Consider the following 53,594-nt stretch of genomic DNA (forward strand, 5'->3'; position numbering starts at 1 on the left):
GTTGGTCAGGCTTTGATGAGTGGTTCAGAGGCCCCAATTAAATCCGGAAATAACTTGCCGATTCGTAATATTCCAGTCGGTAGCACAATTCACTGTGTGGAAATGTTGCCTGGTAAAGGTGCGCAAATTGCCCGTTCAGCTGGTGGTTCTGCTGTGTTACTAGCGCGTGAGGGTGTTTACGCTCAGGTACGTATGCGCTCTGGTGAAGTTCGTCGCATTTTGATTGAGTGCCGTGCAACCATTGGTGAAGTAGGTAATGAAGAGCACAGCTTGCGCGTTATCGGTAAAGCTGGTGCAAATCGCTGGCGTGGTATTCGCCCAACCGTTCGCGGTGTGGCAATGAACCCAGTAGATCACCCACATGGTGGTGGTGAAGGTAAAACTGGCGAAGGCCGTGTACCTGTCTCACCATGGGGAACTCCAACCAAAGGTTATCGTACACGTCGTAACAAGCGTACAACATCGATGATTGTTCAACGCCGTCAGAAGCGCTAAGCAAGAAAGCGATTAAGGAAAAGATATGACACGTTCAGCTAAAAAAGGCCCATTTTGCGAAGCCAGCTTAGTAAATAAAGTTGAAGTCGCACAAGCCAACAAAGACAAAAAGCCGATTAAGACTTGGTCACGCCGTTCAACAATCCTGCCAGACTTTATTGGTCTGACAATTGCTGTACACAACGGTCGTCAACACGTTCCGGTTTATGTATCAGAAAACATGGTGGGTCATAAGTTAGGCGAATTTGCCTTGACCCGTACTTTCAAAGGTCACGCTGCTGACAAGAAAGTAACGAAGAAGTAAGGGGATGATGATGGAAGTTAAAGCAATGCACCGCGGTGCCCGTATTTCTGCACAAAAGACACGTTTGGTCGCTGACCAGATCCGTGGATTGCCGATTGCGCGCGCCATGAACATTTTGAATTTCAGCCCTAAAAAAGCGGCTGTTATTGTGAAAAAAGTAGTTGAGTCCGCAATGGCCAACGCAGAACACAATAACGGTGCTGATATTGATGAACTCAAGATTTCAGCAATCATTATTGATAAAGGTACGTCCTTAAAGCGTTTTACAGCGAGCGCTAAGGGCCGTGGCAATCAAATCGAAAAACAAACTTGTCACATTAGCGTGACCTTGAGTAACTAAGGAAAGATATGGGCCAAAAGATAAACCCCACCGGATTCCGCCTCTCGGTAACGAAGAATTGGACATCACGTTGGTATGCAAACAATACAGACTTCGCAAAGATGCTGAAAGAGGACGTAGATGTCCGCATCTACTTGAAGAAGAAGCTGAAGAATGCATCTGTAAGTAAAGTAATCATCGAGCGTCCTTCCAAGAACGCACGTATTACGATTTATAGCTCACGCCCAGGTGTTGTGATTGGTAAAAAAGGCGAAGATATTGAAGTGCTCCGCCGTGAACTCCAAAAGCGTATGGGCGTTCCAGTCCACGTCAATATCGAAGAAATTCGTAAGCCTGAAGTAGATGCTCAGTTGATTGCAGACTCCATCACTCAACAGCTTGAAAAACGGATTATGTTCCGTCGTGCGATGAAGCGTGCAATGCAAAATGCAATGCGCCTTGGCGCTCAGGGCATCAAGATAATGTCTTCAGGTCGTTTGAATGGTGCAGAGATTGCCCGTCGCGAATGGTACCGTGAAGGTCGCGTTCCACTTCATACTTTGAAGGCGGATATCGATTACGCAACTTCCGAAGCAGAAACAACCTACGGCATTATCGGTGTAAAAGTATGGGTTTACAAAGGTGATACCTTAGGACGAGGTGCTGATGCTCCTGCAGTAGTTGCTGAGCCAGCAGTAGAAGATAAAAAGCCACGTCGCGCACCAGCTAAAACAACGGCCCGTAAACCAGCGAGTGATGCAAAGCCATTAGTGGCTTCTAAACCTGCCGTAAAGCGTGTGCCAAAAGCTGTTGAAGCTGTTAGTGCCGATACGCAGAAGTCAGGAGAGTAAGCATGCTACAACCTAAGCGTCGCAAGTACCGTAAAGAACAAAAAGGCCGTAATACTGGCGTGGCAACACGCGGTAGTTCAGTAGCATTTGGTGACTTTGGATTAAAAGCCATTGGCCGCGGTCGTTTGACAGCGCGTCAAATTGAGTCAGCACGTCGTGCAATGACACGTCATATTAAACGTGGCGGACGCATCTGGATTCGGATTTTCCCAGATAAGCCTATTTCACAAAAGCCTGCCGAAGTTCGTATGGGTAACGGTAAAGGTAATCCAGAGTACTACGTAGCTGAGATTCAGCCAGGTAAGATTTTGTATGAGATGGATGGTGTGGACGAAACCTTGGCACGCGAAGCATTTAAGCTCGCTGCTGCTAAGTTACCTTTACAAACAACTTTTGTGATTCGTCACTTAGGTTGATTGGGATAGATATTATGAAAAATACAGAATTAGCAACTAAAGATCTGATTGCCTTAAATGCAGAGCTGACTGAGCTTTTAAAGACCAGCTTTAAGCTCCGTATGCAAAAGGGTACCCAGCAACTCACTAATACCAGCCAATTGGGTAAGACTAAACGTGACATCGCTCGCGTAAAGACTTTCATTACCCAAAAATCTGTACAGAAATAAGGAAAAAGGGAAATGACAGAATTAGCTAAACCCTTACGCCGCACCCTCGTGGGTCGCGTCGTTAGCGACAAAATGCAGAAAACGGTAACTGTACTAGTTGAGCGCCAAGTAAAACATGCGCTATACGGTAAGTACGTTGGGCAATCCAAGAAATACCATGCGCATGATGAAGCTGGCCAGTACAAGATGGGTGATACCGTTGAAATTGCTGAATCCAGACCAATTTCACGCACCAAATCGTGGGTTGTGACTCGTTTAGTCCAGGAATCAAAAGGTATTTAAAGAAAAAATAGGGATTTTGGCAAAATTTAATTGCCTTCTACCTAATTTTCGTAGTATTATAGAAGGCTTCTCTAGTTTATCTGTGAGAAGCAGTGTTTTTTCATTAATTCCGGGTCTTAGCTTTCGCTAACACCCATTGACGGAACCAAGACTGTTTGCCTTTGGCCAATAAGTTGGGGATTAAAAATGATTCAGACCGAAAGTAGATTACAGGTTGCCGATAATACTGGCGCCAGTGAAGTTTTGTGCATCAAAGTACTGGGCGGCTCTAAGCGTCGTTATGCCAGTATCGGAGATGTCATCAAAGTTAGCGTGAAATCCGCTGCTCCACGTGGCCGTGTAAAAAAAGGTGACATATATAACGCTGTAGTAGTGAGAACTGCTAAAGGCGTTCGCCGTCCAGATGGTTCATTGATTAAGTTCGATGCAAACGCTGCGGTTTTGCTCAACGCGAAGTTAGAGCCAATTGGCACACGTATCTTTGGACCAGTGACGCGCGAATTGCGTACTGAAAAGTTCATGAAGATCGTTTCTCTAGCTCCTGAAGTTATTTAAGAGGCTGATATGAATAAGATTCGTAAAGGTGATTCCGTCGTTCTGTTGACTGGCCGCGATAAGGGCAAGCAAGGAACTGTAACGGCTGTTCTCGAGAACAAGTTAGTGATCGAGGGCGTTAATATTTATAAAAAGAGCGTTAAGCCTAATCCTGCTGCTGGTGTTACTGGCGGCATGATTGACAAGACGATGCCTGTTCACATTTCAAATGTGGCTGTGGTTGACGGTAACGGCAAACCATCACGTGTTGGTATCAAACTCGTTGATGGCAAAAAGCAGCGTTTCCTGAAAACCACTGGCGCAACATTAAGCGCATAAGGGGCACGGAGAAATTATGAGCACACGTTTTCAAGATCATTACAAAGATAAAGTCATTGCTGACTTGATGACCAAGTTTGGTTACAAGTCTTTAATGGAAGTTCCACGCATTACTAAGGTTACCCTGAACATGGGTCTGGGTGATGCAGTGAACGATAAGAAAATTATCGAAAATGCTGTTGGTGATTTGACCAAAGTAGCAGGTCAGAAGCCAGTAGTTACTAAAGCCAAAAAGGCGATTGCCGGCTTCAAGATTCGTCAGGGCTATCCAATTGGTGCCATGGTGACTTTGCGTGGTCAGCGCATGTATGAATTCCTCGATCGTTTCGTTACCGTTGCATTGCCACGCGTACGTGACTTCCGTGGTATTTCAGGCAAGGCATTCGACGGTCGCGGTAACTACAACATCGGTGTTAAAGAGCAAATCATTTTCCCTGAAATTGAATACGACAAGATTGATGCGCTTCGTGGTCTCAATATCAGTATTACTACGACCGCTAAGACTGACGAAGAAGCAAAAGCTTTGTTAGCAGCGTTCAAATTTCCTTTCCGCAATTAAGAGGCTAACGTGGCTAAACTATCCCTAATTGAGCGCGAAAATAAGCGCACAAAAACTGTAGAGAAGTACGCTGTTAAGCGTGCCGAACTCAAGGCAATTATTGCTGATCAATCACGCAGCGATGAAGAGCGCTATGAAGCTCGCTTGAAGCTACAGGCACTTCCTCGTAACGCAAGTCCGATTCGTCAAAGAAATCGTTGTTCATTAACCGGTCGTCCACGTGGCACATTCCGTAAGTTCGGTTTGGCCCGTAGCAAAATTCGTGAAATCGCCTTCCGTGGCGAAATCCCCGGTTTAACCAAGGCCAGCTGGTAAGCGGCGAAAGAATCAGGAGAACTCATGAGTATCAGCGATCCAATCGCCGACATGTTGACAAGAATCCGCAATGCGCAAGCAGTGCAGAAACCCTTAGTCATGATGCCGTCGTCAAAAGTAAAAGTAGCCATTGCAAAAGTGTTGCAGGATGAAGGTTATATCGATAGTTTTGAAATCAAAGGTGAAGCAGCTAAGCCAGTGCTACACATTGAACTCAAATACTATGCAGGCCGCCCTGTAATTGAGCGTATTGACCGTGTTTCAACACCAAGTCTACGTATCTATAAAGGCCGTCATGACATTCCAGAAGTAATGAATGGATTGGGCATTGCAATTATTTCAACCCCTCAAGGCGTAATGACTGACCGCAAAGCTCGTGCAAACGGCGTTGGTGGTGAAGTTATTTGCTACGTCGCGTAAGGAGAGAAATATGTCCCGCGTAGGTAAATCACCAATCCCAGTGCCAAAAGGCGCTGAAATAAATATTAACGGTGCAGCAATTACTGTTAAAGGCCCATTAGGCACTTTGACACATAACTTGCACCCATCAGTAGGTTTGAAGCAAGAAGATGGCGTGTTGACTGTTACCTTGAATAACAACACACCTGAAGCTGGAGCTCAATCCGGTACTGCACGTGCATTAGTCAATAACATGGTTATTGGTGTGACTGCAGGCTTTGAGCGTAAGTTGAGTTTAGTTGGCGTTGGATATCGTGCTGCAGCTCAAGGTGATACCTTGAAATTGCAATTAGGTTTTTCGCACGACATTATCTATAACTTGCCAACAGGTGTTAAAGCAGAGACACCAACTCAAACTGAAATCATTATTAAAGGCTCCAACAAGCAACAAGTTGGCCAGGTCGCAGCTGAAGTTCGCGCATACCGTTCACCAGAGCCATACAAAGGCAAGGGTGTTCGCTACGTAGATGAAGTTGTGCATCTGAAAGAAACTAAGAAGAAGTAAGCGAGATTAAAAAATGAATAAAGACGAATCCAGACAAAGACGCGCACGGCAGACTCGTATTCGCATTGCTGAAGCGCTCGCAAATCGCTTAACGGTTATCCGTAGCAATACGCATATTTCTGCTCAGGTTTATAGCCCATGCGGCACTAAAGTTGTGGCTGCTGCTTCAACAATGGAAAAAGACCTGCGTGTTGCAATTAAGAATGGTGGTAACGCAGACGCTGCTAAGCAAATTGGTAAGTTAGTTGCCGAGCGTGCTGTTAAGGCTGGCGTTGTTGATGTTGCTTTCGACCGTTCGGGTCATCGTTATCACGGCCGTATTAAGGCCTTAGCTGAAGCTGCGCGTGAAGCCGGCCTGAAGTTCTAATAGGATTTAGGAAAAAATCATGGCAAAAATGCAAACCAAGATGCAAAACGAAGAGCGTGATGACGGTCTTCGCGAGAAGATGATTGCTGTTAATCGCGTAACTAAAGTGGTTAAGGGTGGTCGTATTCTTGGCTTCGCCGCACTCACAGTAGTAGGCGATGGTGATGGAAGTATCGGAATGGGTAAAGGAAAATCGAAAGAAGTTCCTGTAGCTGTTCAAAAAGCAATGGACGAAGCGCGTCGCAAGATGATTAAAGTTTCCTTACGCAAGGGCACTTTGCAGCACACCGTTATTGGCAAACATGGCGCGTCACGTGTCATGATTTCCCCTGCTAAAGACGGTACTGGCGTGATTGCGGGTGGTCCAATGCGTGCAATTTTCGATGTAATGGGCGTAACCAATGTGGTTGCAAAATCCCTTGGATCAACCAATCCTTACAACATGGTTCGTGCAACCATTGACGGTTTAAGCAAGATGAGTACACCTTCTGAGATTGCTGCTAAGCGCGGTAAGTCAGTTGAAGAGATTCTCGGCTAAGACTACAAGATTAGGAATCAACAAATGACAACAACTCAATCCACAGTTAAATTGCAACTCGTACGCAGTTTAATCGGCACACGCGAAAGCCATCGTGCAACTGTCCGCGGTCTAGGCCTGCGTCGTATTAACTCTGTTTCAGAGTTAGAAGATACACCAGCTGTACGTGGAATGATTAACAAAGTTTCTTATCTAGTTAAAGTCGTTGGCTAATAACTAGCAAGTAAATAGGCGAAGAATATGCAACTCAATACACTTAAACCTGCTCCAGGCTCCAACAAAAATCGTCGTCGCGTTGGTCGCGGCATTGGTTCCGGTCTTGGTAAGACAGCTGGTCGTGGCCACAAAGGTCAAAAATCTCGTTCTGGCGGATTCCATAAAGTAGGATTCGAGGGCGGTCAGATGCCAATGTATCGTCGTCTGCCAAAAAGAGGTTTCGTATCTTTGACGCGTCGTCACGTTGGTCAAATTACATTGAACGATTTGCAGTCTATCGGCTTGCCTGAAGTGGATCTATTAGTTCTGAAGCAACACGGTTTTGCTGGCGAACAAATTACCTCAGTCAAAGTTATTAAGACTGGCGACTTGACCATTGCTGTAACCCTTAAGGGCTTGACAGCATCTGCCGGCGCTAAAGCTGCTATTGAGGCAGCTGGTGGCAAATTGGTTGAATTGGTCTAATTGACTGATATTCAGTAATCATGGCAATCGCACCTACCAATAACAAAAGCACTGCTCAACCAGGAGGCAAGTTTGGCGAGTTACGTCAACGCTTGATTTTCCTGGTGTTAGCCTTGCTTGTGTTTCGCTTGGGTGCGCACATTCCAGTACCGGGTATTGATCCTGACCAGTTAGCGCAACTTTTCTCCGGTCAAAAAGACGGTATCTTGGGAATGTTTAACTTATTCTCAGGCGGCGCTTTATCCCGCTTTACTGTATTTGCCTTAGGCATCATGCCTTACATCTCAGCCTCGATCATCATGCAGTTGATGACGATCGTTATCCCTTCTTTAGAGTCTTTAAAAAAGGAAGGCCAAGCTGGTCAACGCAAAATTACTCAGTACACCCGTTACGGCACTGTGTTTTTGGCAACTTTCCAGGCTTTAGGGATCTCAGTAGCTTTGCAAGCTCAACCAGGGTTGGTAATTCATCCAGGTTTGATGTTTGAATTAAATACGGTAGTGACTCTGGTTACTGGCACGATGTTCTTGATGTGGCTTGGTGAGCAGATCACTGAACGCGGTTTAGGTAACGGCATTTCCATCATTATTTTCGGCGGCATTGTTTCTGGCCTGCCTAATGCTTTGGCTAGCTTGCTTGAATTGGTCCGTACCGGTTCAATGAATATCTTGTCTGCAATGCTGATCGTAGTAATCGTTGCAGCGGTAACTTATTTTGTAGTGTTTGTAGAGCGCGGCCAACGCCGTATTCTGGTTAATTACGCTAAGCGCCAGGTTGGTAACAAAATTTACGGCGGCCAATCTTCTTATTTCCCGCTGAAGTTGAATATGGCAGGCGTTATTCCTCCAATTTTCGCTTCATCTATCATTTTGTTTCCGGCAACTATAGCAGGTTGGTTTACCTCTGGCGAACCAAGCAATATGTTTAGCAGCATTATTAAAGATTTGGCATCGACGCTAGCTCCAGGTCAACCTGTTTATACGATTCTGTATGCAGCTGCAATTATTTTCTTCTGCTTCTTCTACACGGCCCTAGTATTCAATAGCCGTGAGACTGCTGACAATTTGAAAAAGAGTGGCGCATTTGTTCCAGGTATTCGTCCTGGTGATCAGACAGCGCGCTACATCGACAAGATCTTGGTTCGTTTAACCTTAGCTGGCGCCTTGTACATGGTTTTAGTTTGTCTATTACCTGAATTCTTGGTGTTGAAGTACAACGTACCCTTTTATTTTGGCGGTACTTCACTGTTGATTATTGTTGTTGTGGCGATGGACTTCATGGCTCAAGTTCAGTCATACATCATGCAGCAACAATACGGTTCATTGATGAAAAAAGCTAACTTTAAGATGGGCGTCTAACTGAATGTCTAAAGACGATGTAATTCAGATGGCGGGTGAAATTATTGAGAATTTGCCGAACGCAATGTTTCGCGTAAAGCTGGAAAACGGACATGTGGTTCTAGGGCACATTTCTGGAAAGATGAGAATGCACTACATTCGCATTTTGCCAGGAGACAAGGTGACGGTGGAGATGACTCCATACGACCTGACGCGTGCAAGAATCATATTCCGCGCGAAGTAACTATTAAGCATTACCAATTTTAAGAGGTGAGTTATGAAAGTTTTGGCATCCGTTAAGTGTATTTGCAGAAATTGCAAGATCATTAAGCGCAAGCGTGTTGTGCGCGTGATCTGCTCTTCAGATCCACGTCATAAGCAGCGTCAAGGCTGATTTAGTTAATTAAGAGTTAAGAGGAAATCTCATGGCACGTATCGCTGGGGTAAACATCCCCAATCATCAACACACTGTTATTGGTTTAACAGCAATTTTTGGCATTGGCACAACCCGTGCTAACAAAATTTGCAAGACCACAGGTGTTGCTATCGACAAAAAAGTAAAAGATCTTACTGATGCTGACTTGGAAAAGTTACGTGATGAAGTAGGCAAGTTCATTACTGAAGGTGACTTGCGTCGCGAAGTTACTATGAGCATCAAGCGTTTGATGGATTTAGGCTGCTACCGCGGCGTTCGTCATCGTAAAGGTTTGCCTGTTCGTGGCCAACGTACAAAGACGAATGCGCGTACCCGTAAGGGCCCACGCAAGTCTGGCGTGCAACTGAAGAAATAATCAAGAAAGTTTATTGACATGGCAAAACAACAATCCGCTTCTGCAGCTTCACAGCGCACGCGTAAGAAAGTTAAAAAGAACGTTGCTGACGGTATTGCACACGTGCACGCCTCTTTTAACAACACAATCATTACCATCACTGATCGTCAAGGAAATGCGCTCTCATGGGCTACTTCTGGCGGTCAGGGTTTTAAGGGCTCACGTAAATCGACACCTTTCGCAGCTCAGGTTGCTGCAGAAGTTGCCGGTAAAGCTGCCGTTGAATGTGGTATCAAGAATCTAGAAGTTCAGATCAAAGGACCTGGTCCTGGTCGTGAATCTGCTGTCCGCGCATTGAATTCTTTAGGTATCAAAATTACCGAGATTCAAGACGTAACACCAGTTCCACATAACGGTTGCCGTCCTCCGAAGCGTCGTCGTATCTAAGCTAGGTTTACGGTTTTACAAGTTTGAGTATTTTTTTATTAAAGCCCACTGTTCATCTGAATTTAAGGGGTGAACTAACCGCCGGTCGTAAGACTGCGGCAAAGAAAGGAAAGCATCGTGGCACGTTACTTAGGTCCTAAGGCCAAATTATCCCGTCGGGAAGGTACCGATTTATTTTTAAAAAGCGCACGTCGTGCATTAGCTGACAAGTGCAAATTAGATACTAAGCCTGGTCAACATGGCCGTACATCAGGTTCCAGAACTTCTGACTACGGCAATCAGTTGCGCGAAAAGCAAAAAGTAAAGCGTATGTATGGAATTCTAGAGCGTCAGTTCCGTCGGTATTTTGCTGAAGCTGAGCGTCGCAAAGGTAATACCGGCTCTACATTGTTGCAGTTGCTAGAGTCACGTCTTGATAACGTAGTTTATCGTATGGGTTTTGGCTCTACACGCGCTGAAGCACGCCAATTAGTTTCTCATTGCGCCGTCATGTTGAATGGCAGTGCGGTCAATATCCCATCAATTCAGGTTAAGCCAGGTGATGTGATTGCTATTCGCGAGAAGGCGAAGAAGCAGACACGCATTACTGAATCCTTGAATTTGGTGCAGCAGATGTCAGCAGTAGGCTGGGTTTCTGTCGATGCTGCAAAGTTAGAGGGAGTGTTTAAGCATGTGCCTGACCGCGAAGATATCAGCAGTGAAATTAATGAAAGTTTGATTGTCGAATTGTATTCACGCTAATTAGGCACTCTTAAGGAAAAAATATGCAAACAAATTTGCTCAAGCCAAAAATTATTTCTGTTGAAGCGCTTTCTGCCAACCAAGCTAAGGTTGTTATGGAGCCGTTTGAGCGTGGCTATGGCCATACGCTTGGAAATGCATTACGTCGTGTGCTGTTGTCATCGATGGTTGGTTACGCGCCAACTGAAGTCGCTATTGCTGGTGTTGTTCATGAGTATTCCACTTTGGATGGTGTTCAAGAGGATGTAGTTAACCTTCTGCTCAACCTTAAAGGAATCGTATTCAAGTTGCAGTCACGTGACGAAGTCACCATCAACTTGCGTAAAGAAGGCCCTGGCGTTGTTACTGCAAAAGACATTGACTTGCCACATGATGTTGAAATTATTAATCCTGATCACGTTATCGCTCACCTATCCGCTGGTGGTAAGTTAGACATGCAGATCAAGGTTGAAAAAGGTCGTGGCTATGTACCAGGAAATATGCGTCAGTATCACGATGAAGTGACCAAGATCATTGGCAGAATCGTACTGGATGCTTCATTTAGCCCAGTTAGTCGTGTTAGCTATGCCGTTGAGTCAGCTCGTGTTGAGCAACGTACCGACCTCGATCGTCTAGTAATGACTATTGAAACTAATGGTGTTTTGTCACCTGAAGAAGCGATTCGTCAGGCTGCAACCATCTTAGTTGATCAATTGGTTGTATTTGCAGCCCTAGAAAGCAGCGAAGTTTCTGGTGATCTCGCCCCTAGCCGCTCATCAATGGTTGATCCAATGTTGATGCGTCCAGTAGATGATCTTGAGTTGACAGTTCGCTCTGCAAACTGCTTAAAAGCTGAAAACATTTACTACATCGGCGATTTGATCCAACGTAGTGAGAATGAGTTGCTGAAAACGCCTAATTTAGGTCGTAAGTCTTTGAATGAAATCAAAGATGTATTGGCAGCTCGTGGCTTAAGTCTTGGCATGAAACTTGAGAGCTGGCCTCCAGCCAACCTCGAGAAATAATTAGAAAGGAAGCATCATGCGTCACGGAAACGGCTTACGCAAACTAAATAGAACATCTTCACATCGCTTGGCGATGCTGCGCAACATGTCCAATTCACTTTTGGAGCACGAAGTGATTAAAACCACTCTGCCAAAAGCAAAAGAATTGCGCATGGTTGTTGAGCCCTTGATTACCCTTGGTAAAAAAGACAACTTAGCAAATCGTCGCTTAGCTTTTAATCGCACACGTGATCGCGATATCGTGAGCAAACTCTTTAATGAGCTCGGCCCACGCTACGCAACTCGTCCAGGCGGTTACCTGCGCATTCTGAAATTTGGCTTCCGTCATGGCGATAATGCGCCAATGGCCTTGGTTGAATTATTGGATCGCCCAGAGATCGAAGAAGCGCCAGTAGCACAAGAAGTGTAATCTTTTGTGATTGCGATAAAGCCAGGCCTCGGTCTGGCTTTTTTCATTTAAACGGATAACATTACAGAGTGACCGAGATCCAATCCCTCCAGTTGCTGATTGTGACGACTAGTTTTAGTCGGATTGAAGATGCACGACTGATGGCACAAAAATTACTGGATGAACGGTTAGCTGCGTGTGTGCAGATTCAAGAGGGCACTCTTTCCATGTATCGTTGGCATGGAAAGCTCTCGGAAGAAAACGAGGTACTGCTTAGCGCAAAAACAGCGGCTTGTAAATGGGATGAAATCAGCGCTTTCATAAAACAGCATCATCCATACGAGTTACCAGAGCTACTAGGGATTTCTCCAGCGGAATTTGATGTTGACTATGGAGATTGGGTTAAATCAGAGATCAAGATAGATACATGAAATTCTTAAAGTACGTCACGCTAGCTTTGTCCCTAATGGCTTTATTCATTGGGCAGACTTATGCTGCACCAGATTTTCTCCCGCCAGAAAAAGCCTTTCAAGCTCAGGCAAATTGGACTGCAGAAAACCAAATTGTGATCACGCTTACTCCGGCTAAAGGGTATTACCTTTATCAAGACTCCTTGCATTTCCGCGCTGGACAAGATGAGCAGAAGTTGCTTATTTACAAGCCTGCCTTACCCCAAGGAATTGAGAAATTTGACCAAACTTTTCAAAAGAAATTAGTAATTTACAAAAAGCCTTTGACGATTGATTTTGCAATAACACCCATAGCTGGAAAACCTTTTAATGTCGAGGTAGAACTTCAAGGCTGTGCTGAGGCCGGTATTTGCTATCCACCTATGACCTTAAAGTTTTTATTAACAGGACCAGGTGTTAAGTCAGCGCCGATTTCTGAAGCAGACGATAGCGCTAATATAAATCCCGCGGAAGTGGCCGCAAACAAATCAAGCCTGCTTGATTTATGGAATCAGCGCGATGACGTCAATGCCATCAATCGCTTCCTAGAAAATACCTCGCCAATCTATTTATTTTTAGCTTTCTTTATTCTTGGCTTGGCACTCGCTTTTACACCCTGTATTTTACCAATGTTGCCTATTATGTCGAGCGTCGTATTTGGAACGCAAGGACAGAAAGTGATTTCCAAGCGGCGCGCGAGCGTACTGGCAATGGCATACGTATTGGGTATGGCGGTTATGTATGCCTTGGCTGGCGTCCTCATGGCCGCACTCGGAGGCAGTGTGCAGCGCACCTTGCAAAGCCCGGTGGCCCTCATTGGATTCGCTCTTTTACTATTGGCATTATCAGGAAGCTTATTTGGTTTTTATCATCTCCGTCTGCCGCATGCTTGGCATCATCAAATTGATCGCTTGGCTGGGAAGCAAAAGGGAGGAAGCTTTTTTGGCGCTTTAGCTTTGGGCGGAATTTCTACGCTGGTTGCTAGCCCTTGTATTACAGCTCCATTAGCCGGGGTTCTCACCTTCATTGCGCAAACCGGTTCTATGACTTTAGGTGCCGGCTTATTGTTCGTTATGGCGCTTGGTATGGGCCTGCCATTGCTCTTCATCGCAATCGAGGCGCGGGTGTTTATTCCTTCGACAGGGATGTGGATGGTTTGGTTGCAGCGTTTCTTAGGTGTATTGCTAGTTGCCACCGCGCTTTGGATTGCCGCACCAGTGTTCCAAAAAAGCTTTTTTGGCTTGCAAGATAAAGCGATTAGCAACCAGCTTAAGCATTCAGTAGGCGAACTTGAATTTACCCGCATTGGATCAATCGCGGAGCTAGAGCAATATTTAGCACAGGCGAGGCTAGAGAAAAAATTAGTACTGTTAGATTTCTATGCAGATTGGTGTATTAGCTGCAAGGAAATGGAATTCAATACTTTTTCAGATGCCTTAGTGAGTCAAGAACTAAGAGCCTATATTCTTCTTCAGGCTGATGTAACCAAGAACACGGCTGACAATCAGGCCCTCTTAAAACGTTTCGGATTATTTGGACCGCCAGGCATCCTTATTTTTAACGTAGATTCCAAAGAGCTTAAAGACCAGCGCGTCATTGGCTATGTACCGCCACAACGCTTTTTAGAGCGACTAAAAAGCGCAAACGCCAGCAAATAATTAAGAGTTAGTTTTAATGTGGCGCGCAGCTTCGAGTGCAAAGTAGGTCAATACACCATCAGCGCCTGCTCGCTTAAATGCAAGCAGAGATTCCATCATGACAGCGTCATGCTCAAGCCAGCCATTTTGAGCAGCGGCTTTAAGCATGGCGTATTCGCCACTCACTTGATAGGCGTACGTAGGGTAATTGAAAGCATCTTTTACACGGCGCACAACATCTAAGTAAGGCATTCCAGGCTTGACCATAATCATGTCAGCCCCTTCACTGATATCTAATGCAGCCTCACGCAGGGCCTCATCCGTATTGGCGCTATCCATTTGGTACGATTTTTTATCCGCTTTACCTAAATTTTTGCCAGAACCAACCGCATCACGAAACGGGCCATAAAACGCCGAGGCATATTTAGCGGAATACGCCATGATGCGAGTATGGATGAGCTGCTTATGCTCAAGTGCTTCACGAATTTTTCCAATCCGGCCATCCATCATGTCTGATGGGGCAACGATGTCTACACCAGCCTCAGCTTGTATTAAGGATTGTTGCACCAAGATCGCCGTAGTTTCGTCATTGAGGATGTGACCCTCTGCAGTCAATAAACCATCTTGGCCGTGACTGGTATAGGGGTCAAGGGCAACGTCCGTCATGATGCCTAGATCGGGGAAGCGTTTTTTTAGTTCGCGCACTGCTGTAGGTATCAATCCCGCCGGATTTAACGCCTCTTTGCCATCGGGCGTCTTCAGTTCTGGAGCAATGACAGGAAATAAGGCCATGACTGGAATACCAAGAGCGACACACTCCTCTGCAACCGCATACAACAGATCTAAGCTAACGCAGTTAATGCCAGGCATGGATGGAATTGACTGCGACTGACCGACACCGTCTAGTAAAAAAACAGGATAAATGAGATCGCCAGCGCTTACCGAGTTCTCTTGCATAAGACGACGCGACCAAGCATCGCGACGCATTCGCCGGGGTCGATGGATTGGAAAGCTTAGCAAGGGGTTAGTTTGTAATTTGCTCTGCATCAGTCTGTGCCTCGAATAGCCATTTAATCACGATACTGTCCGCTTCTTCTAAGCCAATACGCTTAGTACTAGAGAATAGCTGAGCTGTTAGTCTGGTGGAATCACCTGAACCATCAGGCAATTCTGGATCGTATTGCTGCAACTGCTTTCTAACCGCTTCAAGCGCATGCTTGCACTCACTTTTGTTGAGCTTGTCGCATTTACTAAGCAAAATATGAATGGGTTTGCCCGTTGGCACAAACCATTGGATCATTTGCTCATCCAAATCGGTAATACCGCGCCTAGAATCAACAATCAGCACCATGCCTACTAACTGTTCGCGTTCTTGCAAATAGTCACTTAGGAGGGCATTCCAGTGGTATTTGGTCTCGTGATTGACTGCAGCATAGCCATAACCAGGTAAATCCACCAAATACGCTAAAAGATCATCTTTTGCAAAAAGACCAAAATAGTTAATATGCTGCGTCCGTCCGGGCGTTTTACTGGCAAAAGCCAGCCGTTTTTGATTGCAAAGGACATTAATTGCACTAGATTTACCTGCATTTGAGCGGCCGGCAAAGGCTACCTCACGCAAGGGGGTGGCAGGCAGGCAATGAGTATCATTGACGGTTGTAGCGAATCTGGCTTGAAAGAGTTTAGACATGTTCAGGAGCTATTGTAAAATCACGCAAAATCATGAACTATCTCATGGTGTTGGGTAAAAGGTTGTAAAAGTATGGGCCAACACTTTTAGGAATTTTTGCTAAGGTAAACATAATGCGCCAAACCTCTCGAATCTCCAAATTAACCAGCTTACGGTCTGGGTTGCTTTCCTTTGGTTTTATCGCCTTAGTGCTCGGCTTTTCAGCTGCAGCCCTGGCAAATGACCCTGCACCAACAAGTATGCCCTTAGTGCCCGGAAAACCAAAAGCCGATGCGGCTGTCGGAGAAAAACTCTATTCTAATGGCGATGCGAGTCGTGGAGTGGTAGCTTGCCTTACTTGTCATGGGCCAAGCGGAAAGAGCGCAGTAGGTACTTGGCCAAAATTAGCGGCACAACACCCTACCTATCTCGCCAAACAGCTCAAGAATTTTAAAGAGGGCACCAGAGAGAATGCCATCATGATGGGAATGTCTGCTGCCTTGACTGACCAAGATATGGTCAACCTCGCCGCTTATTTAGCCAAACAAGAGCCATCACCAGGCACAGCTCAGAATAAAGAAACGATTGATCTTGGTCAGAGCATCTATCGTGGTGGTGTTGCATCAAAAGGCGTGCCAGCATGCGCAGGTTGCCATAGTCCAAATGGGGCGGGTATTCCAGCTCAATACCCTCGCCAAGGCGGGCAGTGGGCTGAGTACTCGACTACGCAGTTAATGGCATTCCGTGAGGGAACTCGTAAAAATAGCACCCAAATGACGATGATTGCGACTAAGTTATCTGATCAGGAGATGAAAGCGGTTGCAGACTATATGGCGGGATTGCACTAATAAGTGGTGCCGTAGTCAAACCCACTTAACCTAAAGGCGAGTGGGTTTGTTTAGGCAAGGTTGATTCGTTTGCAAACAGATCAGCAACCGTCTCGCGCTGACGAATCAAGTACACGTTCTTGCCGTCAACCATAATTTCTGCAGGCTTAGGTCTCGTGTTGTAGTTGGAGGCCATGACAAACCCATAAGCACCAGCAGACAAAATCGCCAAAAGATCGCCTTCCTCAACCGCTAACGAGCGGCCTCTTCCAAGCCAGTCTCCGGATTCGCAAACAGGTCCAACAACATCATAGGTGACGCTCTTCACAGGTTTGCTTTGGACTGGCACGATAGCGTGATATGCCTCGTACAGTGCAGGGCGCATTAGCTCTGTCATAGCAGCGTCGACAATACAAAAATTCTTTTCGGCGCCTGGTTTGAGATATTCCACATGAGTGAGCAGGACTCCCGCGTTGCCGACCAAGGATCTGCCTGGTTCTAGCACGATATCTAAATGGCCAAAACCACGTTCAGCCACCCGATTTAAAAGCGTATTGGTAAACTCGGTGATGTCAGGTGGGCTCTCCTCGCCGTAGGATATGCCAAGGCCGCCACCCAGATCCAGATGATGAATCTCAATACCTTCTTTTTTTAATTGAGCTACCAAATCTAAGACTTTATCCACCGCATCCAAGTAAGGTGCGGTGGTGGTGATTTGGGAGCCAATATGACAATCAATACCAACGATATCGATCTGCGATAGTAAAGCCGCCTCTCGGTAAGTCTTCAGCACCTCGTGATAAGCGATGCCAAATTTGTTATCTTTTAATCCAGTAGAAATATAAGGATGGGTTTGGGCATCTACATCTGGGTTCACACGCAGGGAGATGGGAGCGCGACACTGCAACCGTGTGGCGACTTGGTTAATTTTATGCAGTTCTGCGATGGACTCGACATTGATGCATTTCACGCCCGCTTTTAAGGCTTGGGCAATTTCATCGGCAGATTTACCTACACCCGCAAATACCAAGCTACTTGGATCAGCGCCGATGGCTAATGCCCGGGATAACTCGCCACCACTCACTAAATCAAAGCCTGCACCCAACTGTTTGAAGCAATCAATGATTGCGAGATTGCTGTTGGCTTTCATTGCAAAATGAATACGGGCGCGTCGTTTGCCTGAAGCATCAACACAAGCGCGATCGTAAGCTTGGTAGGCCTCTGTAAGCGCCCGCTTGCTATAAACATAAAGGGGCGTACCAAATTCTTTGGCTAGGTCGGCTAAAGACAGATCTTCGGCGTGCCAATTCCCGTTACGCTCTGTAAAGCCAATTAAATGCGGGAGGGGAATAGTAGTGCTGGTCATTTAGAAGCCGCTGGTGAATTGGTGGTGGTCTGGCCTTGTACTGGATACAGAGTGCCTTTGGGCTCGGGCTCAGTCGGCTGAGCTGGGGCTGGTGGTACATTTGGTAAATAGAGCGGTCCTCTAACCCCACAACCAGCAAGGGCTATTAGAAGTGCAATAGGCAAGGTTTTCTTAAGAATCGCTATCATGAATGTCTCTAAAACGAATGATTGAATATAGCATGCAGGACTCAAATATGAAGCCAAACAATTCGGGTGTTCAGGCCATTGACGACAAGCAGTTTTACCAGCTTGGTAGTAACTTGTTGCAATCGATTGAAGTGGCGCTTGAAGCCGCTGATGACGCATTGGATCTCGATTTGGATGTAGAACGGCAGGGCGGTAACGTCATCAATATCCGCTTTAGAGATCGAAGCGTCATCGTCATTAACATGCAGGCCCCCTTGCACGAAATCTGGGTGGCTGCAAAATCTGGGGGATATCACTATCGCTGGGCCGGAACATTGGCGACCCCACTATGGTTAGATACAAAAACTGAACACGAGTTACTCAGTGATTTATCGGCATTTGCAAGCAGCCAAGCAGGGCAGCCGGTAAAGATTGAGTTAATTCAAAGCTAAGACAAAGCGAAATAATTAAGCGGCGCCAGTTGCGATTAAAGTTTCCAGAACCTGAGCATCGGGCACGCTTTTAATTTGAGCTTGACCCATTTTTTCCAAGACTACGTAGCGGATTTGACCCCCTTCGGTTTTCTTGTCGACTTGCATCAACTCCATATACCGTTCTGACCCAAACTGAGGAGGGCGCGTAGGTAGATTCATCGCTTGAATAATCTGCGTTAAGCGATCACGCTCAGCTTGGCTGATGAACTGTAAGCGGTAAGAAAGATCGGCAGCCATAACCATGCCGCAGCCAACGGCCTCACCATGAAGCCAATTACCGTAGCCCATACCTGCCTCAATGGCGTGGCCAAAAGTATGGCCAAAGTTAAGGGTGGCACGAACACCACCTTCCTTCTCATCGGCGGAAACAACCGCAGATTTAATTTCGCAAGAACGTAAAACAGCGTGTGCTAATGCTTCTGTATCGCACGCGAGAAGTGCTGCGGTATTGGTCTCAATCCAGTCCAGAAATTCTGGGTCAGCAATGGCGCCGTGTTTAACTACCTCTGCCAAGCCTGCCGATAATTCACGTGGAGGAAGTGTTTTCAGGGTGTTGAGATCGGCAATCACTGCTACGGGCTGATGAAATGCCCCGATCATATTTTTTCCAAGTGGATGATTAATGCCTGTTTTGCCACCTACGGAGGAGTCCACCTGCGCAAGCAAAGTAGTTGGCACCTGGATAAAGCGTACCCCGCGCATAAAGCTAGCAGCAGCAAAACCAGTCATATCCCCAATGACTCCACCGCCCAAGGCGATTAACATGGTTTGTCTGTCGGCGCCTTGCTCTAATAGGGCATCAAAGATCAGCTGAAGATTTTTCCAATCCTTATAGGATTCTCCATCCGGTAAGGTGATTGTTCTCACTGGCTTACCAAAATTCTCTAGGGTCTTTGTGAGTCGTTGCGCATATAAAGGACCCACTGTGGTGTTGGTCACAATGTAAATGGACGTAGCTTTTTCACAAGCTGAAAATAAAGTGGGCTGATCAATTAAGTCAGTGCCGATAGAAATGGGATAACTGCGATTACCAAGGTCAACGTCTAAAATGTTCATAAAAAAATTAAGTAGAAAGCTCTAATTGCATGATTAAGGTGTTGACCAATTGATTCACACTGGGCTTGCCAGTTTCAATAACGTGGTCGGCGATTTCACGATACAAAGGATCGCGAATGGAATATAAGTTTTCAAGAATTTTTTTAGCATCACCTTGTTTTAGAAGGGGCCTACCTTCACCGCCCCTAGTTCGATGAAAAAGTTCCAGCGGATTGGCATGAAGATAAATTACCGTACCGCGCTGACTTAGAGCTTGGCGGTTTTCGGAAAGTAACACAGCGCCACCGCCCGTAGCCAAAACAATTTCTTTTTCTGAGGTGATTTCTTCAATGGCTTGAGCCTCACGCTTTCGAAAACCAGCCTCGCCCTCCATATCGAAGATCACCGGAATTTTTACTCCGCAACGTTCTTCAATGACATGGTCGGCATCCAGAAAGCGCCGCCCCAGCTTTTTAGCTAAGAGCTTGCCGACAGTCGATTTGCCCGCACCCATGAGGCCGATAAGAAAGATATTGTTTGATGACGCATTCACCTCTCGATTTTATTAGGGTTTGTCGAGCACGGTCGGTGTTAAGAAGACTAATAGCTCTGTTTTATCCGACAATTTGGATTTATGGCGAAATAAATGGCCAATAATGGGGATATCTCCCAAGAGCGGGATCTTTATTTCATCCTCACGTTCAGTGGTTTGGAAAATTCCCCCAATAATGGCTGTACCGCCATTTTCAACTGTGACCTCTGAGCTGAGACTTTTGGTGTCTATCGCATAGCCCTGTTCAGTTTTCATGCCAATAGTGTCTTTATTGATCCCCACCAGCATCGAAATCTTGCCGTCTGGATGAATCTTAGGAAGGACCTCTAAGCGTAAATTAGCCTTCCTAAACTGCAATTTGCTGCCATTTTGTGAGGTTGTTTGATAGGGCAGCTCGGTACCTTGCTCAATCGTGGCCTTCACTTGGTCGCCTGTCATGATGCGGGGATTAGAGAGAATCTTTCCTTGGCCGTCAGATTCAAGGGTGGAAAGCTCCATTTGCAGTATTTGGTTGGCACTTTTAGAGACTAAGGTTGCCGCAAGAATGGCTGGATTAAAACCATTAAGACCAGTTCCTGCCCAATCAAAGCCGCCACTCACCTTTTGATCAGGACGTTGATTTAGTCGATTAGCTTCATAGCCAAGTTTGATGCCAAGCTCACGAGCAAAGCGCTGATCCGCTTCGACAATCCTGGCTTCAATGAGGATTTGTCGAGGGCTATTAATATGATCGCCTCCAAAGGGTAAAGCAGCATCCTCGCGACGTATTTTCAAGAACGCAGCAATTTCTGAATGAGGACCAATCCAGTAAATATCCTCATTTCGCACCAAGCGTAACCCTCGGCTCGCAAGAATCGAATGTAGCGCTGTTTGCCAAGGGGTATTGTGTAAATCCACAGAAATCTTCCCTTGAATTGACTCGCTGAGCAAAAAGTTGGTATTCCCTAGTTTGGCTAAGACCTGAAGGAGATCGGCGACTTCAATTTGTTCGAATTGAAGTGTGATTTGGGTTTGTGCCAAGGGTTTCGATGTAATCGTTTCAGCGTGGGCTTTGATGCTCAGGCAAGCAAAACACAAAATCAAAAGGCGAATGATTGGTGGCTGAAACCCTAAATTGATTTTGAACAAACTTATTCCCTCTTAGCTGATTTCAAAGTAATCGCTTTGCCTTTGGCATGTGTCAGGATGACGGACTCCTTTTGTATGTGACTTAAGCGCCATTCCCCTAGAGCAAACTCTCCCCGCTTGATAGACAGCGCCTGTTTGCCAGTATGGAAAAAGACCTGTTCCACCCCGCCAATTTGAGTGAGCCCAAGATAGCGCCAGCGCAATACTTCTTGCTCGAATGGCAGTAATACTGGGGCTTTGTTTACCTTGCTACTCTCCTTGGGTGCTAATTTAGAGTGAATGCTTACTTCTATTTCATCCATTGTCAGAAATAGCTCTTCCTGATCTAGTGCCCACTGCTCGGTACTGTTGACCAAGTCTTTCTTTAATTTATTGACTTGCCCTGTGAGCTCTTCAAAAGTAGTTTGAGACTCTTGCTTTAGGGACTCTAAAAGGAAAAATAGACCCAGCAAGCATGCTGCAATAAGCGTGCCCGCGGTTAATAGAATCAGGGTCACTCTATCGGGTGATTTGAAGGACTCTTCAAGTCTCGTTTTGGGCTGACTAAAGCTATTCGCTTGGGAGCTTGGCGGAGCGGTATTTTTACGGATTCCCTGAGGATCTGGAATGGCAGGATCATCCCCTAAATCGCTCAGAATTTCATCAAATGACTGGGAAGAGATATGGCGTGTTGGCATCCCACCATTGTTTGACTTTAAGAATTGACATGCCAGCGGGAGATACGGATCTGAGCGTCGGAAAAGACCACCTTGCCAAACTGTAGATAGGGCTTTTAGCGCTTTTCGGCGATCTATTGAATCAACCTATAATTTGGTCTATGGCCCTAAACCCAAAAGACAAGCCACCATTAAATCAACGGTTCGGCCGTCAAGCTGATAAACGAGGGAGACAAGGCGCCTCGGGATATGCGTCGGGCGCAAAATCAGGGACAAATCCGCTTATTAAAGCCTTATTACTGATTTGCGTCATGGGCGCCGTCATGCTGGCCCTGCTCCTCGGGTATGCCCTTTTAATTGCTCGGCCAAATTTACCTAAAATTTCAGCATTGGTGGATTACAACCCAAAAACTCCCTTGCGCATCTATACGGCTGACAAAGTCTTAATTGGTGAGTTTGGTGAAGAGCGCAGAAACGTGATTCCATTAAAGGACATGCCCTTAAGTATGCGCAATGCAGTCATCGCAATCGAGGATGATCGCTTTTATTCGCACGGCGGCGTAGATTACGTCGGAATACTCAGGGCAACTGCAACTAACTTGCGGGGACGATTATCGCAAGGAGCATCGACCATCACTATGCAGGTGGCGCGCAACTTTTTTCTGAGCAACGAAAAAACGTTTAGCCGCAAAATATATGAAGTGTTACTAGCTTGGGAAATTGAATCCCAGTTAAGTAAAGACAAGATTCTAGAAATTTACATGAATCAAATCTTTTTGGGACAGCGCGCATATGGATTTTCAAGCGCGGCTCAAATTTACTTTGGGATTGAGCTAAAAGATATCAGCATCGCCCAATCGGCGATGTTAGCTGGTCTCCCTAAGGCACCATCGGCCTACAACCCAGTCATCAACTTTCGCCGCGCCAAAATTCGTCAAGAATATATTTTGCAACGCATGCGTGATTTAGGCTACATCACTCCCGATCAATATCAAAAAGCAATGGCAGAAGAATTGCATATTCGCGGACTCGGTAATGAATTTAGTGTGAGAGCTGATTTTCCTGCGGAGATGGTCCGTCAACTATTGTTTACACAGTATGGCGAGGCAATTTATTCACAGGGCATGAACGTCTACACAACTATTCTCAAAGCCGACCAAGACGCAGCTTATAAAGCCGTTCGTCGGGGTATTTTTGAATATGATCTGCGTCACGCCTACCGTGGACCAGAGGGATTTATTGAGCTTCCAGAAGATCTCGTGAAACGCCAAAGAGCAATTGACGAAGCTTTGTTGGCTTACCCCCAACTAGACGATTTGCAATCGGGTGTAGTGCTTGAGGTAAAGCCAAAAGAAATGCAAGTGATGATTGCTACAGGCGATACCGTCACGATCAAGGGCGAAGGGATGAAGCTGGCCTCCGCTTCTTTAACGGATAGCGCGCAGCCCAAAAAACGTTTACGACCAGGTGCAATTGTCAGACTCCTATCCGATGGCGGGGTATGGAAATTAGCCCAACTTCCTCAAGTCGAAGCGGCATTCGTTTCCATGAATGCACAAACCGGCGGGATTCTGGCATTGGTCGGCGGGTTTGATTTCCGACGCAATCAGTTTAATCATGTATCTCAAGCACTTCGTCAGCCAGGGTCTTCATTCAAGCCTTTTATTTATGCTGCCGCACTTGAAAAAGGATTCGCACCAAGCACCATGGTGAACGATGCACCGTTATCGATTGGCAGCATGGAAACAGGCAGTCAATCATGGGAGCCAAAAAACTATGATGGTAAATACGATGGCATGATGCGTTTGCGTAATGCCTTGGCAAAATCAAAGAACTTGGTATCAGTGCGCATCATTCGAGCCATTGGTCCTTCCTATGCCCAAGACTATATTCAGCGCTTTGGCTTTGATCCTGAGAAGCATCCGCCTTATCTAACTATGGCCTTGGGCGCGGGATCAGTCACACCATTACAAATGGCAACAGCTTATAGCGTGTTTGCTAATGGCGGTTATCGAGTTGATCCTTTCATTATCGATAAGGTGACTGACTCAAAGGGCGGAGTGTTGTTCGAAGCTAAACCAACGCATGCCGGTGAAGATGCGCCTCGGGTTTTGGATGCGCGTACCGCATTTGTCATGGACAGTATGTTGCAAGAAGTAACGAAGACAGGTACTGCCGCAAGTGCAAGGGGTAAGCTGGGACGCAACGATATTGCTGGTAAAACAGGAACTACCAATGATTCTCATGATGCTTGGTTTGCAGGCTACAACCCAGAGGTGGTAGCTATTGCGTGGATCGGTTTCGACAAACCTGCGAGTTTAGGTGACCGTGAAACAGGAGGTGGATTAGCTTTGCCAATGTGGATTTCTTACATGCAAACTGCGCTGCAAGGAAAGGCGCAACAAGTTCGGGAAGTGCCAGCTGGGGTGACACAATTTGATGGCGACTGGTTTATTCCTGATTTTGCATCTAACGGCGGTGTACGCGAACTGCAATAGTTCGTATGCACTATGGCTCGACAGGCTCGAACCGTAATTCCTGGCCAGGCCATGCATATCTTGGTGCGTGGAAATAATTGTGAGACTCTTTTCTTTAGTGATGCAGAACGCCGTATTTATTTAGATTGGCTGCGAGAGGCTGCGAAGCAATTTGGCTGCTCCGTACATGCCTTCGCTTTAATGCCGAACCATGTCCATCTTTTGCTGACCCCTCTCAATGAGGATTCACTTTCAAAAACAATGCAATCCTTGGGTAGGCGCTATGCCCAATATTTCAATCAAACACATCATCGCTCGGGAACTATTTGGGAGGGGCGATATCGCTCTTCTTTGATTGACCCAGATTATTTTCTGCGCTGTCAGCGGTATATTGAATTAAATCCCGTGAGAGTTGGGTTTGAGTCCAGCGCAAATGATTCGACCTGGACTAGTTTCGGAAGTCATATCGGGGGCAAGTCTGAGTCTTGGTTGATTGATCACCCCACATTTTGGAGGCTCGGCAACACCCCTTTCGAAAGACAAATGATCTGGGCCAGATTTGTCAAAGAGGGGGCACCCCATTGGGAGGATCAGCAAATTACAGCAGCATTAATTCGCTCTAAACCTTGGGTTAGCGAGCAATTTGCAAAGAGGTTTTTCAAGGATAATCCCGAAGAGGCCTTAATACGAACACGTGGAAGACCTAAAAAACTTGTTTATATTCAATAGCTTACACTGCAACTCAATTGGGTATTAACGCCGGCAGCATAGTGCCGTCTTCAACTCTGTCCCTATATATAAAAATATAAACACGCGCGCTCCTATTTAATCGGGACAGAGTCATTTTATTTCTATTGCATCTACATGGGTATTCCCCTATATTAGATCTCCCATAAGTAATAAGGCCATTGATGGCGCACGGAAATACTATGACAACACAATTGAACTCAGAACTTCGTCCTAGCGCGCAGGGTCTTTATGACCCGCGGAATGAGCATGATGCCTGCGGCGTTGGCTTTGTAGCGCATATCAAGGGTAAGAAATCACATGAAATCGTGGCGCAGGGTCTACAAATTCTGGAGAATTTGGACCATCGCGGCGCAGTAGGTGCAGACCCTCTAATGGGCGACGGCGCTGGAATCTTGATTCAGGTCCCAGACACTTTATATCGCGAAGAAATGGCCAAGCAAGGCGTGAACTTGCCGCCCCAAGGTGAATACGGCGTCGGCATGATCTTTTTGCCAAAGGAGCATGCATCCCGTTTGGCATGCGAACAAGAGTTGGAGCGCACAGTCCGTTTAGAAGGACAGGTAGTGTTGGGCTGGAGAGATGTGCCTATTGATGTGCAATTACCAATGTCGCCAACAGTGCGCATGACTGAACCATTTATTCGTCAGATTTTTATTGGACGCGGTCGCGACATTATGACAACCGACGCTCTAGAGCGTAAGTTGTATGTCATTCGCAAAACGGCTAGCCACGCTATTCAGGATTTGCACTTAAAGCACGGTAAAGAATATTTTGTAGCGTCTATGTCTGCACGTACCATTGTTTACAAGGGGCTGCTGCTAGCAAACCAAGTGGGTGCGTATTACCAAGATTTGCAGGATCCCCGTACGATTTCTGCTTTAGCCTTAGTGCATCAGCGCTTCTCCACCAATACTTTCCCGGCCTGGGAATTGGCTCACCCCTATCGCATGATTGCGCATAACGGTGAGATTAATACTGTCAAGGGCAATGTCAATTGGGTTAATGCGCGCGAAGGTGCCATCAGCTCACCAGTCTTAGGCAACGATCTAAAAAAATTATGGCCGTTAATTTATCCAGGTCAATCGGATACCGCCTGTTTTGATAATTGCCTAGAGTTGCTAGTCATGGCTGGCTATCCAATGGCGCAAGCCATGATGATGATGATCCCTGAAGCATGGGAGCAGCACGCATTAATGGATGAGAACCGCCGCGCGTTTTATGAATACCACGCATCGATGATGGAGCCATGGGATGGTCCAGCAGCAATGGCATTTACTGATGGCCGTCAAATAGGTGCAACCTTAGATCGCAATGGATTGCGTCCAGCCCGTTACTACGTAACTGATGATGATTTAGTCATCATGGGCTCTGAGGCTGGAGTGTTGCCAATCCCTGAGAGCAAGATTATTCAAAAATGGCGCTTGCAACCCGGCAAGATGTTCATGATTGATATGGAACAAGGTCGAATTATTGACGACATCGAACTGAAAAATGCGGTCTCTAAAGCTAAGCCGTATAAAAGCTGGATCGATGCCGTACGCGTGAAGCTAGATGAAGTGGTCGCCACTAAGGCAGACATCGTTGATGAAAAAAATACCATTCGACCAGCTGCCAAATTATTAGACCGTCAGCAAGCATTTGGTTACACCCAGGAAGATCTCAAGTTTTTGATGGCTCCAATGGCTGTAAATGGAGAAGAGGCAATTGGGTCAATGGGGAACGATAGCCCCTTGGCTGTTTTATCCAGCAAGAACAAGCCGCTGTATAACTACTTTAAGCAGTTGTTTGCTCAGGTAACCAATCCACCGATCGACTCCATTCGCGAAAATCTGGTGATGTCCTTGGTGTCGTTTATTGGACCTAAACCCAATTTGTTAGATACCAACAACATCAATCCACCAATGCGCCTAGAGGTGAGTCAGCCCATATTAGATTTTGATGACATCACTAAAATTCGTCATATTGGCCATTACACCAACGGTAAATTTCGCTCCTATGAATTAGACATTTGCTACCCAGTAGCTTGGGGTAAAGAAGGTATTGAAGCGCGTTTAGCTTCCTTGTGTGCAGAAGCTGCAGACGCAGTGCGTTCGGGCTATAACATCATCATCGTGAGCGATCGTCAAGTAGATGAAGACCATGTAGCGATACCTGCATTACTTGCTACCTCTGCTGTTCATCAGCATTTGGTTGAAAAAGGCTTGCGCACTAGCGTAGGCCTGGTGGTTGAAACCGGTAGTGCACGTGAGACACACCACTTCGCCTTATTGGCTGGTTATGGCGCAGAAGCAGTGCACCCCTACCTCGCGATGGAAACTTTAGCTGAAATGGCTAAAGGCTTATCAGGCGACTTGTCAGCCGAAAAAGCGGTTAAGAATTACGTAAAAGCGGTCGGTAAGGGCTTGCAAAAAGTGATGTCCAAAATGGGTATCTCTACTTACATGTCATACACCGGCTCGCAGATTTTTGAAGCGATTGGTTTGAATCATGATGTCATCGATCATTACTTCAAAGGCACACCATCGAATGTGGGTGGTATCGGTGTATTTGAAGTCGCTGAAGAAGCATTGCGGATGCATGCTGCCGCTTTTAGTGATGAAATGATTCTCGAGAATATGTTGGATGCGGGTGGTGAATACGCATTCCGGATTCGTGGTGAAACCCATATGTGGACACCAGACACGATTGCTAAGCTGCAACATTCGACCCGTATTGGACAAGAGAAGGGCTACCAGACTTATAAAGAGTATGCCAATCTCATCAATGACCAAACCAAGCGTCAGATGACTTTGCGTGGCTTATTTGAATTTAAGGTGGATCCTGCTAAAGCGATTCCATTGGATGAAGTTGAGTCAGCAAAAGAGATCGTCAAGCGGTTTGCCACTGGCGCCATGTCATTGGGTTCAATCTCCACAGAAGCGCACGCTACCTTAGCAATTGCCATGAACCGTATTGGCGGTAAGTCCAATACTGGTGAGGGCGGCGAAGATCCAAATCGCTATGTGAATGAGCTCAAAGGCATTCCGATTAAGAAGGGTGAGACACTCGCGAGCATTTTGGGTGACGATGTTGTTGAGGCAGATATTCCATTAATTGATGGGGATTCATTACGCTCCAAGATTAAACAAGTCGCCTCTGGCCGCTTCGGTGTCACGACTGAGTATTTGCGTTCAGCAGATCAAATTCAGATCAAGATGGCACAAGGTGCAAAGCCAGGCGAGGGTGGACAACTGCCCGGCGGAAAAGTATCTGATTACATCGGCAAATTGCGCTTCTCCGTGCCGGGTGTAGGCTTGATTTCTCCTCCTCCGCATCACGATATTTATTCGATTGAAGATATCGCTCAATTGATTCATGACTTAAAGAACGTCAACCCTAAGGCAGACGTTTCAGTGAAATTGGTATCGGAAGTGGGCGTAGGAACCATCGCAGCTGGCGTAGCCAAAGCGAAAGCGGATCACGTAGTTATTGCCGGCCATGATGGTGGTACTGGCGCATCACCTTTATCTTCTATTAAGCATGCTGGCTCTCCATGGGAATTGGGTTTAGCTGAAACACAGCAAACCCTCGTGCTCAATGGTTTACGTAGCCGTATTCGGGTACAAGCCGATGGTCAAATGAAAACCGGTCGAGATGTTGTCATTGGCGCCTTATTGGGCGCGGATGAGTTTGGTTTCGCTACAGCACCGTTGGTAGTTGAGGGTTGCATCATGATGCGTAAATGCCATCTCAATACCTGCCCAGTCGGCGTAGCAACTCAAGATCCTGCATTGCGCAAAAAATTCTCTGGCAAACCTGAGCACGTGGTGAATTTCTTCTTCTTTATCGCTGAAGAAGTGCGTGAAATCATGGCGCAACTGGGTATCCGTAAATTTGATGACCTGATTGGGCGCGTCGACTTCTTAGATACCCGCAAAGGTATTGAGAATTGGAAAGTACATGGCTTGGATTTCAGCAAGATTTTTGCTGCGCCTCAAGTTGCCGCAGATGTCCCTCGTTATCAGGTGCTGACTCAGGATCATGGGCTCGCCAATGCTTTAGATAACATTCTGATTGATAAGAGTGAGCCCGCTTTAGAGCGTGGCGAAAAGGTTTCTTTCATTGTTCCGGTTAAGAATGTCAACCGTACTGTAGGTGCCATGCTGTCTGGTGAGTTAGCGCAACGCTATGGTCATGCTGGTCTACCCGACGATACGATCCATATTCAATTGAATGGCACTGCCGGACAAAGCTTTGCGGCTTTCTTGGCCCGTGGCATTACCTTGGATTTGGTTGGAGACGGTAACGACTATGTTGGTAAAGGTTTATCTGGCGGCCGTGTGATTGTGCGCGCTCCTCATGAATTCCGCGGCGACACTGCGCAGAACATCATTGTCGGTAACACCGTTCTTTATGGCGCAATTGGTGGTGAGGCCTTCTTCAACGGCGTTGCTGGCGAGCGTTTCGCGGTGCGTAACTCTGGAGCCACTACGGTAGTTGAAGGTACTGGCGACCATGGATGTGAATACATGACCGGTGGCACAGTGGTAGTGCTTGGTGAAACAGGCCGTAACTTTGCTGCTGGTATGAGTGGTGGTATTGCCTATGTTTATGACGAGGACGGTTTATTTGCGAAACGCTGTAATACAAGCATGGCTACTTTGGAAAAAGTCTTACCCGCTTCCGAGCAGATCGCAAAAATTGTGCAATCTGAATGGCATGCACCTTTGGATGTGAAAGATGGCGGCGAGCGAATGACGGATGAGCAAATCTTAAAAGGATTGATTGAGCGTCATTTCCGTCACACAGGCTCGGAGCGTGCAAAAGCACTCTTGGCTGATTGGGATAATGCCCGCGCCCGTTTTGTCAAAGTATTCCCAACGGAATACAAGCGTGCTCTTGGCGAGTTATGGGAAAAATCTCAAGGCATTACTGTTGCTGCTTAATGAAGCTGAATGTTAAGAAAAATACGAAGGATTAGATATGGGTAAGGCTACTGGATTTATGGAGTTCGAGCGCGTTGAGGAAACTTACGAGGCTCCCGTTAAACGTCTGCATCATTACAAAGAGTTCGTTGCGGTATTGACGGACGCTGAGGCCAAGGTGCAAGGTGCGCGCTGCATGGACTGCGGCATTCCGTTCTGCAACAGCGGCTGCCCCGTCAACAACATCATCCCTGACTTTAATGACTTGGTATTCCGCGATGACTGGAAGAACGCCTTAGAAGTTCTACAGTCAACCAATAATTTTCCAGAGTTTACGGGCCGTATTTGTCCGGCACCGTGCGAGTCTGCCTGCACCCTTGCAATTAACAGTGAAGCGGTTGGTATTAAATCAATTGAACATGCCATCATCGATAAAGGTTGGGAAAATGGCTGGGTTACGCCGCAACCTCCGAAATTCAAGACCGGAAAAACCGTCGCCATTGTGGGCGGTGGACCTGCCGGTATGGCCGCTGCGCAGCAGTTAGCGCGCGTTGGTCACGACGTTACGGTATTTGAAAAGAATGACCGGGTTGGTGGCTTACTTCGTTATGGAATCCCTGATTTCAAAATGGAAAAATGGCTGATCGATCGCCGTGTTGAGCAGATGCAAGCAGAAGGCGTGAAATTTGAAACGGGTGTTTTCGTTGGGAGAGAAGCGCTGAGCTCAGAAGTGAAGAACTACTCAACGAGAACTATCTCGCCGGAGCAGTTGATGAAAGACTTTGATGCGGTAGTAATTACTGGGGGCGCTGAGCAACCACGTGATCTGCCAGTACCAGGTCGTGAATTGGCAGGCATTCACTATGCTTTGGAATTGTTAATTCCACAAAATAAAGAAGTGGCAGGGGATTTCAAAAATGAAATTCGTGCAACCGATAAGTATGTCGTCGTCATTGGTGGTGGTGATACAGGCTCTGATTGTGTGGGAACTTCAAACCGTCATGGTGCTACTAAAGTCACTCAATTTGAGTTGTTGCCACAGCCTCCAGAGGTGGAGAACACTCTATTAGAGTGGCCATATTGGCCCACGAAGTTACGTACTTCATCCTCCCATGTTGAGGGTTGTGAGCGCGATTGGTCAGTTGCCACTAAACGTTTTGAAGGTAAAAACGGCAAAGTCGAGAAGCTGATTGGCGTTCGTTTGGAGTGGAAGAACGGCAAGATGTCAGAAGTTCCTGACTCAGAATTTGAAATTAAGGCCGATTTAGTACTTTTGGCCATGGGTTTTGTTTCACCTGTACAACATGTGTTGGATGCTTTTGGCGTGGAAAAAGATGCCCGTGGTAATGCCAAAGCGACGGTAGATGGTAAAAAAGCCTATCAAACAAATGTTTCTAAGGTGTTTGCAGCCGGAGATATGCGTCGTGGTCAATCCTTAGTAGTTTGGGCTATTCGCGAGGGTCGAGATTGTGCGCACGTAGTAGACGAGTATTTAATGGGGTCTTCCGATTTGCCTTGATAATGTCAAGGACATGAAAAATACACAGTCTGATCTGACGGGGGCAAAGAACTATTCTTTAGGTGAAACGATTGTTTCCATTAAGAATGTCGACTTTTCTTACGCTCCCGGTGAGAGACAGGTTTTAACGGATCTCAATATGGAGTTCCGGCGTGGCCAAGTAGTTGCGGTCATGGGTGGTTCGGGGTGTGGCAAAACCACCATTCTGAAACTCATCGGCGGTCAACTGCGCGCTCAGGCTGGGCAGGTTCTGTTTGAAGGTCGCGACATTGGCAAGATGAATAACGGCCAGCTCATGACTGCACGTCGCAGAATGGGTATGTTGTTTCAGTTCGGCGCGCTTTTTACCGACTTAACCGTCTTTGAAAATGTTGCCTTTCCATTGCGCGAGCACACCAATCTAAGTGAGGAGTTACTCCGCTCTTTGGTGTTGATGAAGCTGCATGCGGTCGGCCTGCGCGGAGCGCGCGATTTAATGCCTTCGCAAATTTCTGGAGGCATGGCTAGACGGGTTGCTTTGGCTCGAGCAATTGCATTAGACCCTCCCTTGATCATGTACGACGAGCCCTTTGCGGGATTGGATCCTATCTCTTTAGGCATTACTGCCCGTTTAATTCGGGATCTGAATAACGCACTCGGCGCTACTAGTTTGTTGGTGACACATGATGTAGAGGAAACTTTTGAAATCGCAGATTACGTGTACTTCATCGCGAATGGGGGTATTGCCGCTGAAGGTACACCAGAAGACTTGAGTCAATCGCAAGATCCTTTTGTGCGTCAATTTTTAGACGCCTCGCCTGACGGCCCCGTACCTTTCCACTATCCGGGCTTTAGCCTAGAAGAAGACTTTGGAGTAAAGGTCTAATGAAGGCACTTCATAAAGCCCTAGATATCTTTGGCGAACTCGGCTTTTTCGTACGCTCTAATTTAACGAGTTTGGGCTTGGCTGCCCGCATGTTTGTTGCAGTACTTTGGCGTTCGGCTTTCTTGATTAAGAGGCCTCGCTTAGTTTCAGATCAAATCTTATTTGTTGGTAATTATTCTTTCGTGATCATTGCGGTATCCGGCTTGTTCGTCGGTTTCGTATTGGGTCTGCAGGGTTACTACACTCTTAACCGTTATGGTTCAGAGCAGGCTCTCGGTTTGTTGGTAGCGCTTTCTCTCACGCGTGAACTAGGTCCTGTGATCACCGCCTTATTATTTGCTGGCCGCGCTGGCACTTCGCTTACTGCAGAAATCGGCCTGATGAAGGCCGGCGAGCAACTCAGCGCGATGGAGATGATGGCAGTTGATCCACTCAGTCGGGTGATTGCCCCACGTCTGTGGGCCGGCATTATCGCCATGCCGATCTTGGCGACCATCTTTACCGCAGTAGGCATATTGGGTGGCTACCTTGTGGGGGTGCCCTTAATTGGAGTGGACTCCGGGGCCTTTTGGTCACAGATGCAAGGTGGCGTGGATCTGTTCACTGATATCGGTAATGGCGTGATTAAAAGCGTGGTATTTGGTGTAGCGGTAACCTTTATAGCTCTATATCAAGGCTACGAAGCGCGACCCACGCCAGAGGGTGTGTCACAGGCAACTACCAGAACGGTAGTGGTGTCTTCTTTAGTGGTGTTGGCATTGGATTTTTTGCTAACCGCAATGATGTTCTCGAATTAGAGCGAATAAACTGGGATTCTTATGAGAAAAAGTGCAATCGATATCTGGGTAGGAATTTTTGTAGCCATGGGAATTTTGGCTGCTTTATTTCTGGCGCTCAAAGTGGGTAATATGAACGCCTTTTCATTTGCACCCACCTATACAGTCTCTGCACGCTTTGACAATATCGGTGGACTAAAGCCCCGCGCACCAGTTAAAAGCGCGGGCGTTGTCGTGGGCAGAATTGCCAACATTACCTTTGATGACAAAACGTATCAGGCAACCGTGGTGATGACGATTGATCAGATGTATCAATTTCCGAAGGACTCTTCCGCCAAGATTCTGACTTCGGGTTTATTGGGTGAACAATATGTGGGCCTAGAGGCTGGTGGCGCTGATGACATGTTGGTTGCCGGGGAGCGAATTACGCAAACTCAATCCGCGATTGTGTTGGAGAGTTTGATTAGTCAGTTCCTTTACAACAAGGCTGCAGATAGCGGCCAAGAAAAAGGTGCGGCAAAATGATGCGGGGTGCAGTAAGCTTGCAACGCTTCTTTTTACTTACTTGTGCCGTAGCATTGTTTGGATGTTCATCCATTCCAGCCGGCGTAGCCCCTTCTGCAAACGATCCATGGGAGCCATTTAATCGTTCGGTCTTTGACTTTAATGAAGGTCTTGATGCCTACGTTCTCAAGCCAGTGGTCTCTGGTTACCGATTTGTTTTACCTGAGTTTGTACGGGATGGCATTTACAACTTTTTTAGCAACTACAACGATATTTACACTGCACTAAATAATTTACTGCAAGGTAAGCCCAGTTACGCGTTTAATGACCTGATGCGGGTTGTAGTCAACACGACCTTTGGTTTGGGCGGACTGATTGATATGGCCACACCCGGCGGCTTAGAAAAACACAAAGAAGATTGGGGCCAAACCTTTGGCGTCTGGGGTATTCCGTCTGGACCTTATGTGGTTCTGCCCTTTTTTGGCCCCAGTACTGTGCGAGATACCTTCGGCACTGCCGCTGATCTTGAAACTGATTACCTCTTTAAATACATTCCTAATGTCGGCTTGAGAAATAGTCTGACTGGTTTGCGCGTTGTAAACGCGCGCAATACCTATTATGAAGCAGGGGATTTATTAGAGGGTGCGGCAATTGATAAATACAGCTTTCTGCGCGATGCCTATTTACAGCGGCGTGAATACCAAATTCATGAGGGTGAAGAGGGTGACGAGTCGCTTGTAGGGCCGTATCAAAACGGCTATGAGTAACGGAAGTTAGTCCGAGAGACTAAAATGATTTCTCTCTATCGCTGGTCAATTGGGAATATATGAAAAGCCGCAAAACAATACAAAAAAACCTCACTTCGTCCATATTTAGTTTGGTAGCAGGCTTACTTTTGGTCGTCGGCACCGCTATGGCACAAACACCGGACCAATCTACTCCAGATGGTTTAATTAAGTTCGTTGTTTCTGACGTCATGGCATCAGTGAAGGCAGACCCAGAAATCCAGAAGGGCAATATTCCGCGCGTGGTTGACTTGGTTGACAAAAAGATTGTTCCTTACACGGACATGCGTCGTACTACAGAGATGGCCATGGGCCCCAATTGGAAAAAGGCCACTCCAGAGCAGCAGACGCAACTGGTCGCTGAATTCAATACCTTACTGATTCGCACTTATTCTGGAGCTTTGAGTCAGTTGCGTGATCAAACGATTCAATTCAAGCCACTCCGCGCTGCACCAGATGATAAAGAAGTGACAGTGAAAACGGTTGTTCTCGGGCGCGGTGACCCCGTCGCTTTGGATTACCGCTTAGAAAAAACAGCCAATGGCTGGAAAGTCTATGACATGAATATCATGGGCGTATGGCTGATTGAAGCTTACCGCAATCAATTTGCTAATCAAATTAGTCAAAATGGCATTGAAGGTCTAGTGAAGTTTTTGCAAGACCGCAATAAGCAGCTTGCAGCGGCTAAGCCAGCCAACTAAGCGCAGAAAAACCATGCCATTTTTTTTACCCGCCTCAGTGAATCATGACAATGTGTTGGCATTAGAGGAGCAGGGTTTAAGCGATTTAACTCAACTAAAAACAGTGGACTGTACGCATTTGGAAGATTTTGACTCTACTGTATTAACTGTACTGCTGGCTTGGCAAAAGCAATTACAAAAAGATGGCCAGCAATTAACCCTTACCCATTCCCCTGAGAAATTAAAAACATTAGCTGGTGTGTATGGCGTTTCCGCATTGTTAGGCTTTTCGTAACATGCCAGCTGCAATATCCATTAAGGGCATATCTAAAAACTACGGAGCGTTACAGGCATTAGATGATGTTTCTTTAACAATCGAGCAAGGTGAGTTTTTTGGTTTGCTCGGTCCGAACGGGGCCGGCAAGACAACCCTGATTTCTATCTTGGCCGGACTAGTTGTTGCTGATCGTGGTCACGCAGCCATCATGGGTGCAGATGTGCAAAGCGCTTTTCGTGAAGCGCGGCGTATGCTGGGTGTAGTACCCCAAGAGCTCGTCTTTGATCCCTTTTTTACGGTGCGCGAAACCTTACGCTTTCAATCGGGTTACTTTGGCATTCGTAATAATGATGCTTGGGTAGAAGAGATCATGGCGCATCTCGACCTCACTAGTAAGGCTGATAGCAATATGCGCTCCCTGTCTGGTGGAATGAAGCGTCGAGTATTGGTGGCGCAAGCATTAGTACATCGCCCACCAGTCATTATTTTGGACGAGCCCACAGCGGGCGTGGATGTAGAACTTCGTCAGTCCCTTTGGCAATTTATCAGCCGTCTAAACCAAGACGGGCACACGATTGTTCTAACCACCCATTACCTCGAAGAGGCTGAGGCACTTTGCCAGCGGATTGCGATGCTAAAGCAGGGCAACATTGTGGCTTTAGACACTACCGAAAATTTATTAAGTCTGCATGGTTCGGCTAAAAAAGATGGTGAAGGCAAGACTGATTTGGAAGATGTCTTTATCAACATTATGTCGGGGAATGCATCATGAAATCATTGCCCCTAAAATTTGGTAGTGGCTTTCCGAGCCTATTGCGCAAAGAAATTATCCGCTTCTATAAAGTTGCATTTCAAACGGTTGCTGCACCCGTGCTTACGGCAATCCTTTATCTGATGATCTTTGGGCAAGTGCTCGAGGGTAAAGAGGTTTATGGACATCTCAGTTACACCACTTTTTTGATTCCTGGTCTTGTCATGATGAGCGTATTGCAAAATGCCTTTGCCAACACCTCGTCCTCTTTGATCCAATCAAAAATCACGGGTAATCTCGTTTTTATTCTTTTGGCTCCATTCAGTCATTTTGAGTTTTATGCAGCGTACGTTTTAGCCGCTGTATTTCGTGGGGTGATGGTCGGGTTGGGGGTATTGGCTGTGACTGCATGGTATGCCCCACCCAATTTTGAGTTCCCCTTTTGGATTCTGACCTTTGTCTTCTTGGGCGCGGCTATCCTGGGCAGTTTGGGCTTAATTGCCGGCATCCTTGCCGATAAGTTTGATCAATTGGCCGCCTTTCAGAATTTCATCATCATGCCAGCAACGATGTTATCTGGGGTGTTCTATTCGATTCATTCATTGCCGAAAGCTTGGCAGACGGTTTCGCATTTCAATCCCTTCTTCTACATGATCGACGGATTCCGTTACGGGTTTTTTGGGGTATCGGATATTCCTCCATGGACTAGTCTCGCTATTGTGCTTTGCTTTCTTATCGTCGTTGCCGGCATTGCTTTGCGTCTGCTACAAAAAGGCTATAAGTTAAGAAGCTAGTAGCAAGCAATAAAGAATGATGTATTACTTACTTAAAGATTGATCAGGAGACCATGATGTTGCCAACCCCAGAACAAATTGAGGCCTATATTCAACAAGGCATTCAATGTACTTATATTCAAGTCGAAGGTGACGGCCAGCACTTTTTTGCAACGATTGTTAGCCCCCAGTTTGAAGGGCGGCGCTTAATCCAGCGCCATCAACTGGTTTATGCCGCGATGGGTGACCGCATGAAGGCGGAAGTACACGCCTTATCAATCAAAGCATTTACCCCCGAAGAGTACGCTCAGAATTCTGCGACATCAAAATAAAATAGCTCCTTAACTAAAACGAATTCATGGATAAATTAAAAATTGTAGGGGGCTTACCTCTCAAAGGTGAAGTGAAGATTGCTGGCGCAAAGAACGCGGCACTTCCTATTCTGTGCGCTTGCTTATTAACTGACCAACCCATTACCTTGCGCAATGTACCGGATTTGCAAGACGTTCGCACCATGCTTAAGTTATTGCAAGAGATTGGTGTTGAAGTCCATTTTCCTGATGTGAGTGACCGCCATCACGTGGTGCTCAATGCGGCAAATATCAAGAGTTCTGAAGCGACCTATGACATGGTGAAGACCATGCGTGCATCGATTTTGGTACTTGGCCCTTTATTGGCCAGAATGCATAGCGCCAAAGTGTCCCTCCCCGGTGGTTGCGCAATTGGCGCGCGCCCTGTGGATCAGCACATTAAGGGCTTAAAAGCCATGGGTGCCACCATTCAAATACAAAGTGGCTACATTGAAGCTAAAACCAATAGCCCGTCTGGACGCTTAACTGGTGCCCCCATTTTGACGGACATGATCACGGTCACTGGTACAGAAAATCTATTGATGGCAGCTACTCTAGCTGCTGGCACCACCATTTTAGAAAATGCTGCGCGCGAGCCAGAGGTCGGGGATTTGGCTGAATTGCTCGTCAAGATGGGTGCCAAGATCACGGGTATCCATACCGATCGTTTGGTAATTGAGGGGGTTGAAAAACTCCATAGCGCAGAACATGCCATCATTGCAGATCGTATCGAAGCTGGCACTTTCTTGTGTGCTGTAGCTGCTGCTGGCGGCGAAATCCTAGTGACACACTGCCGCCCCGATACCTTAGACGCAGTGATTGTGAAACTTAAGGATGTCGGTTTAGAGATGGAGATCGGACCGGATTGGATCAAGGCCTCTATGAAGTCGCGCCCCAAGGCGGTTAACTTTCGCACCTCAGAATACCCTGCCTTTCCGACAGATATGCAAGCGCAACTCATGGCGGTCAATGCCGTGGCAGTAGGTAGCTCCATGATTACTGAAACTATCTTTGAAAATCGCTTTATGCACGTGCAAGAACTCAATCGTCTCGGAGCAGATATTGCTATTGAGGGTAATACGGCGATTGCTCAGGGTGTCGACAGACTATCTGGGGCAATTGTGATGGCAACGGATTTGCGTGCTTCAGCAAGTCTAGTGATTGCTGGCTTAGCCGCCCAAGGAGAGACCCAAGTTGAGCGAATCTATCACCTCGACCGTGGCTATGACCGTATGGAGCAAAAGTTGACCCTCTTGGGAGCCAACATCAAGCGAGTTAAATGAGCTTGATAGATAATTAAGTAATGAAGCTAACCTTAGCCCTTTCAAAAGGGCGCATCTTTGAAGAAACCGCCGAGATCTTATCCAAGATAGGCATTCGGCCGCTTGAAGATCCAGAAAAATCTCGCAAACTCATTATCGAAACTTCGAATCCAGAAGTGCGCTTAATTATTGTTCGCGCTTCCGATGTCCCTACTTACGTTCAGTTTGGTGGCGCCGATTTTGGAGTGGCGGGCTTAGACGTCTTAATGGAAAACGGTACTGATGGCCTCTATGTGCCATTTGACCTCGATATCGCTAAGTGCCGGATGTCAGTGGCCGTTAAAGAAGGTTTTGATTACGCCGCAGCCGTTAAGCAAGGCTCCCGTTTAAAAGTAGCCACGAAATACGTGAATTGCGCCCGTGAGCACTTCGCCAATAAGGGTGTCCACATCGATACGATTCATTTGTATGGATCAATGGAGCTAGCGCCCTTGGTGGGCTTAGCGGATGCGATTGTGGATTTAGTTTCTACAGGAAATACCCTGCTCGCAAATGGTTTAGTTGAGGTAGAGTCGATTGCAAACATCAGCGCGCGTTTAGTTGTCAATCAAGCCTCCTATAAACGCAAGCGTGCACAGTTGCAGCCATTCTTCGACTTATTAAAATAGAAAAAGAGTTCGACATGTCTGCGCCGCAAATTAACATTAAACGCCTCAACAGCCAAGATGCGGGCTTTAAAGAAACCCTTCTTTCCAGTCTCTCGTTGCCGATGGGGGATGACGAAGCAATTGATTTGGCTGTGGCCCGTATTTTGGCGCAAGTGCAATCGCAAGGAGACGAGGCCCTCGTTGCTTTAACGAAGCAGTTTGATCGACTAGATGTTGCTAATGTTTCTGACTTAGTCCTGACCCGCGCAGAATTAGAGCAAGCCTATTTAGATCTATCTCCTGAGCAGAAGAATGCCTTGGATATCGCTGCGGTTCGCGTGCGCGCATATCACGAGGTACAAAAGGTGGAGGCGGGTTGTCACTCTTGGGAATATGTAGAGGCTGACGGCACGCGTCTAGGTCAAAAAGTAACTGCACTGGATCGTGTTGGCATCTATGTGCCTGGTGGCAAAGCAGCCTATCCCTCATCCGTATTAATGAATGCCATTCCTGCCAAAGTGGCAGGGGTGAAGGAAGTCATTATGGTGGTGCCAACGCCTGACGGCGCTCGTAATCCGTTGGTCTTAGCTGCAGCCTGGTTGGCTGGGGTGGATCAGGTCTTCACCATTGGTGGGGCGCAAGCAGTTGGCGCATTAGCTTACGGCACCAATACCGTCCCATCAGTCGATAAGATTGTCGGTCCAGGCAATGCCTATGTAGCCGCCGCGAAGCGCAAAGTGTTTGGTACGGTCGGGATCGATATGATCGCAGGCCCCTCGGAAATCTTAATATTGTGTGATGGCACAACAAATCCTGACTGGATTGCCATGGATCTGTTTTCTCAAGCAGAGCATGATGAGCTAGCACAATCGATTTTGCTTTGCCCTGACGCGCAATTTATTGAACGGGTGCAAGAAAGTATCAATCGTTTGCTGCCTGAGATGCCGCGTAAGAAAGTGATTGAAACCTCACTCACCAATCGGGCTTTATTAATTCAAGTGCAGGATATGAGCGAAGCTTGTGAGATTGCAAATGCAATCGCCGCTGAGCATTTAGAAATTTGCACCCTCGAGCCCCGCAAATGGGCTGAGCAAATTCGCCATGCTGGTGCGATCTTTATGGGTAACTACACTAGTGAATCCTTGGGAGATTATTGCGCCGGACCAAATCACGTATTGCCTACCGCGCGTACTGCCCGTTTCTCATCACCGCTGGGTGTTTATGATTTTATTAAACGCTCAAGCATGATTGAAGTCAGTGAAGCCGGTGCACAAACGCTGGGTGCGGTTGCCAGCACGTTAGCGCACGGCGAAGGCTTGCAAGCGCATGCACGTGCTGCTGAGATGCGCCTTAAAAAATAATCAATGCGGCTTTAATCGCCGAATATTAACTGCTAGCGAGAATTTTTTCTAAGGCGGCAACCAAGGCATCATTCTGTTCATCAGTGCCAATTGTGATGCGCAAAAATGCGTCTATTCGTGCCAGCTTAAAATGGCGCACGATGATGCCGCGCTCACGTAAAGCTTGATGTAGTTTTGCGCCCGCATGCTCTGGGTGACGGGTGAGTACGAAGTTGGCAGTAGAAGGCAGGGTGTCAAAACCCAGCACTGCTAGTGACTTCACTAAACGTTCGCGTGTTTGAATGACTTTAGCGGCGGTCTCCTCAAGGTGTTGCTGATCCTCAATTGCAGCAATGGCCCCAGCTTGTGCCAAGCGTCCCAAAGGATAGGAGTTGAAGCTGTTCTTGACGCGCTCTAGTCCTGCAATTAAATCAGGATGCCCCACAGCAAATCCCACCCGCAATCCAGCGAGAGCGCGCGATTTAGATAAGGTATGAACGACTAATAGGTTTTCTGGGCAAGTGGATCCACGCAGAAGCGGAATACAAGACTGAGTGCCATAGTCAACATAGGCCTCATCAATTACTAAAACCGACTCGGTGTTCCTGGCGAGCAAAGCTTCAATCTCGCTTCGGGGCAAAGCTCTTCCAGTGGGGGCATTGGGATTGGGAAAAATGATGCCGCCGTTAGGGGTTTGATAGTCAGATGTCTGAATGGAAAAATCCGCACTCAGTGGAACGGTTTGATAGTCAATTCCAAAAAGCTTGCAGTAGACTGGGTAAAAGCTATAGGTGATATCCGGAAATTGAATGGGTTTACTTTGTTTTAGCAGTGCTAAAAATACATGCGCTAAGACTTCATCAGAGCCGTTACCTAAAAACACTTGTTTTGGATCTAGACCGTGCAAATCGGCAATGGCTTTCTTAAGTGCTGCACCATCGGGATCTGGGTAAAGCCGCAGGTCATCATTGTTTTGACTTTGGATGGCAGCCAAGGCTGTGGGCGAGGGTCCGTAAGGACTTTCATTGGTGTTGAGCTTAATCAAGCGCGCCATTTGCGGCTGCTCCCCTGGCAGATAAGGGGTTAAGGTCTGAACAACGGGGTTCCAAAAACGGCTCATGTGGGACTCTGGTCAAAAATCAGCAAGGAAATGTAATTAGTGCGCTCAAATAAACGGTGTACTTAAATTCGCACTGGAAATGATATTATGGGGCTTCAATCAACACTTCGCCTAGCGGCGCAATGAAGCATGCGGCAAGCCGACGTTACCCGAGACACTTCGGAAACCAAAATTCAAATTGCTATCAATTTAGATGGCACTGGTAAAGCTGAGCTTGCCTCAGGCGTACCCTTTTTAGATCACATGCTGGACCAGATTGCTCGTCACGGCATGATCGACCTGAAGGTGATCGCTAAAGGCGACACCCATATTGACGATCACCATACTGTTGAGGATGTAGGCATTACATTGGGACAGGCATTTGCCAGGGCGGTAGGCGATAAAGCGGGCATTACCCGATACGGCCATTCTTATGTTCCTTTGGATGAAACCTTATCTCGAGTGGTGGTCGACTTTTCTGGCCGTCCCGGCCTGGAATTCAATGTACCGTTTACCCGTGCTCGGGTTGGCGATTTTGATGTGGACCTCAGCATTGAGTTTTTTCGTGGTTTTGTAAATCATGCCGGCGTAACGCTTCATATTGATAATCTGCGCGGCATTAATGCCCACCATCAAATTGAAACCGTATTCAAGGCTTTTGGGCGTGCTTTGCGTATGGCTCTAGAGCTAGACCCTCGGGCAGCTGGCGTCGTTCCATCCACTAAGGGTAGCCTCTAACTTAGAACACGTTTGTGCTCAGTAGAAACTACACAATATAGGTAAATCCTTGGCGCAAACAATTGCGATCGTTGATTATGGAATGGGCAATTTGCGTTCCGTCTATCAAGCTTTTCATCATGTGGCACCAGAGGCTAACGTGGTGATCGCGCATACCCCCGAAGAAATTCAGTCTGCCGAGCGCGTGGTTTTGCCGGGCCAAGGGGCTATGCCCGATTGCATGAAACATTTAAGCGAGTCTGGATTATTAGAGGCGCTCTTAGAGGCCGCCAAACAGAAACCCCTTTTAGGCGTCTGCGTGGGCGAGCAAATGCTGTTTGATCAAAGTGCTGAGGTACGAGCAAACTCCCCCACTGAATGGACTCCTTGCTTGGGTTTAATTCCTGGGCAAGTACAGCGTTTTGAGTTGACCGGACGGCTTCAGCCAGATGGTTCCGCTTTTAAAGTCCCTCATATGGGCTGGAATCAAGTTCGCCAAGATGGTAAGCACCCACTTTGGTCTGGAATCCCTGATCTCACCAGCTTTTATTTTGTTCATAGCTACTTTGTAGTGCCAAAACGTACAGACGATATCGTGGGCTCAACAGAGTATGGCGATTGGTTTACTTCGGCTGTGGCACGGGATAATATTTTCGCAACCCAATTTCACCCGGAAAAAAGTGCAGAATATGGGTTACGACTCTATAAAAACTTTGTTTCTTGGCAACCCTAATTACTTTCTAACATGCTGCTGATTCCTGCAATTGACCTCAAAGATGGCCACTGCGTTCGACTTGAACAAGGTGATATGGATAGAGCCACGGTTTTTTCAGAAGACCCTGGCGCAATGGCGAGCCACTGGATTAGTAAGGGCGCGCGCCGCCTACACTTGGTTGATCTCAATGGGGCATTTGCGGGCAAGTTGAAAAATGAGTCGGCGATTAAATCGATTCTCAAGGCAGTAGGCAACGAGATTCCAGTCCAACTGGGTGGCGGCATTCGGGATTTAGAGACGATTGAACGTCTCTTAGATGATGGCATCAGTACCGTCATTATTGGCACGGCTGCGGTAAAAAGTCCCGGCTTTGTGCAAGATGCTTGTACCGCGTTTCCAGGGCACATTATGGTGGGCTTGGATGCTAAGGATGGCAAGGTAGCCACGGATGGCTGGAGCAAGATCACTGGCCATGAAGTGATCGACTTGGCTAAAAAATTTGAAGACTGGGGTGTTGAGGCCATTATTTACACTGACATTGGTCGGGATGGCATGCTCAAGGGCGTCAATATGGAAGCCACCATCAAGTTGGCTCAAGCTATTCGCATTCCCGTGATTGCTAGTGGAGGCTTATCTAGCAATCAAGATATAGAGGCACTGTGCCAAGCTGAAGAAGAGGGCGTCATGGGGGTAATTGCAGGACGCTCCATTTACTCTGGTGATCTGGACTTCACAGCCGCACAACAATATGCAGATGAGTTGACGCTCAAGTTTAGTAAGAACTTAAGCTAGCGTGCTGACCAAAAGAATTATTCCGTGTCTTGATGTCACTGCAGGACGGGTTGTCAAGGGAGTGAACTTTGTCGGTCTGCGCGATGCTGGCGATCCAGTAGAGATTGCCCGCCGCTACGACTCCCAAGGCGCTGACGAGCTCACTTTCCTAGACATCACTGCCACCTCGGACGGGCGTGATCTTATTTTGCATATCATTGAAGAGGTGGCATCACAAGTATTTATCCCCTTAACGGTTGGCGGTGGAGTTCGGGTTGTTGCCGATGTGCGGCGCTTACTCAATGCCGGCGCCGATAAAGTGAGCATGAATTCCTCTGCTGTTACTAATCCAGACTTAGTCTCGGATGCAGCGGCTCATTATGGTTCGCAATGCATCGTTGTAGCGATAGATGCCAAAAAGACAGAAGCGGGTAATTGGGAAGTATTTACCCACGGTGGCAGAAATGCTACAGGTATCGACGTAGTTGCTTGGGCAGTTGAGGTAGCAGAGCGCGGCGCAGGCGAAATCTTACTGACCAGCATGAATCGGGATGGCAGTAAGGATGGTTTCGATCTCGCATTAACTGCTGCGGTGAGTGATGCTGTCACTGTGCCTGTGATTGCTTCTGGCGGGGTAGGCAACTTACAACACCTGGTTGACGGCATTACCAAGGGGCATGCCGATGCTGTTTTAGCAGCCAGCATTTTTCATTACGGTGAATACACTGTTCAGCAGGCCAAAGAATTTATGGCGAGCCAAGGAATTCCAGTAAGGATGTAGCTTGTGTGTTTATGCGCTAATCGCCATATGGGCGATAAAAGCCGAGCGATTTTCACCCGCTGACTTTGCCTTGGCATCTAATCTTGCAAGCACTCTTTTGGGAAGAGAAATATTCACCCTTTCAATCTCGTCCGACAGCAAAGCCGGGTTGATTTCCGCAATTGCCCAAATATATCCTTTGTAGCCCCCCTTTTTTTGTAGATCGGTAATGGAGCTGGCTTTAGGTATGTCTTTACCTTCATCTAATGCCATCTCAATCCACAACTCGATCGCCTCTTTGGCATTCTCAATGGCTTCATCAATTCCGCTGTCGGCTGCCGAGTAGCATCCTTCTAAATCAGGAACAATCACGCCCCATGCCGCCTTATCGCTGCCAGGCTCAATAGCAATTGGATATTTCATCATTACTCCCCTATTTAATTCCCGCTTGTTTTAGTAGCTTTTGAACCAGCCCAATTCCCAGATCCTTTTTGGGGTGTGGAACGGTGATGTGACCAGATTTAGCGGGGTGATTAAAAACATGGTGCGAGCCTTTTGAGCCCCGCAGTACCCACCCATCTTTTTCTAGGGCCTTGATCAGTTCTTTGCTATTCATTAGCAAATTATAAATAATATACACACTATACACATAATACGAAGTGTTGTCCATATAGTGAAATGGGTTACTGCAGTAAGGCATAAGTGAAGCTTATTTAGGTAAGACTGAGCAATTCTGTCAAAATTGAGCCAATGTCAGACACAACTACAAACTTACAACATCAAACCCTTTTAAAGTCCGTTACCTGGAACGATCAAGGTCTAGTGCCAGTCATTACGCAGGAAGTGGGCAGTAAAGACATCTTAATGATGGCTTGGATGAACCAAGATGCACTGCTGGCCACTCTTCGTCTTGGCGAGGCAGTGTATTGGACGCGCTCCCGTCAAAAGTTGTGGCATAAGGGCGAAGAATCTGGTCACACCCAAACTGTTAAAGAAATTCGGCTTGACTGTGATGGCGATACGCTTTTGTTACTGGTGGAGCAAAAAGACGGCATCGCTTGCCATACTGGAGCGCACAGTTGCTTCTTTAGGGTGTGGGATTCGAAATCAGAGTCCTGGGTAGATGAGGCCGATGCGCAAAAGTAGTCGTGCTTGCCCTGTAAAAAGACATAAAATCTCTAGATGACTAGTTCCACCAACAAATCCACTAATCTAGATTCTGCTTTAGCTAATTTAGCCGATATCGTGGATCAAAGACGCGATGCTTTTAAAGCCGGTAATGCGGACCCCAAAGTGTCGTATACCGCCTTACTCTTTTCCAAGGGCGATGACGGCATCCTGAAAAAAATTGGGGAAGAGGCTACTGAAGCAGTGATGGCTGCCAAGGATTCTCGGCATGCGCAACTGGCGCCAGAACAGCAAAAGCTCCTCGTTGGAGAAATGGCTGACTTATGGTTTCATTGTCTGATTGCGTTGTCACAGTTTGGGTTGCGCCCAGAGGATGTGATTACTGAGCTTGAAAGCCGCCTAGGAAATTCAGGAATAGAAGAAAAGGCAGCCAGAAAAGCTGCCAATCCTGAGTAAGTCAAAAAAGCTTAAGAAAATAAAGCGAGAATATCCATGCTTCATGATGCAGATTGCTTGTTTTGCAAAATAGTTCAGGGTGCAATTCCTTCGGAGAAGGTTTACGAGGATGAAGAAATCCTCGCATTCAAGGATATTCACCCCGCTGCCCCAATACATTTACTCATCATCCCAAAAAAACATATTCCCATGTTGGAGTTAGCTGAGCCTAGCGATGTGCCATTGCTAGGTAGAATGATGGAATTAGCACCGAAACTTGCCAAAGAACAGGGTTGCAAAAGCGGCAAAGAGGGCGGTTTTAAGGTGATGGTGCATAACGGTGCAGATGGTGGGCAAGAGGTCTATCACTTACATTTACATGTTTTGGGCGGACCACGCCCGTGGAAAAAATAATCCGAGGAGATTGAAATGGGTTCATTCAGCATTTGGCATTGGTTAATTGTTCTAGTGATCGTGATGTTGGTGTTTGGCACCAAAAAATTACGCAATATTGGTCAAGACTTGGGCGGTGCTGTGAAGGGCTTTAAAGATGGCATGAAAACTGCTGAAGAGCCTCAGGAACAAATTCAACAAAATGCAGCTGCTGCAATCACTCCAACTGACAAAACAGTAGATGTGCAAGCCAAAGATATTCATAAGTGATCAATCGGCAAGCAGGCATTGATGTAGGTATTACATGATTGACCTAGGTGTATCTAAACTTGCGCTCATCGCGGTAGTCGCCTTGGTGGTGGTCGGGCCGGAGCGTTTGCCAAAAGTGGCGCGTATGGCGGGTAACTTATTGGGCCGAGCGCAACGCTATATGAACGAGGTCAAGTCTGAAGTGACTCGTCAGATGGAAGTAGAAGAATTTAAAAAGATGCGCGAGGAAAGTACAGCCGTCTTAAAAGAAGTCGAGAACAGCATTCAATCGACTGTGAATGAAGCGAACATTCATCTAAGTGATCAAGCAGATACCCTTGGCTATGACTACACCAAGCCCGCGCTTGATGAAAAAGAAGTATTGCGCAAATCCAAGCGTCAAGGCCGCAATAGTTGGGGTGTAAGGCGTGCTGCTAGACCTATTTGGTTTAAGCATTCGACTGGCATGCGTACACGGGTGCAATCGGGCGCAGCGCGTATGAAGCGCTTCCACCATAGCGCCAACAAATAACCTTACTTATTCATGACGCAAAACACCTCATCTGAAGATTCAGGTTTACAAGAATCATTCCTCTCACATTTATATGAGTTACGCGATCGGGTCATTAAGGCGGGCGTAGCGATCTTGATCGTTTTTGTTAGCCTAGTGTATTGGGCGCCAGATATTTTTCATTTGTTTGCCCAGCCTTTACTCGAAGCGCTGCCCGCAGGAGGAAAGATGATCGTGACTGATGTCACAGGATCATTCTTTGTGCCCATGAAAGTCACCATGCTAGTCGCATTCATCATTGCGCTCCCAATAGTGATGTATCAGCTATGGGCATTTATTGCACCCGGCTTGTATTTGCACGAACGTAAATTAATAGTGCCCTTGGTGGTGAGTAGCTACACCTTGTTTATTGTGGGCATGGCGTTTGCTTACTTCTTGGTATTTCCAACTGTATTTAAATTTATGGCCAGCTATAACGCGCCCTTAGGTGCGGAGATGTCAACCGACATCGATAATTATTTAAGCTTTGCGATGACTACCTTTTTGGCCTTTGGCATTACATTTGAAGTGCCTGTTGTAGTGGTGGTGTTGGTACGCATGGGCTTAGTCACCCTGGCAAAGCTCAAAGAAATTCGTTCATATGTGATTGTGGGCGCGTTTATTGTTGCCGCTGTCGTTACGCCGCCAGACATCTTGTCGCAATTACTCTTGGCAGTGCCGATGGTCATTCTGTATGAGTTAGGTTTATTGGTCGCTCGGTTTTATGTGCCCAAACCTGACGGCGATGAAGCGGATCACACTTCAGAAACAGCGCAAACTTAGCGGCTGATCAATAAAATTGTTTTTTACTTTGAACTGATGATTCATCAGAAGTAAGTCCAATCGACTCTATATCAAACTCATTAACCACTGCTGGAAGACTAAGTAGGTACGCTGACTTTATTCTGGTGGCACAAATCTCAAGCTATGAGTTCATTAATTTCAGACTGGTTCATCGAAGCGGTTCATTTAGGGAAAAGCCAAGACTGAAGAGATTTAAGCTCTTTGTGCAACTAATTTGATCCCAAGAGCCCCAATAACCTTGCTGATAGTGTCAAAACGGGGTTTAGCGTTTGGTCTTAATGCCTTATAAAGTGCTTCACGTGTAATGCCTGTGGATTGAGCAATTTGCGCCATGCCTTTTGCTCTGGCAATATCTCCAAGCGCTTCTGCTAGCAATGCATCATCACCTTCTTCTAGCACTTGGTTTAGGTATTCCGTAATTGCCTTATCGCTATTTAAATAGCGCGCCATATCAAAGTTAGGTAGCGCATCAATCTTTGCTCTTTTAATTTCTTTATCGGTTTTCATAACTCCCCCAACGTTTTTAGTATTTTTTTGGCGGCCTTTATATCCGCAGCTTGTGTCGATTTATCTCCACCACCCAGCATCACAATAATAATCTTTCCTTGTTTTATGTAGTACATTCGCCACCCTGGACCAAAATGCTCACGCATTTCACTTATTCCATCACCTACAGGCTCTGTATCCCCTAAGTTGCCGTTGCGAACCTTTGCTAGGCGTTTGGCTAGCCTGATTCTCGTCTTTAGATCACGGATGCCGTCGAGCCAATCCTGGAACTCAGGCGTTTCTTTAATCGTATACATGCTTAAATTGTAATCGAACGAATACTGAATGCAAGGGCTTTTATCGAGGATAAGGCAGTAGGAAGTCTCCGGCATTAGTCACACAATATCGCTTGGTTTAGACTTATTTAAGGCTCATAAATCAGGCAACCTTTCCATCTGCAGCTTTAGCAAAGGTGGAGTGCAGCCACTCTGTTACTCGATCGAAGCGATAGCGACGCTGACGAAGATTGCCTTCCCTCTCCGCATCTACACCCGCAAACGCCTTGCCTGCCGCAAGCAAGGAGCGTCGCTGCTGGGTGGTATTTATCTGAATCAATCTGGGCAATATCTTCGGTAACTCAAACCGAATATCTACCACCACACAGTGCTCGTGTTGCAATTGACTTACTTCGCACAACAATAGTTCTGCCTTGCTTAAATTAAAGTGGTTGGCAATGATGAGACGATGGCACATCAAGACCCATTCATCATCGAGCTTATGTTCCGCATGACTAAGCGCTTTGTCACTATACATAGCGAAGTCATGCCAGTCGTTCTGACCTGAGCTAGCAGTATTTTCTAAAATTTTACCGAGCAACTCCGTTGCCTCTGGCACTCCTTGCTGGTGTGCCTGCCAAACCCAGTAGGAGGCTTGCAGACCGCGCACTTGTTCTTCCAGCTTTTCACGTTTGCGCCAAAGATTAGCGCCTTTCCGAAACTGTGCCTGGGCGTGACCCAAATCTGCCGCGCGATCAAAGCAACGATCACTCTCAGTGGCGTTGTATCCGGAGAACTGCGGCTTGCGATAAATTTCACCTAAGGCAAACCAGGCATCCCGGTCACCATCTTTGGCGGCAAGTTCAAGCCAATATGCCGCTTTCTTTAAAGAAGCGTTAGATTTCTGTTTCCTCTTTTTCTCAGGCGACCCAACTTCATCAAGCTGAGCTAAGCGCAGTCCGAGAGTCAATTTCGCAACAGTAAGTCCAAGCTCTGCAGCTTGAATCAACGCATCTTCATTGTTATGTTTATGCCAAGCATTCCAAAGTGATGACAGCGCCTCATTCTTGGGCTGCAGTTTAATTAGAAGCTCTTTCGCTTTAGGCGCAAAGTCAGATTGACTTTCTGCGAGCACCGGTAAATATTGACTTGCTAATTTTTTGAAGTCACTCAATTCATAATTGGCAAATTGCGGATTGAGCCCTAATCCATGGCGCTTCTTAAGCCACTTAGGTAGCTCTAATTGCGTTAGCTGATTAACTGGGTCTATAAGTAAGTGAATGAGCTGCCACCGCGCGGCATCTCTTACGCTTTCAGAAAATTGCGTTACCCCATCTTCTGCGGCCAATTGCAGAAACGAATCCCAGCCAAAGGCAAATGCGGGAGAATTAAAGCAGGCCGATAGGGGAACCTTGGCAATGATGGATTGCAATTCAGAGATTTGGCTAGCAGAGGCACTTTGACTGTCTCTAGATTGATTAATTAAGGTAATGTAGGATTTTTCTAGCCAAATCAGGGCGTTACTAGGCTGAATGGGTGTTTTGAAGTCTCCATTAAGATACGCTACAGCGAGCTTTTGTTGCGCAGATACGTCACCTAACCTGGCATAACCCAGGGTTTTTAAGAATTCTCGACTTGCCATATGACAATTTTGGCATTCCACAGCGTTAAAAGACAGAAATCAAAGCCCTTGTTGCCGAGATACAACGAAGAAAGCCAAAAAACTGCCTTTTGACAAGCAAAAAGAGCTCCTACTTGCCCTTACCCTCAGTCTTGCAAGTCAATACGAGCAAAATTCATGAGTCCCAGTTTTATTAGGGCATTACTTTCAATTTATGGAGATTTAAAGAATGAAAAAATCGCTATTCGCAATCGCTGCAGTAACAGCATTTGCTGGTGCAGCTCAAGCTCAGTCCTCAGTAACCGTGTATGGTATTTTGGATGTTGGTTATATCGGTCAAAACAGCAGAATTGCTAACAACGCAGCAACAGCTGGCGGTACAGTTGCTCAGCAGACAAACAGCCAGTTCGGTCAAAGTGCTCAATCTACATCACGTTTAGGCTTTAAAGGTAACGAAGATTTAGGTGGCGGTTTATCTGCTTTCTTCACAATTGAAACAGCTATTACACCTAACGCTCAAAACGCAATCCAAACAAACGTTTCTTCCTCTAACCGTCAAACTTTTGTTGGTTTGAAGAAGCATGGTGTTGGTCAATTCGCATTGGGTACTCAGTACACAACAATCCACAATGCTGTTGCAGCAACTGATCCTGGCATGCAGAACAACATGCAAGGTAACGTTATTTATGACAAGCCTGGATTTAACACACCAGTAAATGGTTCAGCTTTGTCTGGCGGCACAGGTACAACAACTGCTGGATCAGTTCAGTTCTCTGGTCAGCAAGACAATACTTCATACACTGTTCGCGCCAACAACATGTTGTCCCTCCAGTCAGATAATTTTGCTGGCTTCCAGGGTAACGCGTTCTACGTTATGAACAATCAGAATGCAAACCAAGCTACTGTTACTTCTGGCACTGGCACTGCGGCAACAACAGCTATTACTGGCGGCACTACTAACAATAACGGCTTCGGTTTAGGTGTGAACTACACTTGGACAAAGTTATTGGTAACAGCTAACTACCAGCAGTTTACTGACAAAGGCCTATCAACAATTAACGGAGCTGGTCAATATTCAGCTGGCAACCCAATCCAAGGTGGTTTCGGTGGCACCACAGTTTACGGACAAAATGCCAAGGACAATCAACAGTACTACGCCGCAACTTATGACTTTGGCATTTTGAAGGGTTATTTGCAGTATGTAAATCGTAAGACTTTGGATGTAAACAATCCAAATAACTACGTTGCACGTACAGCTCAACAGATCGGTGTGCGTTCATACATCACTCCAACTGTTGAATCTTGGGCAAGCTTTGGTACAGGTAAGTTAACAGTTTCTCAAGCTTACTCTGGAACTAATGCTTTGGTTGTTACTACTGGCACTGGCAGCAATGCAGCTAACTTCGGTGGCTTCCAGTTGGGTACTAACTACTGGTTGAGCAAGCGTACTAACTTGTATGCGATCTACGGCCAGCAGCGTACATCTAACCAGATGTTCGGTGCCAATGCGAACCAGACAAGCTACAACTCTAACGACTACGCTGTAGGCGTGCGTCACACTTTCTAATTGGATGCTAGCTTAGGCTAGTTAAAAATCGGATCTGCATTAAATTAACCCACTGTGGCAACACAGTGGGTTTTTTTATACCCGCTTAATACTCATCACATTAGAATAAGGTTAATTCATGATGGGATTTTGACTAAAAGGTAAAGTAAAGACATGAGTTCAGATATTCCAAGGCTGATATCTGACGCCGTACAGGCGCTTCAGCGGGGGGATTACTTAAAACTAAAGACTTGCGCTTCTAAGGCGCTCAAGTCCAACCCTCATAACGTGCAAGGTAAAGAGCTTTTAGCGTATGCGCTGGCAAATAGCGGTAATAAGGATGAGGCTCTTCAATTATTACTAGAAATTACGGAGTTGCACTATTGTCCTTTATCCGTCCTTTATGAATGCAGCTCCCTACTGTTGGAGAAGCAGGATTTTGTGAAAGCAATATCGCTCTTAGAAAGAGCCTATATTGTTGCGCCGGAATCATTTGAGGTTCTCCATGATTTAGCTACCGCATATGCTCACGTTGGGAAAAAACAAGCGGCTCTAGATAAGTTCCTCAGCGCAGCGTTAATAAGGCAAGATTCTCCAGAGCTTTTATACAATATCGGCCGAATGTACGACGACCTTCGATCAGAGACATTGGCCATAGAGTTCTATGAGAAGGCAATTCAATTAAATAAACAATTTAGCAATGCATGGATAAACAGGGGGCTCGATTTAAATCTTTTGGGAAGACCACTGGAAGCAATCACCTCTCTGAAGGAGGGCCTGAGACTTAATCCAAACGCAGGCTTTATATTTGGGGATATAGCCCACATACACATGCAAATTGGTGATTGGAAAAGTTTTGAAGCTAATCTATCAACTTTAGAAGACGGGGTGAAGGAGCATAGAGAGGTTATTCACCCGTTTCATCTTTTAAGTTTGGTTGATAGGCCTGAGCTTCAAAAAGAAGCGGCGGAAATTTATACGCAAAGAAATCACAACGAAAAGTTTGACTATTTAGGCTTAAATAGCGGCGGTGATTCCAAGATTAAGGTCGCCTATTTTTCTGCTGATTTTCGTAACCATGCGGTAGCTAACTTAACTGCTGAACTTTTCGAACTGCATGATAAAAACGGGTTCGAAATTTACGCGTTTTCATTGGGATTCCAGAACCATGATGAGATGACAAAAAGGCTAAAAAAATCATTTCATGAATTCATCGACGTATCGACCTTAACTGACCAAGAAGTGGTGGATTTGGCTCGATCAAAGGGGATTGATATTGCAGTTGATTTAGGTGGATATACAGAGCATTCACGTAGCGGGATATTCCAGCGCAGGGCGGCTCCAATACAAGCGAGCTATCTAGGTTATTTAGGAACCTTAGGTAGCACTTACATAGACTATATCTTCGCTGACCATGAAGTCATACCACCAAATCAGCAGAAATATTTTTCTGAAAAAATTGCATATCTCCCCAACTGCTTTCAGGTAAATGACAGGCAGAGGATGAGTTCTGACCGTCAATTTACAAAAGCTGATCTGGGGCT

General features: G+C 46.5%; 71 protein-coding genes (2 of these 71 cut by a window edge). 57 read left to right on the forward strand and 14 right to left on the reverse strand.

Annotated features, from left to right (window positions below; genetic code table 11):
* The 27 genes from rplB to dsbD form a co-directional block, all read left to right on the forward strand.
* Positions 1–495 carry the 3' portion of a 50S ribosomal protein L2 gene (gene rplB, locus CP950_RS05915; protein ID WP_096673311.1) on the forward strand. 336 nt of this gene lie to the left of the window's left edge, so the window shows 495 of its 831 coding nt (coding positions 337–831); the start codon falls outside the window, past its left edge; the stop codon is at positions 493–495.
* A gap of 25 nt (positions 496–520) precedes the next feature.
* Positions 521–799, forward strand: coding sequence for a 30S ribosomal protein S19 (rpsS, locus tag CP950_RS05920; protein WP_046329379.1), 279 nt, complete (start codon positions 521–523; stop codon positions 797–799).
* A gap of 7 nt (positions 800–806) precedes the next feature.
* On the forward strand, positions 807–1,139 hold the full coding sequence (gene rplV / locus CP950_RS05925; RefSeq protein WP_207760233.1) for a 50S ribosomal protein L22: 333 nt from the start codon (positions 807–809) through the stop codon (positions 1,137–1,139).
* Positions 1,140–1,147: 8 nt separating this feature from the next.
* Positions 1,148–1,969 carry a 30S ribosomal protein S3 gene (gene rpsC / locus CP950_RS05930; RefSeq protein WP_096673315.1) on the forward strand — a complete coding sequence of 274 codons (822 nt, stop codon included), beginning with the start codon at positions 1,148–1,150 and terminating at the stop codon, positions 1,967–1,969.
* A 2-nt stretch (positions 1,970–1,971) separates the two neighbouring features.
* Positions 1,972–2,385: a 50S ribosomal protein L16 gene (gene rplP / locus CP950_RS05935; protein ID WP_088526677.1), complete on the forward strand. Its 414-nt coding sequence runs from the start codon at positions 1,972–1,974 to the stop codon at positions 2,383–2,385.
* Between the two features lie 14 nt (positions 2,386–2,399).
* Positions 2,400–2,594, forward strand: a complete 195-nt coding sequence (gene rpmC / locus CP950_RS05940) for a 50S ribosomal protein L29 (protein ID WP_096673317.1) — start codon at positions 2,400–2,402, stop codon at positions 2,592–2,594.
* Positions 2,595–2,606: 12 nt separating this feature from the next.
* Positions 2,607–2,876, forward strand: a complete 270-nt coding sequence (gene rpsQ, locus CP950_RS05945; protein ID WP_096673319.1) for a 30S ribosomal protein S17 — start codon at positions 2,607–2,609, stop codon at positions 2,874–2,876.
* A gap of 186 nt (positions 2,877–3,062) precedes the next feature.
* The gene (gene rplN, locus CP950_RS05950; RefSeq protein ID WP_011901910.1) at positions 3,063–3,431 is read left to right on the forward strand and encodes a 50S ribosomal protein L14; all 369 of its coding nucleotides are present in this window, start codon (positions 3,063–3,065) and stop codon (positions 3,429–3,431) included.
* A gap of 9 nt (positions 3,432–3,440) precedes the next feature.
* Positions 3,441–3,749, forward strand: coding sequence for a 50S ribosomal protein L24 (gene rplX / locus CP950_RS05955; protein ID WP_096673321.1), 309 nt, complete (start codon positions 3,441–3,443; stop codon positions 3,747–3,749).
* A 16-nt stretch (positions 3,750–3,765) separates the two neighbouring features.
* The gene (rplE, locus tag CP950_RS05960; RefSeq protein ID WP_096673323.1) at positions 3,766–4,308 is read left to right on the forward strand and encodes a 50S ribosomal protein L5; all 543 of its coding nucleotides are present in this window, start codon (positions 3,766–3,768) and stop codon (positions 4,306–4,308) included.
* Between the two features lie 9 nt (positions 4,309–4,317).
* A complete protein-coding gene (gene rpsN, locus CP950_RS05965; RefSeq protein WP_096673325.1) occupies positions 4,318–4,623 on the forward strand; it encodes a 30S ribosomal protein S14 in 306 nt (101 codons plus the stop codon).
* A gap of 24 nt (positions 4,624–4,647) precedes the next feature.
* Positions 4,648–5,043: a 30S ribosomal protein S8 gene (rpsH, locus tag CP950_RS05970; protein WP_088526680.1), complete on the forward strand. Its 396-nt coding sequence runs from the start codon at positions 4,648–4,650 to the stop codon at positions 5,041–5,043.
* Positions 5,044–5,053: 10 nt separating this feature from the next.
* On the forward strand, positions 5,054–5,587 hold the full coding sequence (rplF, locus tag CP950_RS05975) for a 50S ribosomal protein L6 (RefSeq protein WP_096673327.1): 534 nt from the start codon (positions 5,054–5,056) through the stop codon (positions 5,585–5,587).
* 13 nt (positions 5,588–5,600) lie between these two features.
* Complete coding sequence (gene rplR / locus CP950_RS05980) at positions 5,601–5,954, forward strand: 50S ribosomal protein L18 (protein ID WP_096673329.1); 354 nt, start codon at positions 5,601–5,603, stop codon at positions 5,952–5,954.
* Between the two features lie 19 nt (positions 5,955–5,973).
* On the forward strand, positions 5,974–6,492 hold the full coding sequence (rpsE, locus tag CP950_RS05985; protein ID WP_096673331.1) for a 30S ribosomal protein S5: 519 nt from the start codon (positions 5,974–5,976) through the stop codon (positions 6,490–6,492).
* Between the two features lie 24 nt (positions 6,493–6,516).
* The gene (gene rpmD, locus CP950_RS05990; RefSeq protein WP_096673333.1) at positions 6,517–6,705 is read left to right on the forward strand and encodes a 50S ribosomal protein L30; all 189 of its coding nucleotides are present in this window, start codon (positions 6,517–6,519) and stop codon (positions 6,703–6,705) included.
* Positions 6,706–6,732: 27 nt separating this feature from the next.
* Positions 6,733–7,173 carry a 50S ribosomal protein L15 gene (rplO, locus tag CP950_RS05995; RefSeq protein ID WP_096673334.1) on the forward strand — a complete coding sequence of 147 codons (441 nt, stop codon included), beginning with the start codon at positions 6,733–6,735 and terminating at the stop codon, positions 7,171–7,173.
* A gap of 20 nt (positions 7,174–7,193) precedes the next feature.
* A complete protein-coding gene (secY, locus tag CP950_RS06000) occupies positions 7,194–8,531 on the forward strand; it encodes a preprotein translocase subunit SecY (protein WP_096673336.1) in 1,338 nt (445 codons plus the stop codon).
* A 4-nt stretch (positions 8,532–8,535) separates the two neighbouring features.
* Positions 8,536–8,754 (forward strand): translation initiation factor IF-1, encoded by a 219-nt coding sequence (gene infA / locus CP950_RS06005; RefSeq protein WP_015420252.1) that lies wholly within the window; start codon positions 8,536–8,538, stop codon positions 8,752–8,754.
* Between the two features lie 33 nt (positions 8,755–8,787).
* The gene (gene rpmJ, locus CP950_RS06010; protein WP_096673338.1) at positions 8,788–8,904 is read left to right on the forward strand and encodes a 50S ribosomal protein L36; all 117 of its coding nucleotides are present in this window, start codon (positions 8,788–8,790) and stop codon (positions 8,902–8,904) included.
* Between the two features lie 31 nt (positions 8,905–8,935).
* Positions 8,936–9,301, forward strand: coding sequence for a 30S ribosomal protein S13 (rpsM, locus tag CP950_RS06015; protein WP_096673340.1), 366 nt, complete (start codon positions 8,936–8,938; stop codon positions 9,299–9,301).
* A gap of 18 nt (positions 9,302–9,319) precedes the next feature.
* Positions 9,320–9,727, forward strand: coding sequence for a 30S ribosomal protein S11 (gene rpsK / locus CP950_RS06020; RefSeq protein ID WP_088525623.1), 408 nt, complete (start codon positions 9,320–9,322; stop codon positions 9,725–9,727).
* A gap of 117 nt (positions 9,728–9,844) precedes the next feature.
* Positions 9,845–10,468, forward strand: coding sequence for a 30S ribosomal protein S4 (gene rpsD / locus CP950_RS06025; protein ID WP_096673342.1), 624 nt, complete (start codon positions 9,845–9,847; stop codon positions 10,466–10,468).
* Positions 10,469–10,491: 23 nt separating this feature from the next.
* Positions 10,492–11,472 carry a DNA-directed RNA polymerase subunit alpha gene (locus CP950_RS06030; RefSeq protein ID WP_096673344.1) on the forward strand — a complete coding sequence of 327 codons (981 nt, stop codon included), beginning with the start codon at positions 10,492–10,494 and terminating at the stop codon, positions 11,470–11,472.
* 16 nt (positions 11,473–11,488) lie between these two features.
* Positions 11,489–11,881, forward strand: coding sequence for a 50S ribosomal protein L17 (gene rplQ, locus CP950_RS06035; protein WP_096673346.1), 393 nt, complete (start codon positions 11,489–11,491; stop codon positions 11,879–11,881).
* Positions 11,882–11,949: 68 nt separating this feature from the next.
* Positions 11,950–12,291: a divalent-cation tolerance protein CutA gene (gene cutA, locus CP950_RS06040; protein ID WP_096673348.1), complete on the forward strand. Its 342-nt coding sequence runs from the start codon at positions 11,950–11,952 to the stop codon at positions 12,289–12,291.
* Positions 12,288–13,967, forward strand: coding sequence for a protein-disulfide reductase DsbD (gene dsbD, locus CP950_RS06045; protein ID WP_096673350.1), 1,680 nt, complete (start codon positions 12,288–12,290; stop codon positions 13,965–13,967). Before cutA ends, dsbD begins: the two co-directional genes overlap by 4 nt.
* Here the strand turns inward: dsbD and hemB are convergent, their stop codons facing one another.
* Positions 13,968–14,993 carry a porphobilinogen synthase gene (gene hemB, locus CP950_RS06050; protein WP_096673352.1) on the reverse strand — a complete coding sequence of 342 codons (1,026 nt, stop codon included), beginning with the start codon at positions 14,991–14,993 and terminating at the stop codon, positions 13,968–13,970. It lies immediately after the preceding gene.
* Positions 14,971–15,636 (reverse strand): ribosome biogenesis GTP-binding protein YihA/YsxC, encoded by a 666-nt coding sequence (gene yihA, locus CP950_RS06055; RefSeq protein ID WP_096673354.1) that lies wholly within the window; start codon positions 15,634–15,636, stop codon positions 14,971–14,973. Before yihA ends, hemB begins: the two co-directional genes overlap by 23 nt.
* 113 nt (positions 15,637–15,749) lie before the next feature.
* Between yihA and CP950_RS06060 the strand changes: the two genes are divergently transcribed.
* Entirely contained in the window at positions 15,750–16,463 is a 714-nt protein-coding gene (locus tag CP950_RS06060; protein WP_096673356.1) for a c-type cytochrome, read from the forward strand.
* 25 nt (positions 16,464–16,488) lie between these two features.
* Here CP950_RS06060 and lysA read toward each other — a convergent pair whose 3' ends face one another.
* On the reverse strand, positions 16,489–17,808 hold the full coding sequence (gene lysA / locus CP950_RS06065) for a diaminopimelate decarboxylase (protein ID WP_096673358.1): 1,320 nt from the start codon (positions 17,806–17,808) through the stop codon (positions 16,489–16,491).
* Positions 17,805–17,996 (reverse strand): LPS translocon maturation chaperone LptM, encoded by a 192-nt coding sequence (lptM, locus tag CP950_RS06070; RefSeq protein WP_096673360.1) that lies wholly within the window; start codon positions 17,994–17,996, stop codon positions 17,805–17,807. The genes lysA and lptM overlap by 4 nt, the downstream gene beginning before the upstream one ends.
* A gap of 77 nt (positions 17,997–18,073) precedes the next feature.
* Between lptM and cyaY the strand changes: the two genes are divergently transcribed.
* Positions 18,074–18,427, forward strand: a complete 354-nt coding sequence (cyaY, locus tag CP950_RS06075) for an iron donor protein CyaY (protein ID WP_419185581.1) — start codon at positions 18,074–18,076, stop codon at positions 18,425–18,427.
* A 15-nt stretch (positions 18,428–18,442) separates the two neighbouring features.
* Here the strand turns inward: cyaY and aroB are convergent, their stop codons facing one another.
* Genes aroB through CP950_RS06095 form a run of 4 tightly spaced genes read right to left on the reverse strand, consistent with a single transcriptional unit; the run spans position 18,443 to position 21,862 of the window.
* Complete coding sequence (gene aroB / locus CP950_RS06080; protein WP_096673362.1) at positions 18,443–19,525, reverse strand: 3-dehydroquinate synthase; 1,083 nt, start codon at positions 19,523–19,525, stop codon at positions 18,443–18,445.
* 7 nt (positions 19,526–19,532) lie between these two features.
* Positions 19,533–20,057, reverse strand: coding sequence for a shikimate kinase (locus CP950_RS06085; RefSeq protein WP_108720883.1), 525 nt, complete (start codon positions 20,055–20,057; stop codon positions 19,533–19,535).
* Positions 20,058–20,069: 12 nt separating this feature from the next.
* Positions 20,070–21,185, reverse strand: a complete 1,116-nt coding sequence (locus CP950_RS06090) for a secretin and TonB N-terminal domain-containing protein (RefSeq protein WP_243391932.1) — start codon at positions 21,183–21,185, stop codon at positions 20,070–20,072.
* A gap of 2 nt (positions 21,186–21,187) precedes the next feature.
* Positions 21,188–21,862 (reverse strand): hypothetical protein, encoded by a 675-nt coding sequence (locus CP950_RS06095; RefSeq protein WP_096673366.1) that lies wholly within the window; start codon positions 21,860–21,862, stop codon positions 21,188–21,190.
* 140 nt (positions 21,863–22,002) lie between these two features.
* Between CP950_RS06095 and CP950_RS06100 the strand changes: the two genes are divergently transcribed.
* The 16 genes from CP950_RS06100 (at position 22,003) to hisD (ending at position 40,522) form a co-directional block, all read left to right on the forward strand.
* Positions 22,003–24,339, forward strand: a complete 2,337-nt coding sequence (locus CP950_RS06100; protein ID WP_096673368.1) for a penicillin-binding protein 1A — start codon at positions 22,003–22,005, stop codon at positions 24,337–24,339.
* Positions 24,340–24,351: 12 nt separating this feature from the next.
* Complete coding sequence (locus tag CP950_RS06105) at positions 24,352–25,047, forward strand: transposase (RefSeq protein ID WP_096673370.1); 696 nt, start codon at positions 24,352–24,354, stop codon at positions 25,045–25,047.
* A gap of 200 nt (positions 25,048–25,247) precedes the next feature.
* Positions 25,248–29,993 (forward strand): glutamate synthase-related protein, encoded by a 4,746-nt coding sequence (locus CP950_RS06110; RefSeq protein WP_096673853.1) that lies wholly within the window; start codon positions 25,248–25,250, stop codon positions 29,991–29,993.
* Positions 29,994–30,030: 37 nt separating this feature from the next.
* Positions 30,031–31,491: a glutamate synthase subunit beta gene (locus tag CP950_RS06115; RefSeq protein ID WP_096673372.1), complete on the forward strand. Its 1,461-nt coding sequence runs from the start codon at positions 30,031–30,033 to the stop codon at positions 31,489–31,491.
* Between the two features lie 13 nt (positions 31,492–31,504).
* On the forward strand, positions 31,505–32,356 hold the full coding sequence (locus CP950_RS06120; protein WP_096673374.1) for an ABC transporter ATP-binding protein: 852 nt from the start codon (positions 31,505–31,507) through the stop codon (positions 32,354–32,356).
* Entirely contained in the window at positions 32,356–33,153 is a 798-nt protein-coding gene (gene mlaE, locus CP950_RS06125; RefSeq protein ID WP_243391933.1) for a lipid asymmetry maintenance ABC transporter permease subunit MlaE, read from the forward strand. Before CP950_RS06120 ends, mlaE begins: the two co-directional genes overlap by 1 nt.
* A 21-nt stretch (positions 33,154–33,174) precedes the next feature.
* Positions 33,175–33,657, forward strand: coding sequence for an outer membrane lipid asymmetry maintenance protein MlaD (mlaD, locus tag CP950_RS06130; protein ID WP_096673376.1), 483 nt, complete (start codon positions 33,175–33,177; stop codon positions 33,655–33,657).
* Positions 33,654–34,403 carry an MlaA family lipoprotein gene (locus CP950_RS06135; RefSeq protein WP_207760225.1) on the forward strand — a complete coding sequence of 250 codons (750 nt, stop codon included), beginning with the start codon at positions 33,654–33,656 and terminating at the stop codon, positions 34,401–34,403. Before mlaD ends, CP950_RS06135 begins: the two co-directional genes overlap by 4 nt.
* A 59-nt stretch (positions 34,404–34,462) precedes the next feature.
* Positions 34,463–35,122 (forward strand): MlaC/ttg2D family ABC transporter substrate-binding protein, encoded by a 660-nt coding sequence (locus CP950_RS06140; protein ID WP_096673378.1) that lies wholly within the window; start codon positions 34,463–34,465, stop codon positions 35,120–35,122.
* 13 nt (positions 35,123–35,135) lie between these two features.
* On the forward strand, positions 35,136–35,396 hold the full coding sequence (locus CP950_RS06145; protein WP_096673380.1) for an STAS domain-containing protein: 261 nt from the start codon (positions 35,136–35,138) through the stop codon (positions 35,394–35,396).
* 1 nt (position 35,397) lies between these two features.
* A complete protein-coding gene (locus tag CP950_RS06150; protein WP_096673382.1) occupies positions 35,398–36,150 on the forward strand; it encodes an ABC transporter ATP-binding protein in 753 nt (250 codons plus the stop codon).
* Positions 36,147–36,923: an ABC transporter permease gene (locus CP950_RS06155; RefSeq protein ID WP_096673384.1), complete on the forward strand. Its 777-nt coding sequence runs from the start codon at positions 36,147–36,149 to the stop codon at positions 36,921–36,923. The genes CP950_RS06150 and CP950_RS06155 overlap by 4 nt, the downstream gene beginning before the upstream one ends.
* A 56-nt stretch (positions 36,924–36,979) precedes the next feature.
* Positions 36,980–37,234: a BolA family protein gene (locus CP950_RS06160; RefSeq protein WP_096673386.1), complete on the forward strand. Its 255-nt coding sequence runs from the start codon at positions 36,980–36,982 to the stop codon at positions 37,232–37,234.
* A 26-nt stretch (positions 37,235–37,260) separates the two neighbouring features.
* A complete protein-coding gene (murA, locus tag CP950_RS06165; RefSeq protein ID WP_096673388.1) occupies positions 37,261–38,535 on the forward strand; it encodes a UDP-N-acetylglucosamine 1-carboxyvinyltransferase in 1,275 nt (424 codons plus the stop codon).
* A gap of 20 nt (positions 38,536–38,555) precedes the next feature.
* The gene (hisG, locus tag CP950_RS06170) at positions 38,556–39,182 is read left to right on the forward strand and encodes an ATP phosphoribosyltransferase (protein WP_096673390.1); all 627 of its coding nucleotides are present in this window, start codon (positions 38,556–38,558) and stop codon (positions 39,180–39,182) included.
* A gap of 14 nt (positions 39,183–39,196) precedes the next feature.
* On the forward strand, positions 39,197–40,522 hold the full coding sequence (gene hisD, locus CP950_RS06175; protein ID WP_096673392.1) for a histidinol dehydrogenase: 1,326 nt from the start codon (positions 39,197–39,199) through the stop codon (positions 40,520–40,522).
* A 25-nt stretch (positions 40,523–40,547) separates the two neighbouring features.
* On the opposite strand, the gene hisC is transcribed toward hisD, so the two are convergent.
* Positions 40,548–41,621 carry a histidinol-phosphate transaminase gene (gene hisC, locus CP950_RS06180; protein ID WP_096673394.1) on the reverse strand — a complete coding sequence of 358 codons (1,074 nt, stop codon included), beginning with the start codon at positions 41,619–41,621 and terminating at the stop codon, positions 40,548–40,550.
* A gap of 129 nt (positions 41,622–41,750) precedes the next feature.
* On the opposite strand from hisC, the gene hisB reads away from it, so the two are divergent.
* From hisB to hisF, 4 genes are read left to right on the forward strand one after another with little or no spacing between them, the layout of a single operon-like run.
* Positions 41,751–42,338: an imidazoleglycerol-phosphate dehydratase HisB gene (gene hisB, locus CP950_RS06185; RefSeq protein ID WP_096673396.1), complete on the forward strand. Its 588-nt coding sequence runs from the start codon at positions 41,751–41,753 to the stop codon at positions 42,336–42,338.
* Positions 42,339–42,387: 49 nt separating this feature from the next.
* Entirely contained in the window at positions 42,388–43,050 is a 663-nt protein-coding gene (gene hisH / locus CP950_RS06190) for an imidazole glycerol phosphate synthase subunit HisH (RefSeq protein WP_096673398.1), read from the forward strand.
* 12 nt (positions 43,051–43,062) lie between these two features.
* A complete protein-coding gene (gene hisA / locus CP950_RS06195) occupies positions 43,063–43,824 on the forward strand; it encodes a 1-(5-phosphoribosyl)-5-[(5-phosphoribosylamino)methylideneamino]imidazole-4-carboxamide isomerase (protein WP_096673400.1) in 762 nt (253 codons plus the stop codon).
* 1 nt (position 43,825) lies between these two features.
* Positions 43,826–44,584 carry an imidazole glycerol phosphate synthase subunit HisF gene (gene hisF, locus CP950_RS06200; RefSeq protein ID WP_096673402.1) on the forward strand — a complete coding sequence of 253 codons (759 nt, stop codon included), beginning with the start codon at positions 43,826–43,828 and terminating at the stop codon, positions 44,582–44,584.
* Positions 44,585–44,593: 9 nt separating this feature from the next.
* Here hisF and CP950_RS06205 read toward each other — a convergent pair whose 3' ends face one another.
* Together CP950_RS06205 and CP950_RS06210 are read right to left on the reverse strand one after the other, a co-directional pair.
* The gene (locus CP950_RS06205; protein ID WP_096673404.1) at positions 44,594–44,986 is read right to left on the reverse strand and encodes a type II toxin-antitoxin system HicB family antitoxin; all 393 of its coding nucleotides are present in this window, start codon (positions 44,984–44,986) and stop codon (positions 44,594–44,596) included.
* Positions 44,987–44,996: 10 nt separating this feature from the next.
* The gene (locus CP950_RS06210; protein WP_096673862.1) at positions 44,997–45,179 is read right to left on the reverse strand and encodes a type II toxin-antitoxin system HicA family toxin; all 183 of its coding nucleotides are present in this window, start codon (positions 45,177–45,179) and stop codon (positions 44,997–44,999) included.
* Positions 45,180–45,313: 134 nt separating this feature from the next.
* Between CP950_RS06210 and hisI the strand changes: the two genes are divergently transcribed.
* Genes hisI through tatC form a run of 6 tightly spaced genes read left to right on the forward strand, consistent with a single transcriptional unit; the run spans position 45,314 to position 48,101 of the window.
* Entirely contained in the window at positions 45,314–45,709 is a 396-nt protein-coding gene (gene hisI, locus CP950_RS06215; protein WP_096673406.1) for a phosphoribosyl-AMP cyclohydrolase, read from the forward strand.
* A 36-nt stretch (positions 45,710–45,745) separates the two neighbouring features.
* Positions 45,746–46,147, forward strand: coding sequence for a phosphoribosyl-ATP diphosphatase (locus CP950_RS06220; protein ID WP_096673408.1), 402 nt, complete (start codon positions 45,746–45,748; stop codon positions 46,145–46,147).
* A gap of 36 nt (positions 46,148–46,183) precedes the next feature.
* Positions 46,184–46,540, forward strand: a complete 357-nt coding sequence (locus CP950_RS06225) for a histidine triad nucleotide-binding protein (protein WP_096673410.1) — start codon at positions 46,184–46,186, stop codon at positions 46,538–46,540.
* Between the two features lie 15 nt (positions 46,541–46,555).
* Positions 46,556–46,789 (forward strand): Sec-independent protein translocase subunit TatA, encoded by a 234-nt coding sequence (tatA, locus tag CP950_RS06230; protein ID WP_096673412.1) that lies wholly within the window; start codon positions 46,556–46,558, stop codon positions 46,787–46,789.
* A gap of 34 nt (positions 46,790–46,823) precedes the next feature.
* A complete protein-coding gene (gene tatB / locus CP950_RS06235) occupies positions 46,824–47,300 on the forward strand; it encodes a Sec-independent protein translocase protein TatB (RefSeq protein WP_096673414.1) in 477 nt (158 codons plus the stop codon).
* A 12-nt stretch (positions 47,301–47,312) separates the two neighbouring features.
* Positions 47,313–48,101, forward strand: coding sequence for a twin-arginine translocase subunit TatC (gene tatC / locus CP950_RS06240; protein ID WP_096673416.1), 789 nt, complete (start codon positions 47,313–47,315; stop codon positions 48,099–48,101).
* A 213-nt stretch (positions 48,102–48,314) separates the two neighbouring features.
* Here the strand turns inward: tatC and CP950_RS06245 are convergent, their stop codons facing one another.
* The 3 genes from CP950_RS06245 to CP950_RS06255 all read right to left on the reverse strand — a co-directional run bounded on the left by CP950_RS06245 (position 48,315) and on the right by CP950_RS06255 (position 50,525).
* Complete coding sequence (locus CP950_RS06245) at positions 48,315–48,629, reverse strand: addiction module antidote protein (RefSeq protein ID WP_096673418.1); 315 nt, start codon at positions 48,627–48,629, stop codon at positions 48,315–48,317.
* On the reverse strand, positions 48,626–48,925 hold the full coding sequence (locus CP950_RS06250) for a type II toxin-antitoxin system RelE/ParE family toxin (protein ID WP_096673865.1): 300 nt from the start codon (positions 48,923–48,925) through the stop codon (positions 48,626–48,628). The genes CP950_RS06245 and CP950_RS06250 overlap by 4 nt, the downstream gene beginning before the upstream one ends.
* A gap of 121 nt (positions 48,926–49,046) precedes the next feature.
* Positions 49,047–50,525 carry a tetratricopeptide repeat protein gene (locus CP950_RS06255; protein ID WP_096673420.1) on the reverse strand — a complete coding sequence of 493 codons (1,479 nt, stop codon included), beginning with the start codon at positions 50,523–50,525 and terminating at the stop codon, positions 49,047–49,049.
* Between the two features lie 208 nt (positions 50,526–50,733).
* On the opposite strand from CP950_RS06255, the gene CP950_RS06260 reads away from it, so the two are divergent.
* Both CP950_RS06260 and CP950_RS06265 read left to right on the forward strand, forming a co-directional pair.
* Positions 50,734–52,071 (forward strand): porin, encoded by a 1,338-nt coding sequence (locus CP950_RS06260; protein ID WP_096673422.1) that lies wholly within the window; start codon positions 50,734–50,736, stop codon positions 52,069–52,071.
* Positions 52,072–52,224: 153 nt separating this feature from the next.
* Positions 52,225–53,594, forward strand: partial view of an O-linked N-acetylglucosamine transferase, SPINDLY family protein gene (locus CP950_RS06265; RefSeq protein WP_096673423.1) — the 5' portion only. The gene runs 619 nt beyond the window's last position; only the first 1,370 of its 1,989 coding nucleotides appear in the window; the start codon lies at positions 52,225–52,227; its stop codon lies beyond the right edge, outside the window.

This window comes from Polynucleobacter meluiroseus (assembly GCF_900205755.1).
In the GTDB taxonomy this organism is placed as follows: domain Bacteria; phylum Pseudomonadota; class Gammaproteobacteria; order Burkholderiales; family Burkholderiaceae; genus Polynucleobacter; species Polynucleobacter meluiroseus.

What these genes read in the sequence shown, in the direction of transcription:
- rpsS (WP_046329379.1), top strand. Translation starts at nt 521, where the DNA reads ATGACACGTTCAGCTAAAAAAGGCCCATTTTGCGAAGCCAGCTTAGTA.
- rplV (WP_207760233.1), top strand. Translation starts at nt 807, where the DNA reads ATGATGGAAGTTAAAGCAATGCACCGCGGTGCCCGTATTTCTGCACAA.
- rpsC (WP_096673315.1), top strand. Translation starts at nt 1,148, where the DNA reads ATGGGCCAAAAGATAAACCCCACCGGATTCCGCCTCTCGGTAACGAAG.
- rplP (WP_088526677.1), top strand. Translation starts at nt 1,972, where the DNA reads ATGCTACAACCTAAGCGTCGCAAGTACCGTAAAGAACAAAAAGGCCGT.
- rpmC (WP_096673317.1), top strand. Translation starts at nt 2,400, where the DNA reads ATGAAAAATACAGAATTAGCAACTAAAGATCTGATTGCCTTAAATGCA.
- rpsQ (WP_096673319.1), top strand. Translation starts at nt 2,607, where the DNA reads ATGACAGAATTAGCTAAACCCTTACGCCGCACCCTCGTGGGTCGCGTC.
- rplN (WP_011901910.1), top strand. Translation starts at nt 3,063, where the DNA reads ATGATTCAGACCGAAAGTAGATTACAGGTTGCCGATAATACTGGCGCC.
- rplX (WP_096673321.1), top strand. Translation starts at nt 3,441, where the DNA reads ATGAATAAGATTCGTAAAGGTGATTCCGTCGTTCTGTTGACTGGCCGC.
- rplE (WP_096673323.1), top strand. Translation starts at nt 3,766, where the DNA reads ATGAGCACACGTTTTCAAGATCATTACAAAGATAAAGTCATTGCTGAC.
- rpsH (WP_088526680.1), top strand. Translation starts at nt 4,648, where the DNA reads ATGAGTATCAGCGATCCAATCGCCGACATGTTGACAAGAATCCGCAAT.
- rplF (WP_096673327.1), top strand. Translation starts at nt 5,054, where the DNA reads ATGTCCCGCGTAGGTAAATCACCAATCCCAGTGCCAAAAGGCGCTGAA.
- rplR (WP_096673329.1), top strand. Translation starts at nt 5,601, where the DNA reads ATGAATAAAGACGAATCCAGACAAAGACGCGCACGGCAGACTCGTATT.
- rpsE (WP_096673331.1), top strand. Translation starts at nt 5,974, where the DNA reads ATGGCAAAAATGCAAACCAAGATGCAAAACGAAGAGCGTGATGACGGT.
- rpmD (WP_096673333.1), top strand. Translation starts at nt 6,517, where the DNA reads ATGACAACAACTCAATCCACAGTTAAATTGCAACTCGTACGCAGTTTA.
- rplO (WP_096673334.1), top strand. Translation starts at nt 6,733, where the DNA reads ATGCAACTCAATACACTTAAACCTGCTCCAGGCTCCAACAAAAATCGT.
- secY (WP_096673336.1), top strand. Translation starts at nt 7,194, where the DNA reads ATGGCAATCGCACCTACCAATAACAAAAGCACTGCTCAACCAGGAGGC.
- infA (WP_015420252.1), top strand. Translation starts at nt 8,536, where the DNA reads ATGTCTAAAGACGATGTAATTCAGATGGCGGGTGAAATTATTGAGAAT.
- rpmJ (WP_096673338.1), top strand. Translation starts at nt 8,788, where the DNA reads ATGAAAGTTTTGGCATCCGTTAAGTGTATTTGCAGAAATTGCAAGATC.
- rpsM (WP_096673340.1), top strand. Translation starts at nt 8,936, where the DNA reads ATGGCACGTATCGCTGGGGTAAACATCCCCAATCATCAACACACTGTT.
- rpsK (WP_088525623.1), top strand. Translation starts at nt 9,320, where the DNA reads ATGGCAAAACAACAATCCGCTTCTGCAGCTTCACAGCGCACGCGTAAG.
- CP950_RS06030 (WP_096673344.1), top strand. Translation starts at nt 10,492, where the DNA reads ATGCAAACAAATTTGCTCAAGCCAAAAATTATTTCTGTTGAAGCGCTT.
- rplQ (WP_096673346.1), top strand. Translation starts at nt 11,489, where the DNA reads ATGCGTCACGGAAACGGCTTACGCAAACTAAATAGAACATCTTCACAT.
- dsbD (WP_096673350.1), top strand. Translation starts at nt 12,288, where the DNA reads ATGAAATTCTTAAAGTACGTCACGCTAGCTTTGTCCCTAATGGCTTTA.
- hemB (WP_096673352.1), bottom strand. Translation starts at nt 14,993, where the DNA reads ATGCAGAGCAAATTACAAACTAACCCCTTGCTAAGCTTTCCAATCCAT.
- yihA (WP_096673354.1), bottom strand. Translation starts at nt 15,636, where the DNA reads ATGTCTAAACTCTTTCAAGCCAGATTCGCTACAACCGTCAATGATACT.
- CP950_RS06060 (WP_096673356.1), top strand. Translation starts at nt 15,750, where the DNA reads ATGCGCCAAACCTCTCGAATCTCCAAATTAACCAGCTTACGGTCTGGG.
- lysA (WP_096673358.1), bottom strand. Translation starts at nt 17,808, where the DNA reads ATGACCAGCACTACTATTCCCCTCCCGCATTTAATTGGCTTTACAGAG.
- lptM (WP_096673360.1), bottom strand. Translation starts at nt 17,996, where the DNA reads ATGATAGCGATTCTTAAGAAAACCTTGCCTATTGCACTTCTAATAGCC.
- aroB (WP_096673362.1), bottom strand. Translation starts at nt 19,525, where the DNA reads ATGAACATTTTAGACGTTGACCTTGGTAATCGCAGTTATCCCATTTCT.
- CP950_RS06095 (WP_096673366.1), bottom strand. Translation starts at nt 21,862, where the DNA reads ATGCCAACACGCCATATCTCTTCCCAGTCATTTGATGAAATTCTGAGC.
- CP950_RS06100 (WP_096673368.1), top strand. Translation starts at nt 22,003, where the DNA reads ATGGCCCTAAACCCAAAAGACAAGCCACCATTAAATCAACGGTTCGGC.
- CP950_RS06105 (WP_096673370.1), top strand. Translation starts at nt 24,352, where the DNA reads ATGGCTCGACAGGCTCGAACCGTAATTCCTGGCCAGGCCATGCATATC.
- CP950_RS06110 (WP_096673853.1), top strand. Translation starts at nt 25,248, where the DNA reads ATGACAACACAATTGAACTCAGAACTTCGTCCTAGCGCGCAGGGTCTT.
- CP950_RS06115 (WP_096673372.1), top strand. Translation starts at nt 30,031, where the DNA reads ATGGGTAAGGCTACTGGATTTATGGAGTTCGAGCGCGTTGAGGAAACT.
- CP950_RS06120 (WP_096673374.1), top strand. Translation starts at nt 31,505, where the DNA reads ATGAAAAATACACAGTCTGATCTGACGGGGGCAAAGAACTATTCTTTA.
- mlaE (WP_243391933.1), top strand. Translation starts at nt 32,356, where the DNA reads ATGAAGGCACTTCATAAAGCCCTAGATATCTTTGGCGAACTCGGCTTT.
- mlaD (WP_096673376.1), top strand. Translation starts at nt 33,175, where the DNA reads ATGAGAAAAAGTGCAATCGATATCTGGGTAGGAATTTTTGTAGCCATG.
- CP950_RS06135 (WP_207760225.1), top strand. Translation starts at nt 33,654, where the DNA reads ATGATGCGGGGTGCAGTAAGCTTGCAACGCTTCTTTTTACTTACTTGT.
- CP950_RS06140 (WP_096673378.1), top strand. Translation starts at nt 34,463, where the DNA reads ATGAAAAGCCGCAAAACAATACAAAAAAACCTCACTTCGTCCATATTT.
- CP950_RS06145 (WP_096673380.1), top strand. Translation starts at nt 35,136, where the DNA reads ATGCCATTTTTTTTACCCGCCTCAGTGAATCATGACAATGTGTTGGCA.
- CP950_RS06150 (WP_096673382.1), top strand. Translation starts at nt 35,398, where the DNA reads ATGCCAGCTGCAATATCCATTAAGGGCATATCTAAAAACTACGGAGCG.
- CP950_RS06155 (WP_096673384.1), top strand. Translation starts at nt 36,147, where the DNA reads ATGAAATCATTGCCCCTAAAATTTGGTAGTGGCTTTCCGAGCCTATTG.
- CP950_RS06160 (WP_096673386.1), top strand. Translation starts at nt 36,980, where the DNA reads ATGTTGCCAACCCCAGAACAAATTGAGGCCTATATTCAACAAGGCATT.
- murA (WP_096673388.1), top strand. Translation starts at nt 37,261, where the DNA reads ATGGATAAATTAAAAATTGTAGGGGGCTTACCTCTCAAAGGTGAAGTG.
- hisG (WP_096673390.1), top strand. Translation starts at nt 38,556, where the DNA reads ATGAAGCTAACCTTAGCCCTTTCAAAAGGGCGCATCTTTGAAGAAACC.
- hisD (WP_096673392.1), top strand. Translation starts at nt 39,197, where the DNA reads ATGTCTGCGCCGCAAATTAACATTAAACGCCTCAACAGCCAAGATGCG.
- hisC (WP_096673394.1), bottom strand. Translation starts at nt 41,621, where the DNA reads ATGAGCCGTTTTTGGAACCCCGTTGTTCAGACCTTAACCCCTTATCTG.
- hisB (WP_096673396.1), top strand. Translation starts at nt 41,751, where the DNA reads ATGCGGCAAGCCGACGTTACCCGAGACACTTCGGAAACCAAAATTCAA.
- hisA (WP_096673400.1), top strand. Translation starts at nt 43,063, where the DNA reads ATGCTGCTGATTCCTGCAATTGACCTCAAAGATGGCCACTGCGTTCGA.
- CP950_RS06205 (WP_096673404.1), bottom strand. Translation starts at nt 44,986, where the DNA reads ATGAAATATCCAATTGCTATTGAGCCTGGCAGCGATAAGGCGGCATGG.
- CP950_RS06210 (WP_096673862.1), bottom strand. Translation starts at nt 45,179, where the DNA reads ATGAATAGCAAAGAACTGATCAAGGCCCTAGAAAAAGATGGGTGGGTA.
- hisI (WP_096673406.1), top strand. Translation starts at nt 45,314, where the DNA reads ATGTCAGACACAACTACAAACTTACAACATCAAACCCTTTTAAAGTCC.
- CP950_RS06220 (WP_096673408.1), top strand. Translation starts at nt 45,746, where the DNA reads ATGACTAGTTCCACCAACAAATCCACTAATCTAGATTCTGCTTTAGCT.
- CP950_RS06225 (WP_096673410.1), top strand. Translation starts at nt 46,184, where the DNA reads ATGCTTCATGATGCAGATTGCTTGTTTTGCAAAATAGTTCAGGGTGCA.
- tatA (WP_096673412.1), top strand. Translation starts at nt 46,556, where the DNA reads ATGGGTTCATTCAGCATTTGGCATTGGTTAATTGTTCTAGTGATCGTG.
- tatB (WP_096673414.1), top strand. Translation starts at nt 46,824, where the DNA reads ATGATTGACCTAGGTGTATCTAAACTTGCGCTCATCGCGGTAGTCGCC.
- tatC (WP_096673416.1), top strand. Translation starts at nt 47,313, where the DNA reads ATGACGCAAAACACCTCATCTGAAGATTCAGGTTTACAAGAATCATTC.
- CP950_RS06245 (WP_096673418.1), bottom strand. Translation starts at nt 48,629, where the DNA reads ATGAAAACCGATAAAGAAATTAAAAGAGCAAAGATTGATGCGCTACCT.
- CP950_RS06250 (WP_096673865.1), bottom strand. Translation starts at nt 48,925, where the DNA reads ATGTATACGATTAAAGAAACGCCTGAGTTCCAGGATTGGCTCGACGGC.
- CP950_RS06255 (WP_096673420.1), bottom strand. Translation starts at nt 50,525, where the DNA reads ATGGCAAGTCGAGAATTCTTAAAAACCCTGGGTTATGCCAGGTTAGGT.
- CP950_RS06260 (WP_096673422.1), top strand. Translation starts at nt 50,734, where the DNA reads ATGAAAAAATCGCTATTCGCAATCGCTGCAGTAACAGCATTTGCTGGT.